Source organism: Leptospira tipperaryensis (assembly GCF_001729245.1).
Classification (GTDB): Bacteria; Spirochaetota; Leptospiria; order Leptospirales; family Leptospiraceae; genus Leptospira; species Leptospira tipperaryensis.
Map to the genome: position 1 here is coordinate 3,303,874 of NZ_CP015217.1, position 48,627 is coordinate 3,352,500.

The 48,627-nt window shown below is 43.4% G+C and carries 48 protein-coding genes, 2 tRNA genes and 2 pseudogenes (2 of these 52 cut by a window edge); 12 read left to right on the forward strand and 40 right to left on the reverse strand.

The features are described from left to right. The 5 genes and pseudogenes from A0128_RS15420 to A0128_RS15440 all read right to left on the reverse strand — a co-directional run. A pseudogene (locus A0128_RS15420) lies at nucleotides 1–917 on the reverse strand (hypothetical protein) (its annotated part extends 328 nt beyond the left edge of the window); the annotation flags it as partial. 109 nt (nucleotides 918–1,026) lie between these two features. Further along, nucleotides 1,027–1,815: an LIC_10740 family protein gene (locus A0128_RS15425; protein WP_069608327.1), complete on the reverse strand. Its 789-nt coding sequence runs from the start codon at nucleotides 1,813–1,815 to the stop codon at nucleotides 1,027–1,029. Next, on the reverse strand, nucleotides 1,796–2,887 hold the full coding sequence (locus A0128_RS15430) for an N-acetylmuramoyl-L-alanine amidase family protein (protein ID WP_069608328.1): 1,092 nt from the start codon (nucleotides 2,885–2,887) through the stop codon (nucleotides 1,796–1,798). Before A0128_RS15430 ends, A0128_RS15425 begins: the two co-directional genes overlap by 20 nt. Beyond that, nucleotides 2,854–4,494: a DEAD/DEAH box helicase gene (locus tag A0128_RS15435; protein ID WP_069608329.1), complete on the reverse strand. Its 1,641-nt coding sequence runs from the start codon at nucleotides 4,492–4,494 to the stop codon at nucleotides 2,854–2,856. Before A0128_RS15435 ends, A0128_RS15430 begins: the two co-directional genes overlap by 34 nt. Then, nucleotides 4,491–5,294, reverse strand: a complete 804-nt coding sequence (locus A0128_RS15440) for a class I SAM-dependent methyltransferase (RefSeq protein WP_069608330.1) — start codon at nucleotides 5,292–5,294, stop codon at nucleotides 4,491–4,493. Before A0128_RS15440 ends, A0128_RS15435 begins: the two co-directional genes overlap by 4 nt. 125 nt (nucleotides 5,295–5,419) lie before the next feature. On the opposite strand from A0128_RS15440, the gene A0128_RS15445 reads away from it, so the two are divergent. The 3 genes from A0128_RS15445 (at nucleotide 5,420) to A0128_RS15455 (ending at nucleotide 7,065) form a co-directional block, all read left to right on the forward strand. Further along, nucleotides 5,420–5,887, forward strand: coding sequence for a RidA family protein (locus tag A0128_RS15445; RefSeq protein ID WP_069608331.1), 468 nt, complete (start codon nucleotides 5,420–5,422; stop codon nucleotides 5,885–5,887). After that, a complete protein-coding gene (locus tag A0128_RS15450; RefSeq protein ID WP_069608332.1) occupies nucleotides 5,877–6,383 on the forward strand; it encodes a hypothetical protein in 507 nt (168 codons plus the stop codon). Before A0128_RS15445 ends, A0128_RS15450 begins: the two co-directional genes overlap by 11 nt. 301 nt (nucleotides 6,384–6,684) lie before the next feature. Continuing rightward, nucleotides 6,685–7,065, forward strand: a complete 381-nt coding sequence (locus tag A0128_RS15455) for a VOC family protein (protein ID WP_069608333.1) — start codon at nucleotides 6,685–6,687, stop codon at nucleotides 7,063–7,065. Between the two features lie 96 nt (nucleotides 7,066–7,161). Here the strand turns inward: A0128_RS15455 and A0128_RS15460 are convergent, their stop codons facing one another. From A0128_RS15460 to A0128_RS15505, 9 genes are all read right to left on the reverse strand, one after another. Beyond that, nucleotides 7,162–8,214 (reverse strand): BPSS1187 family protein, encoded by a 1,053-nt coding sequence (locus tag A0128_RS15460; protein ID WP_069608334.1) that lies wholly within the window; start codon nucleotides 8,212–8,214, stop codon nucleotides 7,162–7,164. 198 nt (nucleotides 8,215–8,412) lie between these two features. After that, nucleotides 8,413–9,312: a DKNYY domain-containing protein gene (locus A0128_RS15465; protein WP_069608335.1), complete on the reverse strand. Its 900-nt coding sequence runs from the start codon at nucleotides 9,310–9,312 to the stop codon at nucleotides 8,413–8,415. A 150-nt stretch (nucleotides 9,313–9,462) separates the two neighbouring features. Continuing rightward, nucleotides 9,463–9,786 (reverse strand): metal-sulfur cluster assembly factor, encoded by a 324-nt coding sequence (locus A0128_RS15470; RefSeq protein WP_069609339.1) that lies wholly within the window; start codon nucleotides 9,784–9,786, stop codon nucleotides 9,463–9,465. An 80-nt stretch (nucleotides 9,787–9,866) separates the two neighbouring features. After that, a complete protein-coding gene (sufU, locus tag A0128_RS15475) occupies nucleotides 9,867–10,301 on the reverse strand; it encodes a Fe-S cluster assembly sulfur transfer protein SufU (RefSeq protein ID WP_069608336.1) in 435 nt (144 codons plus the stop codon). Beyond that, nucleotides 10,285–11,526, reverse strand: coding sequence for a cysteine desulfurase (locus tag A0128_RS15480; protein WP_069608337.1), 1,242 nt, complete (start codon nucleotides 11,524–11,526; stop codon nucleotides 10,285–10,287). The genes sufU and A0128_RS15480 overlap by 17 nt, the downstream gene beginning before the upstream one ends. Nucleotides 11,527–11,531: 5 nt before the next feature. Continuing rightward, the gene (locus A0128_RS15485; protein WP_069608338.1) at nucleotides 11,532–11,843 is read right to left on the reverse strand and encodes a non-heme iron oxygenase ferredoxin subunit; all 312 of its coding nucleotides are present in this window, start codon (nucleotides 11,841–11,843) and stop codon (nucleotides 11,532–11,534) included. Beyond that, a complete protein-coding gene (gene sufD / locus A0128_RS15490; protein ID WP_069609340.1) occupies nucleotides 11,840–13,036 on the reverse strand; it encodes a Fe-S cluster assembly protein SufD in 1,197 nt (398 codons plus the stop codon). Before sufD ends, A0128_RS15485 begins: the two co-directional genes overlap by 4 nt. A 7-nt stretch (nucleotides 13,037–13,043) precedes the next feature. Beyond that, the gene (gene sufC, locus A0128_RS15495) at nucleotides 13,044–13,811 is read right to left on the reverse strand and encodes a Fe-S cluster assembly ATPase SufC (RefSeq protein ID WP_069608339.1); all 768 of its coding nucleotides are present in this window, start codon (nucleotides 13,809–13,811) and stop codon (nucleotides 13,044–13,046) included. A gap of 1,013 nt (nucleotides 13,812–14,824) precedes the next feature. After that, on the reverse strand, nucleotides 14,825–16,069 hold the full coding sequence (locus A0128_RS15505; protein WP_069608341.1) for an EAL domain-containing protein: 1,245 nt from the start codon (nucleotides 16,067–16,069) through the stop codon (nucleotides 14,825–14,827). A gap of 155 nt (nucleotides 16,070–16,224) precedes the next feature. On the opposite strand from A0128_RS15505, the gene A0128_RS15510 reads away from it, so the two are divergent. Next, nucleotides 16,225–17,187, forward strand: a complete 963-nt coding sequence (locus tag A0128_RS15510) for a hypothetical protein (RefSeq protein ID WP_069608342.1) — start codon at nucleotides 16,225–16,227, stop codon at nucleotides 17,185–17,187. Nucleotides 17,188–17,207: 20 nt separating this feature from the next. Here A0128_RS15510 and A0128_RS15515 read toward each other — a convergent pair whose 3' ends face one another. The 9 genes from A0128_RS15515 to A0128_RS15555 all read right to left on the reverse strand — a co-directional run bounded on the left by A0128_RS15515 (nucleotide 17,208) and on the right by A0128_RS15555 (nucleotide 25,484). Continuing rightward, nucleotides 17,208–18,557 (reverse strand): cyclic nucleotide-binding domain-containing protein, encoded by a 1,350-nt coding sequence (locus A0128_RS15515; RefSeq protein WP_069609341.1) that lies wholly within the window; start codon nucleotides 18,555–18,557, stop codon nucleotides 17,208–17,210. Nucleotides 18,558–18,702: 145 nt separating this feature from the next. Further along, on the reverse strand, nucleotides 18,703–20,058 hold the full coding sequence (locus A0128_RS15520; RefSeq protein ID WP_173662777.1) for an ion transporter: 1,356 nt from the start codon (nucleotides 20,056–20,058) through the stop codon (nucleotides 18,703–18,705). A 511-nt stretch (nucleotides 20,059–20,569) separates the two neighbouring features. Continuing rightward, nucleotides 20,570–21,229 carry a phosphoribosylformylglycinamidine synthase subunit PurQ gene (gene purQ / locus A0128_RS15525; protein ID WP_069608343.1) on the reverse strand — a complete coding sequence of 220 codons (660 nt, stop codon included), beginning with the start codon at nucleotides 21,227–21,229 and terminating at the stop codon, nucleotides 20,570–20,572. Next, nucleotides 21,226–21,474 (reverse strand): phosphoribosylformylglycinamidine synthase subunit PurS, encoded by a 249-nt coding sequence (gene purS, locus A0128_RS15530; protein ID WP_004425658.1) that lies wholly within the window; start codon nucleotides 21,472–21,474, stop codon nucleotides 21,226–21,228. Before purS ends, purQ begins: the two co-directional genes overlap by 4 nt. Continuing rightward, entirely contained in the window at nucleotides 21,450–22,316 is an 867-nt protein-coding gene (locus tag A0128_RS15535) for a phosphoribosylaminoimidazolesuccinocarboxamide synthase (protein WP_069608344.1), read from the reverse strand. Before A0128_RS15535 ends, purS begins: the two co-directional genes overlap by 25 nt. Beyond that, nucleotides 22,313–23,446, reverse strand: coding sequence for a PP2C family protein-serine/threonine phosphatase (locus tag A0128_RS15540; protein WP_069608345.1), 1,134 nt, complete (start codon nucleotides 23,444–23,446; stop codon nucleotides 22,313–22,315). The genes A0128_RS15535 and A0128_RS15540 overlap by 4 nt, the downstream gene beginning before the upstream one ends. Before the next feature lie 7 nt (nucleotides 23,447–23,453). Further along, on the reverse strand, nucleotides 23,454–24,146 hold the full coding sequence (ccsA, locus tag A0128_RS15545) for a cytochrome c biogenesis protein CcsA (RefSeq protein ID WP_069608346.1): 693 nt from the start codon (nucleotides 24,144–24,146) through the stop codon (nucleotides 23,454–23,456). A 47-nt stretch (nucleotides 24,147–24,193) separates the two neighbouring features. Beyond that, nucleotides 24,194–24,865, reverse strand: a complete 672-nt coding sequence (locus A0128_RS15550; protein ID WP_069608347.1) for a heme exporter protein CcmB — start codon at nucleotides 24,863–24,865, stop codon at nucleotides 24,194–24,196. Beyond that, nucleotides 24,837–25,484: an ABC transporter ATP-binding protein gene (locus A0128_RS15555; RefSeq protein ID WP_069608348.1), complete on the reverse strand. Its 648-nt coding sequence runs from the start codon at nucleotides 25,482–25,484 to the stop codon at nucleotides 24,837–24,839. Before A0128_RS15555 ends, A0128_RS15550 begins: the two co-directional genes overlap by 29 nt. A gap of 13 nt (nucleotides 25,485–25,497) precedes the next feature. Here A0128_RS15555 and A0128_RS15560 point away from each other — a divergent pair, with 13 nt between their 5' ends. Both A0128_RS15560 and A0128_RS15565 read left to right on the forward strand, forming a co-directional pair. Beyond that, complete coding sequence (locus tag A0128_RS15560) at nucleotides 25,498–26,577, forward strand: tetratricopeptide repeat protein (protein WP_156781861.1); 1,080 nt, start codon at nucleotides 25,498–25,500, stop codon at nucleotides 26,575–26,577. Between the two features lie 33 nt (nucleotides 26,578–26,610). Further along, a pseudogene (locus tag A0128_RS15565) lies at nucleotides 26,611–27,265 on the forward strand (hypothetical protein). Here A0128_RS15565 and A0128_RS15570 read toward each other — a convergent pair. The 3 genes from A0128_RS15570 to A0128_RS15585 form a co-directional block, all read right to left on the reverse strand. Then, nucleotides 27,266–28,030, reverse strand: a complete 765-nt coding sequence (locus A0128_RS15570) for an ABC transporter ATP-binding protein (protein ID WP_069608350.1) — start codon at nucleotides 28,028–28,030, stop codon at nucleotides 27,266–27,268. A 334-nt stretch (nucleotides 28,031–28,364) separates the two neighbouring features. Then, nucleotides 28,365–28,952, reverse strand: coding sequence for an Lcl C-terminal domain-containing protein (locus A0128_RS15580; RefSeq protein ID WP_069608352.1), 588 nt, complete (start codon nucleotides 28,950–28,952; stop codon nucleotides 28,365–28,367). 12 nt (nucleotides 28,953–28,964) lie between these two features. Continuing rightward, nucleotides 28,965–31,028, reverse strand: a complete 2,064-nt coding sequence (locus tag A0128_RS15585; protein WP_162274112.1) for a hypothetical protein — start codon at nucleotides 31,026–31,028, stop codon at nucleotides 28,965–28,967. A 390-nt stretch (nucleotides 31,029–31,418) separates the two neighbouring features. Between A0128_RS15585 and A0128_RS15590 the strand changes: the two genes are divergently transcribed. Next, nucleotides 31,419–32,315 carry a hydroxymethylglutaryl-CoA lyase gene (locus A0128_RS15590; RefSeq protein ID WP_069608354.1) on the forward strand — a complete coding sequence of 299 codons (897 nt, stop codon included), beginning with the start codon at nucleotides 31,419–31,421 and terminating at the stop codon, nucleotides 32,313–32,315. After that, nucleotides 32,312–33,247, forward strand: a complete 936-nt coding sequence (locus tag A0128_RS15595; RefSeq protein ID WP_069608355.1) for a TIGR02757 family protein — start codon at nucleotides 32,312–32,314, stop codon at nucleotides 33,245–33,247. Before A0128_RS15590 ends, A0128_RS15595 begins: the two co-directional genes overlap by 4 nt. A 173-nt stretch (nucleotides 33,248–33,420) precedes the next feature. On the opposite strand, the gene A0128_RS15600 is transcribed toward A0128_RS15595, so the two are convergent. The 5 genes from A0128_RS15600 to A0128_RS15620 form a co-directional block, all read right to left on the reverse strand. Then, nucleotides 33,421–33,783, reverse strand: coding sequence for a TIGR04452 family lipoprotein (locus A0128_RS15600; RefSeq protein ID WP_069608356.1), 363 nt, complete (start codon nucleotides 33,781–33,783; stop codon nucleotides 33,421–33,423). A gap of 215 nt (nucleotides 33,784–33,998) precedes the next feature. After that, nucleotides 33,999–34,073: transfer RNA gene (locus A0128_RS15605), tRNA-Glu, on the reverse strand. A 17-nt stretch (nucleotides 34,074–34,090) separates the two neighbouring features. Then, nucleotides 34,091–34,163: transfer RNA gene (locus tag A0128_RS15610), tRNA-Lys, on the reverse strand. A 75-nt stretch (nucleotides 34,164–34,238) separates the two neighbouring features. Beyond that, entirely contained in the window at nucleotides 34,239–35,516 is a 1,278-nt protein-coding gene (locus A0128_RS15615; RefSeq protein ID WP_069608357.1) for an adenylosuccinate synthase, read from the reverse strand. Nucleotides 35,517–35,553: 37 nt separating this feature from the next. Next, nucleotides 35,554–36,588, reverse strand: coding sequence for an ATP phosphoribosyltransferase regulatory subunit (locus A0128_RS15620; protein WP_069609344.1), 1,035 nt, complete (start codon nucleotides 36,586–36,588; stop codon nucleotides 35,554–35,556). A 373-nt stretch (nucleotides 36,589–36,961) separates the two neighbouring features. Here A0128_RS15620 and A0128_RS15625 point away from each other — a divergent pair, with 373 nt between their 5' ends. The 4 genes from A0128_RS15625 to A0128_RS15640 all read left to right on the forward strand — a co-directional run bounded on the left by A0128_RS15625 (nucleotide 36,962) and on the right by A0128_RS15640 (nucleotide 43,329). Continuing rightward, on the forward strand, nucleotides 36,962–38,971 hold the full coding sequence (locus A0128_RS15625) for a 1-acyl-sn-glycerol-3-phosphate acyltransferase (protein ID WP_069608358.1): 2,010 nt from the start codon (nucleotides 36,962–36,964) through the stop codon (nucleotides 38,969–38,971). 70 nt (nucleotides 38,972–39,041) lie between these two features. Next, on the forward strand, nucleotides 39,042–39,506 hold the full coding sequence (locus A0128_RS15630) for a hypothetical protein (protein WP_069608359.1): 465 nt from the start codon (nucleotides 39,042–39,044) through the stop codon (nucleotides 39,504–39,506). Nucleotides 39,507–39,830: 324 nt separating this feature from the next. Further along, nucleotides 39,831–41,471 (forward strand): FG-GAP repeat protein, encoded by a 1,641-nt coding sequence (locus A0128_RS15635; protein ID WP_069608360.1) that lies wholly within the window; start codon nucleotides 39,831–39,833, stop codon nucleotides 41,469–41,471. After that, nucleotides 41,455–43,329, forward strand: a complete 1,875-nt coding sequence (locus A0128_RS15640; protein WP_069608361.1) for a putative Ig domain-containing protein — start codon at nucleotides 41,455–41,457, stop codon at nucleotides 43,327–43,329. The genes A0128_RS15635 and A0128_RS15640 overlap by 17 nt, the downstream gene beginning before the upstream one ends. A 74-nt stretch (nucleotides 43,330–43,403) precedes the next feature. Here the strand turns inward: A0128_RS15640 and A0128_RS15645 are convergent, their stop codons facing one another. From A0128_RS15645 to A0128_RS15680, 9 genes are all read right to left on the reverse strand, one after another. Then, nucleotides 43,404–44,447 carry a LamG domain-containing protein gene (locus A0128_RS15645; protein WP_162274113.1) on the reverse strand — a complete coding sequence of 348 codons (1,044 nt, stop codon included), beginning with the start codon at nucleotides 44,445–44,447 and terminating at the stop codon, nucleotides 43,404–43,406. A gap of 546 nt (nucleotides 44,448–44,993) precedes the next feature. Further along, nucleotides 44,994–45,536: a 50S ribosomal protein L17 gene (rplQ, locus tag A0128_RS15650; protein ID WP_069608363.1), complete on the reverse strand. Its 543-nt coding sequence runs from the start codon at nucleotides 45,534–45,536 to the stop codon at nucleotides 44,994–44,996. Between the two features lies 1 nt (nucleotide 45,537). Next, on the reverse strand, nucleotides 45,538–46,515 hold the full coding sequence (locus A0128_RS15655) for a DNA-directed RNA polymerase subunit alpha (RefSeq protein WP_069608364.1): 978 nt from the start codon (nucleotides 46,513–46,515) through the stop codon (nucleotides 45,538–45,540). 22 nt (nucleotides 46,516–46,537) lie between these two features. After that, nucleotides 46,538–47,161, reverse strand: a complete 624-nt coding sequence (gene rpsD / locus A0128_RS15660) for a 30S ribosomal protein S4 (protein ID WP_069608365.1) — start codon at nucleotides 47,159–47,161, stop codon at nucleotides 46,538–46,540. 11 nt (nucleotides 47,162–47,172) lie between these two features. Then, nucleotides 47,173–47,580 carry a 30S ribosomal protein S11 gene (rpsK, locus tag A0128_RS15665; protein ID WP_069608366.1) on the reverse strand — a complete coding sequence of 136 codons (408 nt, stop codon included), beginning with the start codon at nucleotides 47,578–47,580 and terminating at the stop codon, nucleotides 47,173–47,175. A gap of 2 nt (nucleotides 47,581–47,582) precedes the next feature. Further along, entirely contained in the window at nucleotides 47,583–47,960 is a 378-nt protein-coding gene (rpsM, locus tag A0128_RS15670) for a 30S ribosomal protein S13 (protein WP_069608367.1), read from the reverse strand. 5 nt (nucleotides 47,961–47,965) lie between these two features. After that, nucleotides 47,966–48,079: a 50S ribosomal protein L36 gene (gene rpmJ, locus A0128_RS21895; protein ID WP_000868428.1), complete on the reverse strand. Its 114-nt coding sequence runs from the start codon at nucleotides 48,077–48,079 to the stop codon at nucleotides 47,966–47,968. Nucleotides 48,080–48,087: 8 nt separating this feature from the next. Next, entirely contained in the window at nucleotides 48,088–48,306 is a 219-nt protein-coding gene (gene infA / locus A0128_RS15675) for a translation initiation factor IF-1 (RefSeq protein ID WP_001040194.1), read from the reverse strand. A gap of 3 nt (nucleotides 48,307–48,309) precedes the next feature. Continuing rightward, on the reverse strand, nucleotides 48,310–48,627 hold the 3' portion of the coding sequence (locus A0128_RS15680; protein WP_083244149.1) for an adenylate kinase. Its footprint extends 246 nt past the window's final position; 318 of the gene's 564 nt are visible here — the last part of the coding sequence; the start codon falls outside the window, past its right edge — the gene reads right to left on this strand; its stop codon occupies nucleotides 48,310–48,312.

A 48,627-nucleotide genomic window follows, 5' to 3' on the forward strand; every position in this document is an offset into this window, starting at 1 on the left:
GTATTGGTCATCTCGCGGTTCCAAAGATAATAGTATAATTTTCTAATTTGAGAATCGATGAGGCGATCTCTCGCCGTTTTATACAATTCTCCGTATTTTTTTCCTACTTCCTCTTCGCCTTTCATCTGGCCGTCGAGTTCCCTCGGAGTCGTAGAATGAAGATAATAATCCGGAATTCCATTGACCGTATTGATATAGAACGACTGATCCTTTCTATCGCCCGGATACGGATTCGTTTCGGGGCTCGGATTTTTAAGAAAGGCGAGAAGCTGGTCTCTTCTCTCATTTACTTTTTTACGAAGTTCTTCCGCTCTAAATCGAAGTGAACTCGTCTTAGGAGATTCTTTTCCATAAAATTTCTCCGATCTTTCGAGTTCCGCGCTGACGGCTCTTTCGGAAGAATAATTCTTAAGAAGGTCTTCGTCGTATTTCATGAGAAGATCCAATTCTTTGGAACGTTTCATCGGGTCCGCAGAAACCTGTTTCGTCTCATTCTTGTTAGGTGAATTGGATGAGTTCGTTTCATTCGGCTTGTTTGAACCGGAAGCGTTTTCGGGAGTTTTTACGCCGGTGATACTTCTTTCGGACTCGGGAAGTCTGTTGTAATCCGATTCCAACTCTCGAAGTCTTGCGTAATTGGAGATTTTTACGAGATAGTCTTTTTCTTTTTCTCTTACGCCGTTCGGATCGTCGTATCCGTCTTTTAAAAGTGTAAGTTGACCCTTATAAATGATCATAAGAGTCGCTTCGGAAGAATCCCGATTCGGGTTACGATCCGCGAGGGCTTTTCCTTCCTTATCGACTAACTGAACAAAATGGAATGCGAGTCGATCTGTGCGGAATTCCGTAATATTCTGTATATCGGGTGAAATTTGTAAATCGGAGGAAGACCAGAGAGCCCCTCCCAAAATGAAAAGGACGAACAGAAAAACGAGTTTGTTTTTTCCGATAAGAAACAAGCGATCCATAAAATTGGATTTCATCTTGTTTCTATTATCGGCTTTTAAAGCGTTGGAATGAGAGAATTCAGTTCCTTTTGTGGCTTAAATTGAGAGAATATTCCATTCCGGGAATAGTCTCGGGAAGACCGTCGAGCCTATATTCTACGCTTTGAATGTCTGAAAAGTTTTCGAAAACGGTCTTTTCCAAAGCGATAAACGTGGAATCCAAAAGTGCCATCTTCTTACGAGCGATTTCCTTCTGTTTGTCCTCTTCTTTCATCTGCTGTTGTACGTAAGTATAATCGATTCTAAACTTCATTCCGGAAAGAATTTCCTGAAGAGTCGACTTTCTAAAATCAAGAATCAAGGTGTTTCCGTTTTTCCAAATGGCTTTGACCGCGTATTGAATTTCAGGTAAACGTTTTAGGTTTTTATAATGTTCTCCCTTGCCGGAAGCAAATGCCTTATCAAAATACGAGGATTCGCTGATTTCCCCGATGAGGGTCATCGTCTTGCGGCGGAACTCGTCCTCTTCCAAAAGAACTTTTCTTCGAACCGGAAAGACCTGTCTTTCTCCGTCCGAACCGTAGATGGTGATCTCCGTTCTCGGATCCATGTTTCCGACTTCATAGAGAGAAAAAGGAACGAGCGTAATAAATGGATTGTGACCGGCGAGAATAAAGGAAGTAAAAAACAAAATGACTCCGATCCAAGCGTAGGTGAGAAACAAAGTTCTTCGCGAAACTCCGTCTTCTGTCGCAGTACGAAACAGCCAGAGATAACCGAGATTGATTTTTACTCCCGCGGCCTTGATCGCTTCCCATGCCGCGTCTCTGATCGCGATTGCAGATTCTTTAATTTTTTGCCAATTCATATCCCCGGATTCCCTCTACGATGCTTTTCGCTAACTTGACTTGCAAACCCTTGCTCTGCAAAAGTTTGGATTCTTTCTCATGCGAGAGATAGCCCATTTCCACGAGAACCGCTGGCATAAGGCTTCCTCTCAGGACTGAAAAATCGGCCTTTTTCACTCCCCTGGACAGGATTTGAGGTTGGAGCTTTTTTTTCATCTCCGATTCCAAAGACCTTGCTAAGATTCTGCTCCTTCTCTGGATCAAAGAAGACATCATTCCCGCCTGAACTCGTTTTACCGCCGAGCTTCCTCGGGGTTTGAGAATCCTGTTTTCCAGAAGAGCGGTTTCTCTCGCCGATTCCGTGGAAGGCGTTTGAGAAAGATAATAGATCTCGAAACCGTTCACGTCCTCGTTGATGGAAGAATTACAGTGAAGACTGATAAACAAAGAACTTCCCGTTTTTTTGAGTTCTCTATTTGCGATTTCGGAACGGCGTTCCAATTCCACAAACGTATCGTCCGGTCTCGTGAGGACAACGTTGATCTCCGGATAAACCTTCTCGAAGAATTTTTTAAGAATTTTTGCCACTTGGAGAGAAACGTCTTTCTCGTGAGTTCCGGAATCGGAGGCGGTTCCGGGATCTTTTCCTCCGTGACCGGCGTCGATAAGAATGGTCTTGATCCCGAGTTTTTCGGCGCTCGGAAGGATTTCCAACTCCAACACGTTTTCCTTATATTCGTAACGGACGTCTTCGGACATCAACTGAACAAAGAGGGCTTCTATGATTTCGGGAGGAATGAGAAAATCTCTTTCCTTATACAAAACGGGCGCCGAGATTTTTTCTATCGTCTGGTTGAACGTATAAAAGGAAGAACCTACTCGGAATCGAATTTCTCCGGAAGGATGTCGAATGGAACCCACAAAGGTCGCGGGATTAAAATAGGATTTGAGGGAAGGAAATTCTTTTTGAACGTCTTCAAAGCGCACATAACGTTCGGAAGACTGCGTGGGAATGGCGACCTTCGCCTCCAATTCCCACAAACTGAATGAGAATAGAATCAGCCCCCAAAGATAGATTTGATTTTTTGCCAAATCGAACCTTTTTTCTTCTGAGAACCTTCTCTTTTTGTATCGTTGATATCGAACAGGTTCCGTTTGCTCTTGTCGTATTGTTTGTTGGACTGCTGCTGCGGATTTCGATTCTGTCCCTGGTTTTGATTCCGTTGTCCCTGTGGTTGAGGTTGACGTTGTTTGTCTTTGTTTCCTTGGAACTTATTCTGCTTATTGCCTGGTTTATTTTGTTTCGGCTCTGCGGATAAAACGGAATCGGCTTTTTGCAAAAATACTTCGGCTTCTTGAATCGCAGCGGCAGGTTTTTTCTTTTGTCCATCTCTTGGATGTGAGTTTCCTGCGTGTGTGGGACGTTTATCCCCTCTTTTGTCGCGACCGTGTTGATGAGCGCCGCCGCGTTCTCTTTCGTGAGGACGTCTTCCGTTTTGTTTGAAATGAGTTTCTTTTTCTTTATCGTAAGAATCTCCGCCGACAAAAGCCTGAAATTCCCCTTTTGGAAACTGAATGTATTCTTCGTTGACTTCGAGTACTTCAATCTTTTGTTTTAGATACTTTTCGATCTTTTCCAATTCCACGTAATCGGACTCGGAACAAAAGCCGATCGCCTTTCCCTTTCTTCCCGCTCTCGCAGTTCTTCCGATTCTATGAACGTAGTTTTCCGTGTCTTGCGGAAGGTCGTAGTTATAAACGATATCGATATTCTCTACGTCGATTCCTCGAGAGGCGACATCGGTCGCGACCATATAACGGTATTTACCGGATTTAAAATCTCGGAGGAGCCTGAGTCTTTTTTTCTGATCCAGCTCGGAGGAAATTCCGGTAACTGGAACTCCGAATCTTCTCAGAGTATGTACGATTTTTGGAATATTCGCTTTATAATTTGTGAATATGATTCCCTGTCCTTCGTCGGTCGAGTTGAGAATCAAATTGGTCATATAAGGAATTTTTTCTTCTCTTCCCAAGTGAACGACCTTTTGATCGATTCTTTCGGTGATGATCTTTTCCGGATTGATCTGAATCTCAACGGGTTCGTTTAAGAATCGATAGGCGAGACGCATCACTTCCACGGAAAGAGTCGCGGAAAAGAGCAAGGTCTGCTTGCGATTCTTACATTTATGAAGAAGCCAACGGATGTCTTGGATAAATCCCATGTCGAGCATTCTATCGGCTTCGTCGAGAACAAAGAATTCAACATTTGTAATATCGATGGAGCCGGACTTGATCATGTCGATCAATCTTCCCGGAGTCGCGACGATGATTCCCTTCAGACCTTCCAAGTCTTTGTTCTGAGACTTGTAATCGGTTCCTCCGATGATCGGAACCGCACGAACACCTTCCGCGTGTTTGAGAAGTTTTTTGGCTTCGTCGGAAATCTGCATCGTCAATTCTCTTGTAGGAGCTAAGACGAGAGCGGAAACTCCCTGAATTTCTTTGGTAAGAATTGTGTGAATGACAGGCACTAAAAAGGCCACGGTTTTTCCCGTTCCGGTTTGTGCGAGACCCGTAATGTCCTTTCCTTCCAGTCCATGAGGAATCGATTTCTCTTGGATTGGAGTCAGTTCGGTATAACCGATATCTTGAATGGCGGAAAGTAATTTGGAATGTATGGAAAGTTCTTCGAATTTCATGTGTGCTGCTTCTGAGCGATTAAGTGGAATGTATCCCCGTAACAGGTGAGGTCTGAGAGACGTGCAAAAAGTCTGTGACTCAGGATTCTTCCTCGCCAACCCCTATCTCGGGACGGGTGGTAGGACATTGGTTTCTTATACTCAGTTGTAAAACCGTATCCTTTCAACATTTTTTTCAAGGAGGCTGGGCTGTAATCCCAAAAATGGTCCTTTGGATGCGTGCGAAACCATTCTTCCGGATTGGTTTGAAATGTGGGACCGTTGAGCGAAGGAAGTCCTAAGAACAAAAAGCCTCCCGGTTTGACAAGACCGGTTAACTTCTCAAAGACGAAGTCCGCATCTGGAAAATGTTCCACCACAAAGAAAGCCGCCACAACGTCAAAAGAACTACTTTTAAGAACATTCTCCTCTAAAAAGGAAGCACAGAGGACGTCGAGCCCCAAAGTCTTTTGTGAATATTCGACTTCTGCGGGGGAGATTTCAAGACCGGAGACCCGATATCCTTTCTTCTTCGCCTCATCTAAAAAGAATCCGGCCGCGGAGCCCAATTCAAAAAGTGAAGAATTTTTCGGGTTTTGAAAGCGGCCGAGCATCCCAAGACGTTTTCTCGCGAGTTCTCGAAGGGAAGTTTCGTCTTCGTAGTAGGTCTTCTGATACTGGTTTTTGTATTCGTCCAGGAAGTAAGAATCTTTGTATTCCCGTGCTTGGGCGGGTTTATAAAAACAAACCCCGGTGCGTTTGCAGATCTGATACTGATCGGGAAAGCGTGGATGGGGAATGAGCTCGAGTTTGGGAAACATTCTCTAAGACCTAGAGAAACGGGAAGGGAGAAGAAAGAAAATTCCTTTTTTCGAAACTGCTTGAAAAATCGAGGAAGGGAATCTTCTTGGAAGGATCTTTCCAAAATTCTTAAGAATCAAGACGTATGAGCATCCAAAATAAAATCGAATCTCTGGGTTACAAACTTCCACCTCCTCCGCAAGCAATCGCGGCCTACATTCCTGCCAATCAGAGCGGGAACCTCGTTTTTACTTCCGGACAACTTCCCCTAAAAGACGGACAATTGATGCTCACTGGAAAATTAGGAGAAAGCCTTTCCATTGAAGACGTAAAGGAAGCTACGATCCAAGCCAGCCTGAACGCGATCGCTGCGGCTTCCGCGATCTGCGGAGGTCCGGACAAAATCGTGAAGATCGTAAAGATCGGAGTTTTTGTCGCGTGCAGTCCGAATTTTTTCGAACATCACTTGGTTGCGAACCACGGAAGTAACTTTCTTCTTTCCATTTTTGGAGAATCGGGACGTCATGCGCGCTTTGCCGTCGGCGTTCCTTCTCTTCCTTTGAACGCTCCCGTTGAAATCGAGGTCGTTTTTCAGGTCGCAGATGTTCAGTAATCTCTGGAAGGATATTCAGTGGAGCGTTAGAACAATTCCTCTTCTCGCGAGAGAATGGTTGACGTTCTATCTTTCTTTTACCGGAAGATTTACGGACTTTTGGAAAGAAAAATCGGGGACCGAAAAAGTTCTCTTTGTCGCGGTCACGCTTCAACTTTTTTTCAGCCTTTCGACTTGGATCGAATACACGATCAATCTCGGAGGGGAAGAAACGGAAGGCCTTCGTGTTTCGTCTAACTTTTACTTTATCATCCTTTCCGCGGGCGTTTTCTTTTTCGGTTCTTTCTGGAGATCCCACTGGCTGGGTTCTCTTTTATTGAGCGTTCAATTTCTTCTCGGTTTGGGAACTCTCGCCGGAATTTTTTTTCCGGAAACTTTCTTTGTGAGTTTTTTGAGAGAAGCTGATTATGTTTTCAGTTGGAAGTTCTACGGTTTTTTGGGAGCTTGGGGTTTTACTTCGCTTCTGGCTCTGAATCAATTTTTTCAGAAAGATTGAACGTTCAAATAAAAGTGGGAACACCCTCTTTTTAAATTCTTAGAGTGAAAAATCTTCTGACTTACATGCAAGGAAAAGATCGTCCATCTCCGCTTTGAAAGAGGAAAAGGTGGAACTCCTCGCTCTTACTTGTTCCTACAAAGGAATTGTTTCTGAAATTCTTCTTGAAAACGGACTTAAAGTCCGTTAAGAATAGAATTACGAGAAATCTATCTTAAAAAGAATTTCGAAAAGGTGAGAGTTCCCACAAAATTCATCTTCGAAAAATTCTTCCTGAGATAAGAGACTTCAAGAAACTCCTATGAAAATTCTCCTCACAAGTCTCATTGTCAAAAATCCGATCGAAGCCTTTCACTTTTATACAGAAGTCTTAGGCTTTCATAAAAAGCTTTTTATTCCCGAAGCGAACTTAGCCATCGTCGTATCCCCCGAAGAACCGGACGGAACGAGTTTGCTCCTCGAACCCAACGAAAATCCACTCTCGAAAACCTTTCAAGAAGGCGTTTACAAAGCGAACCTTCCCATGATCGTTTTTGGAGTAAAAGACATTCACAAAGAATACGAACGTCTTAAAAGTTTAGGCGTAGTCTTTCGTAAGGAACCGACAAAATCCGATATAGGAACGGAAACGGTTTTCGAAGATACTTGTGGAAATTTAATTCAGATTTTTCAGATGGACTAAAATTTCTCTCCGAATACAAATCAACTCAAGAACGTTAGTCGCCTTAGTTCTCAAGTTTTCAAGGAACTTCCCAAAAATACAATTCCCGAAAAAATATTACGGATAACTAATGTAGTCCCATGCGGGCTTCTGACTCTGCAACATCGTGCAGTTGTGTTTTGTATTGTCATCCCCGCTCGCGCAGAGATTGGTCGTCAGACGATGTGTATTTCCAAAGGGCGCAGTTCCCGAATCCGCATCGGTGAGAGCCCCGGTCATTCCGAAAGAATTCAGCCAAGCATCTGTAACCTGATTTGTATTACCGGAAAAGTTTGCCACGGAATCCCCGACGTGAACCAATCCATAATAAGAATTCGCCGAGGTCAGACCGCTTACGCTCAACCAAGGAGCGTTGCTCGCAGAAGCGACGTGATAGTCGGAAACACCGCTATAAATGGAAACCCTTCCAAGGGACTTTATCTTTCCTTGATACGCCGCGTGCCCGCTTCCTTGAGAATGTCCTCCGAGATAGATCTTGTTCCAATTTACGGCTCCTTCACTTAAGTATTGATCCCAACCGTCGGCGGGTCGTTTTGCGGCGAGGTATTGAAGCAATTTCAAAAGTCTTCCGTCGATGGAATTGATAAAATCCACGGAAACGGCGGTCGTCTTATCGACTCCCGTAAGAATCTCTTCTCTCGTATTTCCAAAACAAGAAGCAGAATTATTCGGAACGGTGTTGCAGATAACGTTGATCGGGTCCGCGTTCGGATACATAAGGCCGATACTATGATAACCTCGAACCGCTCCTTCTTCGATGATCTTGGAAACTGCGATCGGGTTGGAGCCCGAACCGGGCAAAAAGACCGCCAACAGATTTTTAGGCGTTCCCGAAGGAAGATAGATCAAATGCGGATCGTTGTATCTTAGAATACAACTCGCTCCATAACTCGGTAAAACAAAAATTCTTGTAAGCCCTAAGTAAGTGTCTACGCGAGGAGGAAGAGAAGTTTGCCCGCATTGAATAAAATCGAGAACCGCCAAACCCAGGATCGTGTTCTGAAGATTTTCATCTTTTTTGTCCTTATCATCGATTTGTTTGATACAACCGAAAAACAAAAGAAGAATCAAAGAGAGTGGAAACCAAAATTCTAAAATAGTTTTTTTCATCTCGCCTTTATAAATTCAAATTTAGAATACAAAAAGAAGACATCTATCTGCAAAACAATCGGCTCCGCTTCGAATTTCACATTCTTACTTTATTTTTGAGAAATCTCGCCCATCAAAGTTGATTCTTTTTTTTCGAAAGACTTATTAAGAAATAATTTTTAGACAAGAATAAATCAAAAACGGTTCGTCGGAGATTTTTTAGAACGGACTCGTTTCTCCACCTTTGTATTCCCGATTTCGATCCCGAGCGCAAGCCCCAAAATAAGGACATTCGGAATTTTCCGAAATCAATTGAATGGATTTAGGATCCGCTCCGGAGATAACTTTCCCCTGCCAATAGACGAAACGAGCGTCCTTTGAATAATCGGAATCCATAGAAAGTTTCGCATCCAATGGATTAGGATATTCTAATACGATAAAACTTTCGGGAGAACAGGAAAAAACCGAAACGTCTAAAGAGGTAAAGTAATAACATTGCTTCCGATCCTTTGCGTAGTGATCCGAAAGCGTAAAGGTTTTTGGATCCGCGCCGGAAACCGGTTTTCCTTCGTAGTAGATCGCAGACTTCGTCTTCAAGACATGGTAAAGGAAAGAATCCAGAAACACCGGCGACTCGGCGGTTTCGTCTATGATAGATCCCATATAATAGATCCGATTTTCGTCGAACCCGTAATCGGTAAGATTTCCTTCGCGACTCAGAACCCGAAAATTCTCAGGTCTTGCTTTTTCCAAAATTAAGAATACGATCTCCTTCTCGGTCCAGACTTTCAAATCGAGCGGAATCACGATCAACCAAGCCTTGGGAGAATTTGTTTTGATATTTAAGTTCGTAGTTACAAAATAAACGTTCTTTCGATCGGATAAGTAACCGTTCCCCAAAATTTGAAAACTCTTAGGATCCACTTCCGGAAGTTTCGTTTCTTTGTAATAAACGTTCAGATCGTCTTTTGCAAATTCCTTGTTTAGAATTTTAAAGTTTTTCCTTCCACTCGTCTCTATCTTTTGGTCTTCGTAATAAGGAAGAATCCAATATTTATAATGATACCCCTTGGAACAGGATATTAGAAATAGATAAATTAGAATCCAATGATACTTCATAATATGATTCTATTTATTTTATAAATGCAAAAATGGATTCGTGAGTTGTTTTAAAAAAGCGGCAAACACGTCGATTCGGATAAGGGTTGGATTGAATTGTAAAAGATAATAACAAAAGATGCTACTTTGGTCATTTTCGAAAAGAATGATTCAGTCAAAAATTCCTAAGTCCATCTTTGCGTCTTCGGAAGCCATTTCTCGAGGATCCCATTTTGGAATCCAGACGACTTCCACTTCGGCTTCGGTGATTCCATCCACCCGGAGCGTATGATTGATGACATCCTGTTTCATCTGCGGTCCGGCGGGACAAGCCATCGAAGTATAAGTCATATCGATCTTCGCTTTTGTTCCTTCGACTTTAATTCTATAGATGAGTCCAAGCTCGGCGATCGAAATTCCGATCTCCGGATCTTCTACCTTTTTGACTTCTTCGTAGATTTGTTCTTCTAATGCGTTTGTTGGCTCTTCTAACATTTTCTTTTCCCTCCTCTTCCTTTTTTTCGCCGTTTTGTTCTTTGAGAAAATCTTTGTGGGAACTCCCAAAAATCCAAATCTTATTTTGGAATTTTCGAAAGCGCCCTTTCCAGAGTATTCCAGGGAAGAACCGCACATTTGATTCTCGCGGGAATTTTTTTCACGGATTCCATCGATTCCAGATCTTCTAATTCTTCCTCAAACTTCGGATCCTCATTCTCCAAGACCATATTCTTAAATCGTTTAAGAATACTTTCGGCTTCGGAAACCGTCTTTCCCCGAATCGCTTCCGCCATCATCGATCCGGAGGCCTGAGAAATGGAACATCCTTTTCCGTTCACCCGGACTTCGGAAATTTTTTCCCCTTCCAGATTGATCGTCAATTCGAGTTCGTCTCCACAAAGAGGATTAACCCCGTGTTCATACAAGTCGGCCGGTTCGAGTTTTCCTCGAAATCTCGGATTTTGATAATGTTCTAAGATGACTTCTTTGTAAAGACTATCGCTTAAGGACACGGGAGAAAATCTCCTTTACCTTAATTAGACCTTCGATCAGTCGATCGATATCGTCTTTTGTGTTGTAAAGATAGAGGCTCGCTCTGCAGGTTCCCGGAATGTTCTTAAACGCCATAAAGGGCTGAGCACAATGATGTCCGACTCGGATCGCAATTCCCTCTTCGTCTAAAATTGTTCCAACGTCGTGAGGATGAACTCCCGGAAAGTTGAAGGAAATCACCCCGCCTCTTTTAGAAAGATCAGTCGGTCCGTAGAGTTCCAGTCCTCCGAAATCATCCAATCGATCCAACGCATAAGACAAGAGTTCGAGTTCGTGATTTCTGATTTCCTGCATTCCGATCGTTTCGAGATATTCGATCGCGGATCCAAAACCGATCACTCCCGCGATGTTCGGAGTTCCCGCTTCCAATCGAGAAGGAAGTTCCGCGTAAGTGGATCTTTCTTTGAATACTTGAGAAATCATATCGCCTCCTCCCATCCAAGGAGGCATCTCTTCTAAAATTTCTTCTTTTGCATAAAGAACTCCGACTCCCGTGGGTCCGAGCATTTTGTGCGCGGAGAATACGTAGAAGTCAAAGTCCATTTCCTTCATATTCACTGGAAGATGACATACGCCTTGCGCTCCGTCTACGAGAACTTTCGCTCCCACTTCCTTAGCGCGTTTTTGAATCGGCGCAAGATCGTGAATCGTTCCGGTCACGTTCGACATCTGGGAAACGGCGACTAACTTTGTTTTGCTCGTGATGATTTCGTCCAAGGTTGACAGATCCAAGGTGCTGTCTTCGTTTAGAGGAATGAATTTTAGAATCGCTTTTTTTTCCTGAGCCAACATCTGCCAAGGAACGATATTCGAATGGTGTTCAAGTTCGTTGAGAACGATCTCGTCCCCTTCTTTGATCTGAGTTCTTCCCCAAGTCTGAGCTACTAAGTTGATGGATTCCGTCGCGTTTCTTGTGAAGATACAAACCTTCGCACACTGCGCTCCGATAAAACGAGAAAGATGAATTCTACTGAGTTCGTATTTTTCCGTGGCTTTCTGAGAAAGATAATAGATCCCACGGTGGATGTTTGCGTTTTCTTCTCTGTAATATTTTTCGATCCGATCGATGACCGTGAAAGGTTTTTGAGAACTCGCGGCGCTGTCTAAAAAGACGAGAGGTTTGCCGTTCATCTTCGTTCCCAAGATCGGAAAATCAGTTCTTAATCTTTCAGCAGAGAAGCTCATATATGTCAATCCTCCAGATCCACTTCGATTGAGTCACCTACGATTCTCACCGGATAAACGGGGAGATTCTCCACCGCCGGCATACAAAGGGCCTTTCCGGTTTTGATGGAGAATTGAGCCTCGTGTCTAGGACAGGTGATTACGTCTCCACAGAGTTCGCCTTCGGAAATGGCTTCTCCGTCGTGAGTGCAGACGTCTTCAAACGCATAAAGGTTTCCTTCCAAACTCGTGATCCCGATTCTATTATATCGTGTTTCCACTACTTTGACTTTCCCGTTTTCAATTTCGGAAAGTTTTGCGAGTTTTCGAAAGCTCATATCTCACCTTCCACCTTCTTCACGATGAGTTCAAACAATTCTTCTCGTATAGTTTCTGATTCAATTTCACCAATGACTTGTCCAAGAAAACCGTCTACGATCATTCTTCTTGCCTCGTCCTCGTCGATTCCTCGAGAAGCGAGATAAAACAATTGGTCTTCGTCGATCTCTCCGACCGTCGCTCCGTGTTCGCACTTCACGTTCTCGGCATAAACTTCCAATTTAGGAATCGATTCGGCTCTTGCCGTACGATCCAAAAGAAGGTTGTTGTTGATCTGGATCGCATTCACGTTCTTGCAAGTGTTGGGAATCTGGAGATTTCCGGTAAAAATATGATGAGCCTTGTCTCGATACGCTCCTCGATAGAGGATCGAACTTTCAGTATGACTTTCTTTGTGGATGATTCTTACTTCGGAATCTTGAAATTCTCTCGCGGACATCGGAGCCAATCCAAGAACTCGGGCGTGCGCGCCTTTGCCGGACAATTCTACGTTGAGAATATTTTTTCCCTTGTAACCGCCCGGAGTTACCTTCGCGATCTTTACGTTGGAATCTTCCTTTTGATCTGAGAATAAATTTTGAAAATGGAAAACGCTCGAACCAAAAGATTCGATTCCCGTATAAGAAAGTTTTGTACCGGCCCCGCTCTGAAGAATCGTAAGTCCTTGGAAAAGTTTGAAGTTTTCTTCTTCCGGACATTCGTATCGTTCCGCAAAGAACGCCTTGCTGTGATTTCCAAACTTCGCAACGATGAGAGGAAGAATTCTCGACTCTTTCTCCAAGCGGAATTTGATTTCGATTTCTTCTTTAAGAATCTGGTCCGATCCGACTTCAAGATAGATCCCGTGTGTAAAAGAGGAAAGACTGAAAAGAGTGAACCATTCTACATTCTCTTTTTGGAATGTGTTTTCCAACACGTTTAAAAAGGTTTCGAGTTCTTTTCCGGTAAGAGATTCCGATCTGAAAACTTTCACTTCTTTCGGTGCGCGGATGGAAACCGCTTCCTCGCCAGGAGAATCTAAAAATTCTTCCGGATGAAAATTGGAAAGAGGAACCTTACGCCAGGATTCGTTTTCCGATCTTGGGATCGAAAGTGTGGAGAATTTGGAAAAAACTTTTTTTCGAAAATCTTGAAGAGCCTGCGGCTCCTTGCTCTTCGAGAGAAGAGTTGTAAACTGTGTTTCTAAGGACACTTGGTTTTTAATCTCCAGATTCTGCAAGTATCCAGTCATATCCTTTTTCTTCCAACTCCAACGCGAGTTCTCTCGTTCCGGTTTTCAAAATTCTTCCTTTTGCAAATACGTGAACAAAATCCGGCGTGATATAGTTTAGCATTCTCTGATAGTGTGTGATGAGAAGAATCGAACGATCCGCTGTTTTGTTTCTGTTGATTCCTTCGCTTACGATTCGAAGAGCGTCGATATCGAGTCCGGAATCGGTTTCGTCGAGAACAGAAAGTTTCGGTTTGAGGAGACTCATCTGAAGAATTTCGTTTCTCTTTTTTTCTCCTCCGGAAAATCCGTCGTTCACATAACGCGAGATAAACGATTCGGGAATGTCGAGATCGGCCATTCCTTGTTTGAGTTCTTTTCTAAATTCCTTTACGGGAAGATCTTTTCCTCGAACGGACTTCACGATCGTTTTTAAAAAGTTTCCGATGGTGACTCCGGGGATGCTCGTCGGATATTGAAAGCAGAGAAAGATTCCGAGGCGCGCGCGTTCATCGGTCGGAAGTCCGAGAATGGATTTTCCTTCGAAGAGGATGTCACCCGAGAGGACCTGGTATTTCGGATGGCCCATGATAACATTGGAGAGCGTGCTCTTTCCGGATCCGTTAGGACCCATGATGGCGTGAACTTCTCCGGGTCGAATCGTGAGATTGACACCTTTTACGATTTCTTTGATTTCTCCGGAATCTCCGGTATGAATTCCTGCCCTGAGGTCCTGGATCTTTAAAATCTCGGTCACAAAAGCACCTTTATCAGTGAATAGTGGGATCGGGAAATTTGTCTTCGGCGCGTCGTTTGCGGAAGAACGGATAAATTTCTCCCGAAAATGAATGGCTCTCGATGAGAAAGTCGCTCCCGATTCTTTCCTCTGATCCCTATTCTACCAGTGTTTTTTTCTGTAGGGAGAGATCAATAGGAAAGAAGAAATAGGTCTTGAGGAGTGTGGGGAGTTCCCGCGTTTTCGTTTTCTTCTCGGGAAATTGAATAAGTCGAAGGAAGAATTCGGATCCTGCCGAAGTGCTTCGATTCTTTTTAGAGGGAGTTCCTACTTTTTGATGAAGATGCGTTTTCGATGTGAAGAAGCGAAAGGAGAAAAGGATTTCCTCTTAGGAATGGAACATAAGCCTATCACCTGGAACACCCGCAGAAAAGAGTCCTATCTTTTGTATCTCTATGGATCGGGGAGTTCCTACACGAAAGGGTCACAGTGCATCCGCTTTGCCTTTAAAAAGAAGACTTTCGGAACTCAAAAACGATCCATCTCCTTTTTTGGGAGTTCCTACATCTTCTATAAGTTGAGTTTCAGAAAGAAGAAGTAAGGTTTTTTTCTTTATCTTTCTGGAACTTAGGAGTTCCTACTTTTGATAAGGGGGAGAAGGCCGATTGTGGCTAAGGGAGACTCCGCCGTTTTAAAGGGATCGACGAGGTTCAAGCGGGGAGTTCCCACATGGAAAGGTATTTCAAAGTAAATCTTCTCAATCCGGAAAGTCCACATCCCGACTTAAACGCCAATTTGCAGTTTTTAGGAGTTCCTACATTCGCTGGCCGAGCGTGGGAGGACTGAAAAAATCTCGATTCTTCTTTTCTCAATCATCTTTCGACGCGGGAGTTCCCACACTTCTCTAAAAGTTCAAAAAGAAGGAGTTCCTACTTTATCAGGATTTTGCGAAAATTCCAATCTCTCCGATGATTCCCCGAGATCGGAAAAAGATCAAACGACGATGCGAATTTCGAAAGAATTCGAAGAAGGTTTTAGACCTTTTCCCAATCCATTTTGATGATCAGGATATAATTGTCTCTCAGGGTATAAGTAAAGATTACGACTTGCTTATGAAGATCCATATCGTAGACGGGTTCGGTCACCGTCCATTTCGCGTGACTCTGAACTACCTTCGCCTTATGACGAATGAAGAACGGTCTCCAAGCATAGTTGTTTCCGATTTCAGTCAGATCCGAATCCCAATCTTCTCCGGGATGAGAACGAAAATAAGTAGGAGTGATCTGATAACCGAAGATATCGCAGGCAAAGACAGAAAGAATTTCGGAAGGAAGATTCGGAAGCATCAAATGCAAGACGAGCGGAAGATCTTCTTTCCCGTTGTGTCTTAGGGCCTCCAACTTTTCTCCCAGGGCGTCGATCACCGCTTGCCCTTTCTGAAATTCTTCTAAGAGTTCCATAAATCTTAAGCCTGAGAATTTTTCGAGAGTGTCTCTCAGACTTCGATTGAATTGTTTCTTATCTTGAAATTCTACTTGTGGTCGGGAAAAATAAAAGCCTTGGAGTAAGTTGGCTCCCATCGAAAGAGCGAGATGCAATTCTTCTTCTGTTTCGATTCCTTCAAAAAGAAGATCGGAACCGAGCTTCTGGGACATATCTGCGATCGCACTGAGAACGTTCTTAAAAGATCTTCGGTTTAAACTCTCCCTCATGATCTTAATATCCACTTTCATAATATCCGGATGAATATAACCGATTCTTTCTAAGTTGGAGAATCCGACACCGAGATCGTCTACCGCGATCTTAAATCCGTAGTCTTTAAAAACGTTTACGATCGAAAGAAGTTTTTCTATACTTCCGTCAAACTTATCTTCGGTGATTTCAAGAACTACTTCCGCAGGAGAAATTTCGTATTTTTCTATCAGGTTGAGAACATGGAGTCTCTTGAGATCCAAGACGTCTCCCGTATGAATCATAGAGAGAAAATTCGGCATCATGTTCAGGAAAAGTTTGGTTCTCAGTCCCGTGTCTTTCAAATGCCGAATCGCTTTTTCTCGGATCAACCGATCGATCTGAATCAATCGAATCGTATCCAACTCCGGATTGTGAAATTGATATCCTAACGAACGGTATTCGTTTTTTTCGGGAGAATAGAATCTTCCCAAAACTTCATATCCTACGATATTACAATTTGTTACTTCCAGGATCGGTTGATAATGGGGTTGGTAGTAATTCTCTCCGTAAGAGAGAATGTTGCTTGTATCCTGGCTATATAACATGATCGTTTAGATTCTCTTTTACTGGAATCCGCAAACTCGCGTCCTGCAAGCAAAATTCCGTACAAAAAGGGTCAAATTAAGAGGAAGAGAAGACCGCATTCTTCTTTTTTTTTATGAACGTTCGAAAAAACTGACAAATCTAAAGGTATTCTTGCATGAAAGAGGCGATCGGCCATCTTCTCAACCCTTCTACACTAGAACCCAATCTCGGTCTCTATCTAGGAACTCTTGGAATTGATAATTCCAGAGAGTATAAGTCTTCTTTTTTATCTTCCTGGAAAAAAATAGACTCGGTTTTAGTCGATTTGATTACAGATGATTTTCTTTTAGCGCTTCGAATTTTTCGCGGGCCCGGCGCTTGTCGCGCTTTTCTAAATCTCTGGTTTACCGAATCCGGTAAATTTAAGGATTTAGAATGGGATGGAAGTCCTGGAAAAGAATTCTTATCTCGAGGAACGTTTCGAAACGGTTACTGGAGTTTTACGCAAGGAAATCAGAGATTCAATTTCCGCCTGGATGATACGATCCAACAGGGATACACACATTCTTCCATTCTCGCAACCGATCTCAATCTTCAATTGGACGCCCTTGTCAGCACGGTGGAAAAATCCCACAAACCGGTTTCTTCTCTCGAAACTTCGGGAAAGGACTGGCTCTTTCGTCTGATCTCTCCGGATCTTTCCGTGAGAGGTCAACTAGCGCTAGACGAAGATACGTGGAATTTGGATTCTTCCGAAAGACTTTCTTACAGCATTACTTCCGGTTTTAGCAACCAGGCTTTTATTCCGGAATCTCGGATTTACGGAAACGCGAGTGCGAAGAATTCTTTTCGTCTGAACCTCAACGAGAACACGGGAATTCTTCTCTGGAGAAATGGAGTTCCCACATTTTTAGAATCGGCGACGTTTCAAAAAGAATCCTTGTCCTATGTTCTCCGCGATCCTTCCGATCAGATCGAACTCACGATTACTCCGATTCGAACCACTCCTCAGATCATTCCCGGTTTTTTTGGAAAGAAAATTCCTCTCGAAAGAGTGGAGGGAAAGATCTCCGGAAAGATTCGTTTCGGGAATAAAAAAGAAACGATCAAGAAAGGTTTTGCGATTTTAGAAGTTTAAAATTCTTCCGAAAATCATTCTCAATTCTTGAGAACCTTTCTTCCTTTGGATTTCTTTTTCGTATTCTTTTTTGGTTTTACCGGATTGAGTTTGTGATTTTTCTTTTTCAGGTTTACGGTCATCGCATCCCGAAACGCGGGGAATAAATTCAGAGCGTGTAAGAAATCTTCCTTGCTCAACGTATAAATCTCACAGATAGAAACGGATTTTACCGTAGCGGATCTTGGTTCCTCGGTTACGAGCGCGAGTTCTCCGAAAAATTGTCCTTCCGTTAGAGTTGCGATCACGTCGAAATCGTTTAACGCGAGAATTTCGACGGTTCCTTCGCTCAAGATATAGAGGTTATGACCTATATCACCTTTATGGAATATGATATCTCCCGGAAGAAAGATATGGTGCCTCAGAGAAAAGACGAGGTTTGTAACGAGCGCGGGTTCGGCGCCTTGTAAGAATGGAACTTTTTCAAGGAGTCCTCTGTGAAGATGAATCTTCACATCCCTCTGAAGAGAAACGGGAAGATCGCTCAGGAGTTCTCTCTCATTTTCCCCCCAACCTCTTTCCATGATGTACATGTAATAGTCTCGAATCTTTCTTCGAATTCCAAAGGGAAGATTTCTCGCTCTTAGGAAGGAATCTACTTGGGACATTCTTTTGATCTGAGCCGCTCTTACTAAATCTAAATTACCGAGAATGCTCGCGATGTTTCCGATAACGGTCGCATAAACTCCGGCGCCGAGCATCATCACAAGAGTCGCATAAATTCTCTGGTTCGTATTCACAGGGACGATATCTCCATAACCGACGGTGGCGAGAGTCGTCACGGTCCAATAAAACGCTTTCACGTATTCGTCCCAACCCGTTCGAAAAGAATCCAATTCGTCCATATACAACCAACCTACCGCGCACCAGTGCGCGACGATCGTGATCCAAAATCCTAAGAGGACCAATCGAAGAACTCCCGGAGCCGGCTTAAAGGCAAGATTGAGTCGATGGAGAATTCCCGGAATTCGAACCACCTTTATGATTCTTGTGATCCCAAGAAGTAAAAAAAGATAAGGATGCAGAGAAAGATCGATCCTGAGAATTTTTTGGGCCACGATCTCAAATGGAAACGCCGCCACAAAATCGAAAAAGAACCAGGTCTTGAAGTATCTGACAATCGCTTCTCGTCTTACATAGATCCATTCTCCTTTGATGTATTCGGGAGAGAATATATTAAAGAGAATGTCTCCGAAATACAAAAGATCGACTACGATGTAGAGGCTATTTACCGCAAATCCTTGTTCGTAAGAGAGAACGATTCTAAGAGGAGATTCTACGGAAGCATAAAGAATACATATAAAAATCAAAAGATCCCAGAAGATTCTGATTCTGTTGTCTACTCGGAACACGCTCATTTCATTTTTCTCCGTTTGGTGAAACCAAAGATCACGGAGTAAGAATTCTTAAATCCGAATCCGAATTCTTTGGAGAGCGACATAGTAGCGCAGAAAGGTTTCTTTAGAAAGAATTTATTTAAGAATGTGGATCGTAGCCTTTCTGAAACGACCGACTGAGATCCATCTTGACGTTGAGTTTCCGAAGACTTTCTTGCATGGCTTCTCGAAATCTCGGATAGAGACTCAGTGCTTCTAAAAAATCCTCTTTGCTGAGAGTATAAATTTCGCAGATGGAAGTACAACGGATCGTCGCGGAACGCGGTTCAGCGGTGACTAATGCCAACTCTCCAAAAAACTGTCCGTCGCCGAGCGTTACGATCACTTTGGATTCATCGGGAGACAAGACGTCGACGTGACCTTCGCTGAGAACATAAAGATTATGACCGATATCTCCTCGATGAAAGATGATATCTCCGGGAAGGAAAACGTGATGTTTCAGAGAAAAGATAAGATTGGTCACGAGAGAGGAATCGGCCCCTTTTAAAAAAGGAACCTTTTCTAAAAATTCCCTGTGAAGATGAATTCTTACGTCTCTCTGAAGAGAAACGGGAAGGTCGCTTAACAATTCTTTTTCATTCTCCCCCCATCCCCTTTCTATAATATACATATAGTAGTCTCGAATCTTTCTTCGGAGCCAAAAAGGAAGCCTCCTCGCTCTCAAAAAAGAATCCACTTGAGCCATTCTCTGTAGTTTTGTAGCTCGGACAAGATCCAGGTTCGCGAGAATACTCGCGACGTTACCGATGACGGTAGCGTAGACGAGAGCTCCGGTGAGCATTACAAAAATCGTATATATTCTTTGATGAGTTGTGATCGGAACGATATCTCCATATCCTACGGTCGTCAGAGTTGTGATCGTCCAGTAGAGGGCTTGTACATATTGATCTAAACCGGTGTCTACGGAATCCAAGTTGTCCATATACAACCATCCGATCGCGCACCAGTGTGCGACGACGCTGATCCAAAACATGAGAAGGACCAATCGAAGAATTCCGGGCGCCGGCTTGAAGGCAAGATTCAATCTATAGAGAATTCCCGGTATACGAACGACTTTTATGATACGAGTGATTCCAAAAAGGAGATATAAAAACGGATGTAAGGAAAGATCAAGATTGAAAATTTTTTCGGCCGCAATCTCAAAAGGAAATGCTGCGAGAAAATCAAAGATAAACCAAGTCTTGAAATACTTTACGATTTCCTTTTTTTGAATATGAATCCACTTTCCCTGAACGTATTCAGGCGGAAATATATTCACGAGAATGTCTCCAAAGAAGAGGAGATCCACTACGATATAAAGTGCGGTTACGATGAACCCCTGTTTGTAAGACAAGACAACTCTAAGAGGGGCTTCTAGGGAAGCATACAGGATGCAGATAAAGATCAAGATGTCCCAGAAGATTCGCAGTTTGTTGTCTACGTGAAACATACTCATCTTTTGTTTTCTTAGCTCCTTTTGATTGCGCCTTGGTTCTCGGGACGGTTCTCGAATGCCGAGAGTTTCCCTATCCTAAAGAATCGACTTGAGAATGAAATAATTTATAATTCATCTCCTGAATAATTAAAGTTAACATTTATCAATGTTTTTTAAGCGGCCTTTTTCGGAAGAAAAGTGCCTCGTCCACTTGGAATGGTGAAATGGAAATGTTTGGATCGGGAGATTTGATTTTTTGTGAGAAGTCTGAAAGTGTGAGTTCCTACTTTTAGGTTACGGCGGATTTTTAGTAAAAGTATAAAACTGGGAGTTCCTACTTTTGAAAGGAGGTAAGAAGGCTCGGGAAGCGACGGATTTAGATTAGGAAAGAAATATTAGAAAAGGGAAGGAGGAATCAATTTGTAAAACGTATAAAAGTAGGATCTCCCTCATTTAGTCGTAAGGCAGCACTATCGTTTTCGGGTGTTAGACTTCGTTGGGAGCTCCGATCAAAGGGGAACTCCCAAAACCATCAAGCTCCGAGAATCAAATCCAAAACTACCTTTCCATCCTCTTCTCCCGTCACAGAATTCATCGCTCTTTCCGGATGAGGCATCATTCCCGCAATTTTGAAATTCTTCGAAGTAATTCCCGCGATCGCATCCAGAGAACCGTTCGGATTCTCCCCAAAATAGCGAAAGAGAATTCTTCCCTCGTCTTCGAGTTGTTTCAAAACGTCGGAAGTCGCAAAGTAACAACCGTCCGCGTGTGCGATCGGAATTCTCAATTCTTTCTGAGGATCCAAAGAAGAAGTCACCGGATTTCCGGAGGAACCTTTTTTTAAGGTCACAGTTTTACAGATATATTTCAGAGTTTTGTTTCTCGTCAGAGCGCCGGGTAAAAATTCAGCCTCGGTAAGAATCTGGAATCCGTTGCAGATTCCGAAAAGTTTTCCGCCCTTATCGACGTGTTCTTTCACGGATTTCATCACCGGAGAAAAACCGGCCATAGCGCCGGAACGAAGATAATCCCCGTAGGAAAAACCTCCCGGAAGAATCACGAGTTCGTATTTTTTTTCAAGCTGATCTCGGTGCCAGATACGGTCCACTTCGGCCTTATATTGATCTCTTAGAACTCTATAAATATCGGCGTCGCAGTTGGAACCGGGAAACGTGATTACGGCAACTTTCATATTTTTTGAATATTAGCAGAATATGTTTCGATTACGTGATTTACAAGAATCTTGTCGCAGAGTCTTTCTACGTCTTTTCTTGCGGCTTCTTCGTTCGGAGCGTCGATCTTGAGTTCGATGTATTTTCCGACTCTTACGTCTTGCACAGATTTTTCTCCGACCTCGGAGAGCACTTTTTTAACCGTACTCCCTTGCGGGTCCAGAACGGATTCTTTGAGGACTACCTGGATTTTTGCGATGTACATGAAAGTATGAGATCCTCTATCTTCTGGTATTTTTCTCTCAGCTCGGAAATGAGTTTTTCCGGGAGATCGGGAGCCGGAGGCATCTTGTTCCAATTTGTAGTTTCGAGATAATTCCGGAGGATCTGCTTGTCCAAACTCGGTGGAGAAATTCCTACAGAATAGGTTTCCGCAGACCAATACCGGGAAGAATCCGGAGTGAGGAGCTCGTCGATCAGGATAACCTGTCCGTCCAAGATCCCAAACTCAAACTTGGTATCACAGAGAATGATTCCCGCCCTATCTACCACTTCAGAGGCGCGCAAGAAAATGGAAATCGATTTTTCTCTGAGAATTCCGAACAGTTCTTTTCCGATTCGATTTTCCATCTCTTTCTCGGAGATGTTCTCGTCGTGTCCTTCGTCGTTTTTTACCGCAGGTGTAAAAACGGGTTCGGATAATTTCTGAGATTCTTTCAAACCCTTTGGAAGTGTTACACCCGCGAGAGTTCCCGCGTCCTTGTATTCTTTCCAACCGGAACCGGAGATATAACCGCGAACCACACACTCGTAGTCGATTCGTTTGCATTTTTTTACGAGAACGGATCTTCCTTCCAAGTCCGGATGATTTTGAAAAGGAGCCGGGAAATTCTTAACATCCGTTTCGAGGATATGATTGGGAACGTCTTTGAAGTATTCAAACCAAGAAGTGGAAATTCGATTGAGAACCTTTCCTTTGTCCGGAACGGGTTGTGGAAAAACTACGTCGAATGCGGAAATTCGATCGGAAGAACTCAAGATGAGTTTATCGCCGAGATCGTAGATGTCTCGGACTTTTCCTCTGTAAGAAGGATTCGGCAAATTCATAATTTCAACACCATCATAGCGATATCGTCATCATTTGTAAGTCTCTCGGAATGCGCAAGAATGGAATCCATCATCGATCCGAGAATATCTCCGCCCTTAGAAACTTCTTCTTTAAAGATTTTTTTGAGACGTTCTTCTCCGAGAATATTCATACTCTTGTCGGCGATCTCGGTCGCGCCGTCCGTATAGAGAAGAAGAAAGGCGCCTTTCTCAAATTGAATCGTTTTGAATTCTTCGCTTACGTTGAGTTCGATCGGGATGATAAGAGGTCCCATTCCAGGGAGAGTCGAAACGATTCCGTTTTGATAGAGGATCGGAGCCGGATGGCCTCCATTCGAATATTCGAATATAAGATCTTCGTGAAGGATTCCGTAAAAGAAAGTGATCGAAAATTCTTCCGGAAGAATTTTTTCCAAATTGTGACGAAGCGTTTTGACCTTCTCTCTTAGATTCTGATCCGGAGAAAGACTCGAGACTTGCATCTTCAACATCGCCGCAAGGAGCGCCGCGGAAGGGCCGTGACCGGAGCAGTCCGCGATAAAAAGATGAAGAGAGTTGTTTTCTATCCACGCGTCGGTGTAATCTCCTCCGATCTGCATGAGAGGTTGAAAGATCGTACTCAATCCGACTCCGTTCCAAACAAGATCTTTTTCGGGAAGAAGTTCCTGTTGAACCTTACGAGCCATGATCAATTCTCTTTCATAGTTTCTTTTTTGTTCAAAGAGTTCGTCTTGGAGAATTTTGATTCTGATAAAGGCGCGGATCTTTGCGATCAACTCTCGAGGTTGAAAGGGTTTGTGGATGAAGTCGTCTCCTCCGTGAGAGATCGCTTCGTCAAAACCTAATTCTCTGCTGATCGCGGTGATAAAAAGAATAGGAAGAAGTTTGAATCTTTCGATCTCTCTCAATTCTCTGCAAAAAGAGAATCCGTCTTGCCCGGGCATACTTACGTCTAAGAGAAGAATATCGATTCGATTTGTTATGAGAATATTTCTGGCCTCGGCCGCGGACTCCGCCGTAAACATTTGAAAGCCCAAAGGTTTGAGCGTGTGTACGATCAGCTTCAGATTGATTTCGGAATCATCGACTGCAAGAACCGTATGTTGACTGTAATCCGGAGCTATTGACAACGTATCCTTACTCTTCCTTTTCTGGGAGACTTTCGCGAAGGTCGCCGATCTTTGCAAGACGATAGGCGAAACGGAATAAGACTAAAAAGAGAATGTGATACGCAAGAACTCCCAACCAAAAACTCTGACGAATGTCGGAATCCATTCCTCCCTTTCCGAGAACGGATTCCGGATGATTTCCGGGATTGTCCATCCAACGAATCGCTCCCCATGTAATCACGGCGTTGACCGCGCAGAGAATACTCAAGAAGGAGGAAAAAATTTTCTTCTTAGAAGAATCCGTGATGAGAATTCGAAAAACGAAATAGGCGATCAAACTGATAAAAAGAACGGTGAAGGATTGAAGTCTTGCGTCGGTTTTGTCCCAAGAAACTCCCCAAGCGCTGTAAGCCCAGATTCTTCCGGAAAAGATAACGCCGATTGCAAAGAGAAGAGAGATCTGATTCGCTGCGAGTGAAAGGAGATCCCACTTTGATTCCTTCTTCCAAAGATAAAGGACCGCAAAGAAGAGAGAAAAGATCGGACCGTAGAGCGCGACCCAAGCGACTGGAACGTGAAAGTAGAAAATTCTATGAGCGATTCCTTGTTGGAGAATCACATTCGGATAATTGAGAGAAATTAAAACTGCCGCCGGAAAACCGACAAGAAAGATTGCGGATAAAATCCAGTCGAAAACGGGATGTGCAATTCGGATCTTCATACGAAAGAGAGTATTCGAGAGAATGCCGGCAGAATCAAGAAGATTCTTCAGGGTTCGTCGCCCGAAAGTTCTAAAAGTAGAATTCCGATTCCCGCGTAAAAAGCGCAGAACGAAAGTAAGATGGCGAGTCCGGGGATGGGATCAAAAACCGGAAGTCTTTCGAGTTTTCTCTCGGCTTCCATTCCGAAGAGAAGAATCGGAATCGTAAAAGGAATCATGAGGAGCGGAAGTAGGATCTCCTTCAATCGGGAGGAATCACTGATATGACTCAAGGAAACTCCGAGGAAAGAAATACAGAGAACTCCTGGAAGAAGAAAAATCAAATTCACCGTCAGATCTCTGGCTCCGAGAGGAAAGGCCTGAAAAAAAACAGATAATAAAATCATTAAGTAGAGGGCCGCAATCGCAAGACCGAAAAAGACCGCGAGAGATTTTGCGAGAAATCGCATCCAGATCGGAAGAAAGAGAGAACTGATTCTTCCCCCTCCGCTCTCCCTCTCCTCCCAAGCGGACTGCCCGATAAAAACGTAGGAAGTGAGAAACAAAACCGACCACTTGATTCCGATCAAGGTTTGTCGGTCCAGTTTTCCGGTCTGTTCCAGAGCATAATTAAAAATGAATACGATGGACGTGATCAAAACTACGACGGAAAGAATTCCGTTGAGAGCCTTTCCTAAAAGTAGGAACTCCTTATAAAGAAGAGAAAGCAGAAGTTTCAATTTTTCCCTCCTTGAGATTCCAAGAAATAGTCTTTTGAGAAAAAGGAATTCCCGGATCGTGAGTCACCATGAGAACTGCGGAATTTTTGGAGTATTCTTCCAAGAGACGAACTGCGATTTCCAAACCGGTTCTGTCGAGTGCGGTAAAAGGTTCGTCCAAAAGAATCAAATCTCCACCGGTGAGGAGCGCTCGGATGAGCGCGGCCTTTTGTTTCATTCCTCTGGAGAATGTAAAGATCGGATCCTCTCTTCTCGTCCAGAGTTTGAAAGACCTAAGTAGGAACTCCACCTTTTCATTCGCAAACTCAATGCCCGCTATCGAGAGAAAATAACGAAGATTCTCCTCCAAACTCAAAGAGGTATAAAGTCCGAGTTCATGACCCAAGTAGGAGATCTGCGGTTTTTTAGAACCCAATTCCGAAAAGGAAAACGATTCTTTATGATGCGAATGATTGAGAATGCTTCGAAGGAGAGTCGTTTTTCCGGCGCCGTTATCGCCTCGGAGAAGAATCAGTTCTCCCCGGAAAAGAGAAAAGGAGATCTGTTTGAGAATCTGTTTTTTTCCGATAGAATAAGATAGATCTTTGCAGACGAGAAGCGCTTGTTCTTGAGATGGCAAACCGATTCCTCTTATGATGTCAGACTCTCCTCAGAAACAGAATTTACAATGCGTTTTTTCCGTTCCAAACGGGGGAGTTCCTACTTTCCTCGGAAAGTTCCAGATTCTTTTTCTTTCCTTTTTCCTCTTTCTCTTCTTCAACTCACCCGTTCAAGGACAACTGAATATCGGAGGCCAATACTACTCCGGACTTCTCTGGGGAGAAAATGAAATTCTCTCTCCGGAATATTACAATGACGGATCCTTTCTAAGATCGGAACAGGATTTTATTCTCAGCGCAGGAAGAAATTGGAAGGGGGATCCCCCTACATCAAAAGGAAGTTTCACATTCGAGGGAAAAGAAATTCTCAATTGCGGACTTTTTAATAATGAGGCGGTTCTTCTTTTAGAAAAAGGAAAACCGGAAGAAAGAATCAAGGCCATTTCCATGTTGGAAGAAGGAATCCGTTTCGATCCAAAATTTTTCCCTTTCCGATACAATTTGGGAAGAGCCTATCACTTGGAAAAAAAATATCAGAAGGCGATCATTCAATTCGAATACGCAAGTTCTGAAATTCCGGAATACTATAGAACCTACATTCATTTAGGAACGTTGTATGAAACCACGAGGGAAGCGATCAACGCGACGATTCTCTGGAGAAAGGCAGTTTCCCTAAATCCTTTTCACACCGAGGCGCTTCTTCTTTTGGCCGACCACTACATTCGAACCGATCTTAAAAACAGAGCCCTTCTCTATATTAAGGAAGCCTCCCGAATCGACGAACAAAGTCCCGACGCGAGAATGGGCAAAGCAAGAATCGAACTCTTATCCTCCAAAGATCTCTATGCTTATAGAATCTTTAAGAATACGGAGCTCGTGGACGACTTAGGGCAAAAGAAACAATACAATAAAAAATTTCATTTCTTCTTCGCGGAAACCGCGAGTAAGGTCGGCGATTATGTCACGGCCGCGGACCAATACGAACAACTTCTCAAATATCCGAATGATCCATTCTTCTCAGAATTCTCCTTCAAGGTAATCGAAAGAAGAAGAGATCTTGCAAAACGTTTTGCCGAGATAAAGTCCTTGGAAGAGGAAAACAAAAACGAGTGAAAAAGGGTTTGCTTTTTTCAATTTTCTTCCGTTATCTTGAACCTTGGAGGAATCTATGAAAAAAATCACCTGGCTCACAATCCTGCTTTTCCTCCTTAGTATTCCTGCGTTCGCGCAGCCTAAAGAAAAAGGGCAGGACGACCTGAGTCGTTCCGATGTATTTTCTGAACATGGGAGTTCCTACACAAAATCCCTTCAGAAAATCGTCAGAGATCTGGAAACCACGATCAATGAGAGACTCACGGATTTAGAGAAGAAACATTCTCTTCTCGTAATTCTGAGACCGGAACTCGAAAAGGTGCAAACAATCGTCACGGAAGACATCCCTTTCACATTTGACGAAGGGTATGAGAGCAACTTGCTCAAATACGTTCGTTTCAAATTTGAGGGCGGCAAAATCAAGGAAGTTGAACTCGCCTCTGAGAAAAAAAGAATTCAGTATGAATTTGCTTTTGAAAACAAGAGACTGATTTTCTCTCCTCCGGACGTATTAGCATCTCAGGTCAAACTCGAAAGATTCGACAAAATAGAGAATACGAAAGTGGGAGATATCTCTCTGGAAAATCAGATCAAGGCTTTGAGACTCTTAGAGTCAAGCCTCAGATCTTCGATTTACCGGATCGATATCATGATCGCTTTGTATAAAGACAAGAAAGATAGAAAAAATCTCTATCAGATCGATATCTGATCAAACGCGGAGGGAGCTCAGATCGGTCGCACGAATGAGTTCCCCCGTAAAAGAATTCTTATAATTCGTAAAAACCTCTTCCGTCTTTCCAAAATCCAAAAGTTTCCCTTTTTCTAAAATTCCTATTTGATCGCAGAATTTCCTCGCGGTTCTCAAGTTATGCGTTATGAGGAGGATTGTTAGTTTTTTCTCTCTCGCAAGTTTTTTCAGGAAAAGTAGGATCTCATTCAGGAGAATCGGATCAAGCGCACCCAGAGCCTCATCTAAAAAAAGAATCTTAGGTTCCGTAAGAAGAGCGCGGAGTATCGAGGCCCTCTGAAGTTCTCCTCCGGAAAAAGATAAGACATTACGATTGAGATCTTTCCCTGAAAGTTGGAACGAATGTAGGAAGTCATAAAATGACGCTTCCCCTCGTGTAGCAATTTCTCCGCCGAGAATGCGGAGCGGTTCTTTGAGCGCCTTTTCAAGAGTCCAAGAAGGATTGAAGCTACTTACGGGATCTTGGAAAACAGGTTGGAGCTGATGAATCGGAATTTCGCGACGCTCCTTTCCGAAAAAGAAAATAGATCCGCTTTGATCAAGATTCTTAAATGTAGGAACTCCCAAAATAGAACGAAAGAGAGATGTCTTTCCCGAACCCGAACGTCCCAGAATTCCAAGAATCGTTCCAGGAGCCACTTCGAAAGAAATAGAATCCAATATGATTCTTTCTTCAAATTGTAAACTGAGTCTCCTAATTTCAAGAGCTTGATTCGAATCCGGCATTTTTCCAAAATATGCGATTCATAAATTGAGGACAAGAATTCTAAAAAGTAGGTTTTGAATTTAGACTAACCTATTTTCGAAGACTAGTTGGAAGATCGTCCCCTATAATGAGCTTTCCATTTGGAAGAGAATGAGAAGTTGCGGAATCCCTTTTTTGGTTTAAACTTCCAGTTTTATGAAACGAATTTGTATTCGGATCAAAACCAAGTATCACTGGGAGTTTCGGCATTCTTTTTCTAAAAGTGAGAAGAATGAAAACTTCGAAAGGATGAACCTGGTCAACCAATCCAAAAATCATTTCTGTTAATATTCTATCGCAAGTCTCGAACCGATCTTACGGCCCGGAAACACAGCGAAGATATGCGTTATTCGCCTTTGGAAACTCGATCGTGCCTCCCATTCTGTAATCCGCGATATAAGCCATCGCCCGATATTTTGTCGATCTTGGAATCGAATAAGCCCTTCTGGTGGAAGCAGGTGTCGCCACGTAGGAGGAAGGATCCGAATTAAAATCATTAGCCACGGTAGAATCCGGACTGGATCCCGTCGAGATTCCGCTCGTCGAACTCCAATAATATCCTCCGATCGTATTTTGAAAAAATGAAACATCGATGATCGGGTAAGTCGTCTTTCGATAGTCCAAAAGACTCACTATCTCTTTCACGTTAGGCACCCTCCAGATTCTTCCCGCCAGATTCAAATTTTGACAAGAAAAGAGCGCGGAGTTCCAATCCATGATCGTAGCGACTCCGGAACAATCCAAGGAAGCTTGTCCAAAGGAACATTTCTGCCAATAAAGCCCGTTTAACGTGTCCTTTACTGTACCGTCTCCGTTATCAACATACGGACCACCGATCGCAGACAACGTAGAAGGGCGAAAATGAATCAGAATTAAAAAAACTAAAATGATAATTTTTTTCATAAAAATTCTCCTTTAGTCCGCGAGACACAGACTTGTATAATAATATCTCTGGGCCACGTAATTCGAAATATAATTCAGTTTATCCGGACCTGGCTGTGTAACACCTCCGAAAACGGAAATCGCCCATGCCCCCTGGGAATAATAGCTTGGTGGATTCATCGGATCCCCGGGCCCGCTGGATAAAGAATCGATCGTTCCAGTCACAGTATTTGCATTGATGCTTAAAGTATAAGTTCCAGTCCAATATCTTTGATAGTCATTTCTCAGAAGTCCCGGAAAATTAGCCTCGGGAATCGCATCATTCCCCGCCCCGCCTCCGTAGTTAAGAATACCATAATATTCTGATAGATAAGGAATTCTCCAGGTCTTTTTCCCCGCGTAGCCGTTCCCTGAGTTCGCAGCATTCAATGAATTACATTCAAAGGACGATATTTGATCTTTATACGGGTAACCGCCCACGGTTCCGCACGTCGTTCCATCCCATTTTGTATCTTGCGGACAAACCTGAACACAGATCGTACCATCCCAAGAAAATCCTTCGATACAGGTTTTCCAAACTCTACCGGTAATTGTATCAACGGATACGATATCGCTCGGATAAGACGCATTCATAGCAAAGGGTAAAGTCAATCCTGAGCTTGCGTTTACGATCTCACCATCTTGCCCGGATCCGAAACAAGTAGCCGGGTCTCCGTTTGAATCGGAACAATCCGTCTGCCCTGTATCGGCGACTTTTAAAGGGGAAGAATCCACTCCCGTTGCAAAAAAGAAAGAGTTGGAAGCGGGCACGTTTCCCGCAAAATCCTTAAATCCAACAACAGAAAGGCGAAACAAAAAAAGTTCCGGAAGCTTACTCTGTAAATCCAATCGGTAAGTCCTTGAATCCAACCACTGTCCGGCGGTTCCTTTGATGCTTGCACCCGTAGACCCTACTAACGTAGGGTCGGAAAATATTGCCATACTCGGAACTAAGGTCGTGGAAGTATCCATGTCCTTATCGAAAGTGAATGTGAAATACCTTTGATTGACTGGAAGATTAAAGTTATTCCCTGTTGGAGAGGCGGAGATAATAGGAACTACAGTATCCTTTACCAAAGTAAAGGTCGTATTTCCTACGTTCCCGGTCAAAGAAGAAGTGACGCAGATCCGAATCGTATAACTTCCATCCGTCGGAAGCGAAGCCGCAGTCACACCGCTTGTCTTTAGCGTATTGGCTGTGACCGTCCCGGAAGAAAGTTGAGTGCCATCGGAACAAGTATTGCTGTTTCTTCTTATGCTAAAGGATCCGGCGATATCACTTTTCCATTTGATTGTGCTTGAAGTTGAACTTTTTAAATATTGTGCGCTCTGAGAGGTGATCGTAATCGTAGGATTTCCCGTAAATACGGTATAAACCGACGGAGAGCTCACGGTTCCGACGTTACCCGCTCCGTCTACTGCGATCGCTTTTACTGTCGAGATCGCGTTATCCGAAACGGGAAATGCATTCGTAAATAAAAAGGAATTCGCGTCCGGAGTTCCGTCTGAAAAAATTCCAGGATCCAAACCGCCGATTCTATAGGCGATTTGGCTACAACTGGATCCGCCTAAATCGGAACAAGTCAAAGAGATGTTTGGAATCGATAATCCATAAATTCCCGTATTCGGGGTAAATGAGATCGAGGTGGGAGGAATGTCGTCTCGAATTGCATCCAATTCTACTTTATCCCAATTAGATCCGTTTTCGGGAGATTCTAAACAAAGTATAATTCGATTCGCTCCTGCCAAGAGGGGATTGGTTCCGTCATCCGCATGGATCCGGTTTACTAGGGAGGTTGACTTAGAAACTGCCCCGCTTCCAATCACCGTTCCATCCTGGCAATTTGTCGCGTTCAATCGCAATCGATAATATGAATCTAGGTTCGTGGACCAACTCACGTCCTTAAAGTTAATCGCACCCGTGTTCGAACTAACGTAGAATCTGGCATCCGAATTTAGGACGATCTTGCCTGTTTCCGGTATTTGCGTCGGATTCGATTTTGGAAAATCGATGCCAGAGAATTGAAACAGCAACGGAGCTTTGTGTCCTTTATTCAAACACCCGAGGGTAAAAAAATATATAAGTAAGCAAAAATAATTAGCATAAGATCTCTTTTTCAAATGTTGTCTTGCTACAGTATAATTTTCCATAGAACCCTCCAACAACATCTCTCTATGTGCGGTCTAATCGATAACTGAAAAGGAATCTAACGTACAAACGATCAAAGCGCATCCCTAACTATAAATAAGGACAGCCCTGATTATAAGCCGTTTGGAAAGGCTAAAAAGCGGAGAAGACATCTATCTTTTTTCCGTTCTTTGAACGTTAAGAATCGAAAGACACGGATTTAGGTCTCACAACCGGTCAAAGAATTTAGAAGAATTGGAATGAAAAACAATCCTATTAGTACTTGCCCAATTCGATCAGAAAGAGAAGTTTAGAAGTGTATGAAAGTCAAGATCACAGAAGTCGGACCAAGAGACGGACTACAAAACGAAAAAGTCCCGGTATCCACGAAGGATAAATTCGAATATATTCAACTCCTCGTCCGAGCCGGTTTGACAAACATCGAAGCAACTTCTTTTGTTAAAAAAGAATCCATTCCTCAGTTGGCAGACGCAGCCGAGCTTTCCGCGCTCTTAAATCTGAACGGACCCGTTCAATTCTCCGCACTCACACCCAACATAAAAGGATACGAAGCCGCTAAAAACGCGGGTTATAAAGAAGTGGCCGTATTCACCGCCGCGTCGGAATCATTTACAAAAAAGAATATCAATCGAACGATCGAAGAATCCGTCGAAGGCTTTAAAGAAATCTTTAAACTGGCTCAACAAGACGGAATCCGGGTTCGCGGTTACGTCTCGACCGTGATCGATTGTCCTTACGAGGGTAAGATCGATCCTAGAAAAGTTTTGGAAGTTTCCAAAATTCTTTTGGATCAAGGAGCATACGAAATTTCTCTCGGAGAAACGATTGGCACGGGAGTTCCCGCAGAAGTCGAAAGATTGTTGGAACTTCTTCTCAAAGAAATTCCGGCCAATAAATTAGCGGGACATTTCCACGATACATACGGAATGGCGATCGCGAATGTAGAGAAAGCATTTTCTATGGGAATCCGTTCTTTCGACTCTTCCTCCGGAGGACTTGGAGGTTGCCCCTACGCAAAGGGCGCGGCTGGGAATTTAGCGACCGATGATCTCGTTTATTTTTTGGAAAAGTCGGGAGTTCCCACAGGAATCGATCCGAGTCTTCTCTGGGAAGCTTCCGCTTTTATGGAAAAAGCAGTCTCTCGAGACCTTCAATCCCGTACCTATATAGCAACTAAGAAAAAAAGAGAAGTTTGAATCTCAATCCCGCAGACCAAAAGCTTAGAAAGACACTTGAAAAAATCTTCGAGAAGTACGAATCTCCTGAATTCCTTTCCAGTGATCCGATAGAGTTCCCACATTCTTATACAAATCCTAGAGACCGGGAAATAGCCGGCTTTATCGCGGCCCTCTTTTCTTATGGAAATGTCAAAGCCATCAAGAACCATCTTAGACATCTCTTCTCAATTTGTGGGAACTCCCCTCATTCCTTTCTCCTAACGCAGGACCTCTCTTTCATTCGAAAAGAACTCAAACCCTACCGATTTCAAAAATCCGCCGACATACTCCTCTTTCTCCGAACCCTCCAAGAATGTCTTCAAAACGAACCGACCCAAAGTCTGGAACCCCTCTTCTTTCTTCCTCGGGAAGGAGAATTCAACCTCACCCCACAAAAACAAAAACTTCTTGAACTCGGAGGAATTCTTCGCCAAAGAATTCTCTCTTTCCAAATTCGATTTAGGGCAATCTCGCAAAAAATAAATTCCAAAGGTGTGAGTTCCTACGGATACAAATTCCTAGTCGGGCAAGGGTTCAACACCTCGTCCCTCAAAAGATATTCGATGTATCTGCGTTGGATGGTCCGAAAGAATTTCCCTGATCTGGGAATTTACGATTCCATCTCTCAGGAGGAACTACTCTATCCGCTTGATGTGCATATTCAAAGAATCGCAAGCGTTCTTGAGATCAGTTCCCGTAAAACACCGGATTGGAAAAAGGCGGAAGAAATCACGGCCTTCTTTCGAAAAATTTTTCCGGAAGATCCGGCGCGAGGAGATTTTGCGTTGAGTCGTTTGGGAATTTTAAGACAGTGCAAATCAAAATATGTGTTTGAACTCTGTGAGAGTTGTCAGATTCGAAACGTTTGCAAAGTCTTCGAAAGAAAGGATAAAAAGATATCTCAAGCCTAAGATTCTCTAAATCCGACTTCGCTTCCTTTGTCTTTTAGTATAATTCAATAAAGAACCTTCTCTCGAGTTCTTAAATCTCTCCATTGAATCGTACTTATTCTTAGAGAAAGAATTAAACTAGAATCGATTGAATTCTTCCTCTTAAATAAGAATTAAGATGCAAAGATCGGATCTTAAGGAAGCTTTTTCAACTTACAGGAAGAAGCCGCGATCAGACCCGAGTCGATATTGCTAGTCAACACGATCGAAGAAAGAATCGAATCCGCACACGCGTCTACTTTTTTCTTTTCATACAATGCAGAGGTATCCTTAGCGTCGATTCCCGCGACCGAATCGATGAAAGAAATGGACGTAAGACTTCCTAAACGATTGCTCGTAGTTCCGACGATCGTTACCATTCCTATAAAAACCGCATCCTGAAGCTGGAACGCAGCCTCTGTACTCTTTACGGTCTTAGAACCGACCAAATCATAAAATCCCGAACAAGAAAAAGTCATCGTTACGATCAGCAGAAACACAATCAGAATATTTTTCATCTATTTTTCAAACCTCATTACCAAATTTCAAAAGGATGTTTTTTCCTCCCATTTTGTCAATCAAACGGTAGGTTCTTTATCAGGATCGGACCACGTTAGAACTTAGAATATGAAATCGGCTTCGAGAGACATTCACAAAATTGAATATAGTTTTAAAACGAAAGAGGAAGGAAAATCAGTTTATCAAAAGTGAATATTGGGGAAGAAAGAAAGAGTGGTACCGCCAAGGGGAATTGAACCCCTGTTCCAAGAATGAAAATCTTGTGTCCTAACCACTAGACGATGGCGGCCTATAAGAACGTTCTCTTGAGTCGTCGGGGATTCGAACCCCGGACCCATTCCTTAAAAGGGAATTGCTCTACCAGCTGAGCTAACGACTCGAAGCGTTACGAAATACACGATATTTTTCGAGTGTCTTGGGTCAATCAAAAACGCTGAAAAAATACTCCGATTCTTTAAAAAGAATCCCCATGAATCGTGTCCTTACGATCCGGACCCGTTGATACGAGATTGATTTTCACCCCGATCAGTTTTTCCAAAGTGGAAATATAATCCTTACATTTCTCGGGAAGTTTTTGAAACTCACTGATTCCGGAAATGTCGGTCTTCCAACCCGGAAACTCTTCATAGACAACTTCTACTTTTTCCAAACACTGAGAAGGAAAACAATCCAGAGTTTTTCCATTGAGCTTATAACCGACCGCGACTGGAATCGAATCATAATCGGAAAGAATATCGATCTTTGTCAAAGCGATCGAAGTAATCCCATTGATCCGAACCGAATGTTTTAACATCTCCGCATCAAACCAACCACAACGTCTCGGACGTCCCGTCGTAGCGCCGAATTCTCCGCCCTTCTGACGAAGCGCTTCTCCGGGTTCTCCCAACAACTCGGTTGGAAAAGGACCTTCTCCCACTCTCGTAGTATAAGCTTTTGTAATTCCGATCACGTGTTTGAGATGTTGGAAAGAAATTCCGGTTCCGATCAGAGCCCCTCCGGTCGTAGGATTGGAACTCGTAACGTAAGGATAAGTCCCGAAATCCACGTCCAGACCGGTTCCTTGTGCGCCTTCCAGAAGAATTCTTTTTCCTCTTTTCAGTTCGTTGTCGAGGTAATATGCAGTATTTATAATGTTCTTCTTTACTTTGGAAAGAAAGAATTTCAGACCTTCGTTGATTTCGCTGTAGGAAACGGGAGGCATTCCGTAGAGTTTGTCCAACTCGCGATTTTTTTCTTCCACGAGATGTTTGAGACGGGATTGATAAGAATCGTCTAAAAGATCCCCTACCCTCAAACCCGTTCTCATCATCTTATCGGCGTAACAGACTCCGATCCCTTTTTTTGTGGTCCCGATCTTGTGTTCCTGGCTGAGAGTGGTTTCTCTCGCGGAATCGATCTGAGAATGATACGGAAACAAAAGATGACAAGCGTCGCTTAACAAAAGTTTGTCATAAACAGGAAAACCTTCCTTCTGAAGACGATCACATTCTTCTATAAAGAAAAGAGGATCCAAAACGACTCCGTTTCCGATCACACAGATCGTCTGGTCGTAGATCACTCCGGAAGGAACCAAATGAAACACATACTTCTTCCCGTGAACGACCACGGTATGACCGGCGTTCGCACCGCCCTGATAACGAACGATGATGTCCGTGTCCTTGGAGAGAAAGTCGATAACTTTCGCTTTTCCTTCATCACCCCATTGGGTTCCTACTACTAACGATGCGGGCATAGTTTTTCCTCAAATTGCTGGTTGGTAAAATTTCGTTTCATGATCTGAGATCGGAAAGAGGGGATTTTAAGGATGCCTCTAACGTATTCACCACGAGTGCGTAACCGCTTGCGTTCTTCTGAACTCCGGAAAACATTTCGTAGAGATGATCGTAGGCTCCTCCGGTAAGAACCGGATCCGGAGAACCTTGCAGATAACCTTGAAAGACAAATCCTGTATAATAATTCAAATCTCTCAAAAGGGAAAAGTCGATACAAAGATCGATCTTTCTCTTTTTAGAATCCCAAGCTTTTAAAAGCCAAGACGTCTCTTCCAGAACGACCCCGAGACTTTTTTTAAGATTTTCGGAAAGAGAATCCAGATTTAAAGAATTCTTCAAAGAATCCAGACTGAAGTTGAGAACGAGTGCGTTTAACAAACGGATGAGATTGGAATGATTCTTCTTTACTCCGAAAATTCTTTCGATCTCGTTTACGTTTTTCTGATATAACAAAGTGGAAAGAATTTCTATCTCGCTCTGGGTAAGAGAATATTCCTGAACGATGGAATGAAAGAGGTTAACGTTACCGAGCACGAGCGTCAGTTCATTCTCGAGAGGAAGAAGAGAAATGATCTCGTCCAATTCTTCCAAAATCCGAAGTGTGTTTTCTTTGCCCGAGGCTCCGATCGATTCCGCGCCGATCTGCAAAACTTCTTTTCGCGATACGCTCCCTTTGGCGGTTTCTCTAAAAATTCTTCCCACGTAGAAGATGTTCTGGTTTTCCTTCTGGTGCGAGAAACCGGCCATCCCCTTTACGGCTTGCACCGTTAAATCGATGCTCGGTGAGATTTCGTTTCCGGAAAGATCTCGGATTCGAAAGAGAGAAGAAGAATCGGGAGCTGAGACCGTCTGAAGAAAGGTCGAGCTGTAATCAAATGCGGGTAAGAATACTTCGGAATAGCCTTTTTTTTTAAGAACACCGGAGACGGTCTCGAGTAAGATGCGTCTGTCTTTGCTGTCTTCTGGACCAAGGAAGTGAAACCCGTCCGGGATCCATTTTTTCTGGCTGGGTTCTGGGAGTTTTTGATTCATGTTTTGGAAGACTTCAAGTTCCAATATACAGTTCAAAACCGAGACGTCAGATTTCAAACCTTTTTAAAAAAATAGAATGACAATTCCCATTCCAAACAGATGATTATCATCCGATTCAGCGGATTCTCTCCATCTTCCGATTTCTATCGACGATTTGGGCAAGTCCTTCTAAAAGGCGTTCCAGGGTTTACACCTGGAATTAGCAAGAATCCGATTCCGACTCGGAAATTTCTTTTCGGTCGGAGTAAACCGAAAACGACTTTAAGACCCCGATTCTCTTTCAAAGATCATATCGGAATGCGAACAACCCGGCTTCCATCTGGAACACACCGGATGAAAACGAATTTATATCGAAGTATCAGGAGTAAGATTGATGGCTGAGAAAGAATCCAGCGTTGGGAAATGGCAGAAAGAATTTTTCGAAAACATTCACTTGTTCAAACGTTCCGGAATGACGGAAGACGAAGCCAAGAAGATTCTTCAGAAGTTTTTATATTTGTCCTCCGTGACTCCAATGCCTCCGGTAATGGACGTATTCAAAGAACCGCATCTTCTCGAAACGGTCGGGGTTTATACTTCTCCGGAACAGAGATCCAGAGAGTTTATGATGGAGTTTCTTTCTCCGATCATGAAACAGTTTACGGTGGAAGGTGTGGACAATCTCAAATTGGTCCAACCCCTTCTCGGAAAATATCCGATCACTCTCATCTCAAATCACCTTTCGCACTTAGACGCGCCCGCAATCTTTCATCAGCTTTATAACTGTTCTCCCGAAGGAAAATCGATCGCGGAACAACTCGTTTTTATCGCGGGAAGACTCGCCTACGAACCGGACTTCACTCGTCTCGGACTTTATATGTTTGGAACTCTTTTGGTTTGTTCCAAAAGAGACATGGCGGATAACCCAAGTCTTTCGGACGTGATGACTAAGATCAACATGAGAGCGTTTCGCCATTCTCAAAAACTTCAGTCCGAAGGAAAGATCGTCGCGATCTTCCCGGAAGGAACTCGTTCGAGAGACGGAAGGCTGATGCCTTTTGTCGAAACCGTCTATCACTACGTTGCAAACAAGGTCATCATTCCGATCTCCTTGGAAAAGACTGACAAGATTCTTCCAACCACAAGCTTGTTGTTCAATCAGGTAAACGGAAAACTCGTCATCGGTAAACCGGTGTTAGTCGGAGAACTTTCCAGAAAACACATGGAAACTTTTCCGAAGAACGTGGAACAACTTCAGTTCCCGGAACACGGAGACAAAAAACAATTCCTCATCGACAACTTAGCCCTTTTGGTCGGATCCAACTTAAACAAACACCAACACGGAACGTATCGAAATCTCTACAAAGGCGACGTTACGGGAAAGAATATTCTTATCAAGGTTCCGAAAGAACCGGAAGAGAAAATCGTTGTGATCGGAGCGAGCAGCATGTCGATCGCGGTCGCGACCCTACTCGCGAACAAAGACGTCTTGGTCTATCTCTATCATCCGGATCAAACATATACGGAACAATGCAACACGGAAAGAAGAGAACTAAAATACTATCCTCTCTACAAACTTCCGCCGAATTTAATCTTCACTTCCGATCCCGAAGTTATGAAGACCGCCACTCTTTTTATTCAAGGAACAAACCCTTGGGAATTGATCAACGTTTATCCCGAGATCCAACCCTTTCTCAACAAGAACAAGGCTCCGTTTTTCAACGTAGTCAAAGGTTTTACGAGCACGGGTTTGATCTTGGACGAGGTCCAGACCGCATTCGGTTTGGAAGACGATCGATTGGGCGTGATCGCAGGAGCTTGTTATCCGGATCAGATCATGGAAAGAAAGATTTCCGGATTTGAGATCGCTGCGTCTAACGCGTCTTTGATTCCAAGAGTTCAAAAACTTTTTACAACGGGTTATATCTTTCCAAGACCCGCGAAAATTCCAACAGATATCAAAGGGGTTCAGTTAGGTGGAGCTCTCAAAACCATCTACGCGCTTGCGATGGGAATCGTAGAAGGATACTTTACGCAGACTCTTGGTGGAAACGTAGACAATTCCCTCTTTCATCTTTCCAATCGTTTCTTTACGGAGATGACTGAAATCGGAACGAAGATGGGCGGACAACCGGAAACGTTTCAGGGGCTCTCCGGATTGACTGACTTTATGCTCTCTTGTTTTGGAACCGACGCGAAGGACAGAAAGACCGGATACGATATCGCCTACGGATCTCCCTCCGAAAGAATGTCTAACGGCTTCTATGGACTCAAAGTAATGCCGAATCTGATGAAGATCACACCGGAAACTCCCGTTCTCGCGGCTGCATACGAAATCGTGATCAACAAAAAGAACATGAGCGAGATCATCGAAATGATGGAAGGCAGACTCGCTAGAGTTTAAGAATCAAACCCTAAGCTCCGTGTGAGACGAAGCTTAGGGTTTTTTTCCTCTGTCAGAAGGATAAAATCGATTGCGAAGAAGAATTTTCACGTTCGTTTCGATCTTGATTCTTTTTTCTTTTCATTGCACGCAGATCTCAAACTCTTTTTCAAAGAACGATCCTCAAACTCCCGAGCCGGAATTAAATACATTAAAATACCCGAATATAGACATTCTTACAAAATCCCTAAAGCTGATCACAAAAAATCGGGGAAAAGGAAGCCAGGTCTTTTATATTTCCGGAATATTCGATTCTTATTTTTATCTTTATTGGAAAAATCGAAAAGCCGTCTACATACTTCGATCTATTGAAAACGATTTAGAAACAAATTATGTCGATTCGATTCGTTTTCCGACGGGGAGTTCTCGCATTCAGATCGATACGAACGTTGTGGAGACCTTGGACGAAGTCGGAGGAAGCACCTTCTTAATTCACAGAGACTCTCTCAATTCCATTCTTGAAAAATGTCTTAACGGAATTTTAATTCGGATCTAAACTAGAATTCCACGAAACTATCCCAGCTCCTCTTAGCCCGCCTTTCCAATCTTCATTCATTCAAAAATTCACATATTCAGAAAAGAATATACATTTTGAATAAAATAGTAATCAAGCACAGAATCAACGGATTCCATTCTTAACTCCTCTCATTTCAACCGAATCCTTTTATAGTTAGAATCGCAAAAGCGACTAACACAAAATCAACGATTGCGCGATTAATAACTAAGATTTCTGATTTATAACAAGCGGTGACTTGCCCTTCTTTTTGAGATAGATTATCTCAGAAAAAGAGTCCAAGGCAAGTTTCCGTTTTGCAAATCTATGAGAAACCAAAAGAATCCAAAATTACGCGTTAAAGGAAAAATCTTTCTTTCTCAACTATTTCATTTTGTTTGTTTTTGGATTCTCCTGATTCTTTCCTCCTATTGCCAATACGAACCAAAGAATAATTACGACCTTCTTCTACTTACCGGCCAGGGGCCGGGGCCTGCGGATTCTACCACAGGCGGAATCGATTTTTCCAGTGCTCCTTCCTCCGTTTCCGTCGCGGGTTGGCAAAACGAAGCCTATATAAAGGCGAATAACGTAGGATTTGGCGGAGCCCTCTTTGGAAATAGTATCGCCATTTACGGAGATACTATGGTGGTCGGAGCTCATCGAGAGAGCAGTAGCCAGATCGGTATTACAAATAGTTCAACTCCGAGCGCCGCGAGTATGAACACCGCCGCTATGGATTCGGGAGCTGCCTATGTTTATCGAAAAATTTCAGGTAACTGGGTTTTAGAATCCTATCTAAAAGCTTCCAACACAAGTAATAACAGTCGATTCGGTTGGAGCGTTGCGATTTCAGGAAATACAATCGTAGTCGGAGCCACCGGCGGTTCGGGATCAGCTTATGTATTCGTATTCGATAGTATCACTTCCACTTGGGCTCAAGAAGCTCTTTTAAAAGCGCCTAACTTTGAATCCGGAGACCAATTCGGTTCCGGAGTTGCGATCGACGGAGATGTTATCGTAGTCGGAGCTCAATGGGAAGATAGCAATCAAAACTCTATCACAAACGGAACTACTGCAAGTTCGAACAATTCTAAAACAGATTCCGGAGCCGCTTACGTATTTCGAAGAAGCGGTGTTAGTTGGTCGCCGGAAGCATATCTCAAATCTCCGAATCCGGATAATAACGATTATTTCGGCTCCACCGTCGCGATATCGGGCAGCACGATCGTCGTGGGCGCACCTCAGGAAAGCAGTTTATCTGGAACGGTCAACGGGGCTACTGCAAGCGCAGATAATACAAAGTCCAACTCGGGGGCAGCTTATGTATTCCGAAAGTCGGGAGCTCTATGGATTCAAGAAGCCTTTCTCAAGGCATCCAACTTGGATTCTAACGATCAATTTGGAAAAAAATTATCAATCTCCGGCGACACGATAGCGATCGGCGCTCCTTTTGAAGATAGCAACCAAAACGATGTATCAAACGATTCTACCGCGAGTTCCGATAATTCTGTCGGCAGCGCCGGCGCAGTTTATGTGTTCGAAAGAAGCGGTGTCACTTGGGTTCAGAGCGCATTCTTAAAAACTAAAAACGTTCAAAGCGGAGATCAATTCGGTTCGAGCGTCGCCATCGACGGCGATCTTATCGTCGCGGGAGCGATAAACGAATCTTCCAATCAATCAACGATCACGAACGGAAGTTTAGGTCATTGGAATGAAAAAATGCCTCAATCCGGAGCCGCGTATGTATTCCGCAAATCTACGGGTTGGAATGCAGAATCGTATCTAAAAGCTCCGAATCCGGGAAGCTCGGATCTGTTCGGTTGGAGCGTGGCGCTTAACGCGAATAAGATCGTAGTCGGAGCCGCGCAGGAATGTAGCAGTCAAAGCACGATCACAAACGGAAGCGCGGCGAGCGCTGACGATTCCGCGTTTAGAGCCGGAGCCGCGTATGTATTCCAGAGATAATTTTCAGAAGATGACAATCGCTAAGATCGGTATTTTATACGATCAGGGCAAATTCGTTTTTAAGAATTTCACGAGCAGAAAGATTATTTCCGTTTTTCTAATATTCCTTTCTAATACTTCCTTCATCAATTGCCTCAACGGCGGAGAAGAACAACAACTTTTACTCAACTTTTTCGTCACGACGGATCCACCGATTTCCAATCTCAAATATTCCATATCAACCTATCAGTATGCGAAGTATGTATCGATCCCGACCTTACGACCTTCCATTCAAGGGACTCCGACAAATTATTCGGTATCTCCGGCTCTGCCGCAAGGTCTCGCAATCGATCCGAAAACGGGTTTTATATCGGGAACTCCAGTCGAAGTCATTAGTTCCACAGAATTTACAATCACCGCGAGTAATTTCGGAAATTCTGCAACTACCACTTTGATCTTATCGCCTACGTCTTCTCAATGGGGAAACGCCGCCTACGTAAAAGCGTCCAACGTGGACATCGCAGATTATTTCGGGAATACGGTAGCGATCGATGGCGATACAATGGTAGTCGGGGCTTATCTGGAAAGCAGCAATCAAACATCGATCACAAACGGTGCAAGCGGGAGTTCCGATAATAGCGCCGACGGCTCAGGAGCGGTTTACGTCTACAAACGAACAAACGGAGTCTGGGTACAAGAAGCTTATTTAAAGGGGTCTAACGCAGAAACTGGAGATTGGTTCGGATACAGCCTTGCAATATCAGGAGACACGATCGTGGTAGGCGCTTATCTCGAGAGTAGCAATCAAATTACGATCACAAATGGGGGCACAGCGAGTCCGGACAACTCGGCGGGGGCCGCCGGTGCAGTTTATGTTTACCGCAGAACCGGAACCACTTGGACTGAAGAAGCTTATCTAAAGGCGCCTAACGCGGAAGCCGGAGATTTATTCGGATACAGTGTGGCCATTAACGGCGACACGATCGTAGTCGGCGCGATCATGGAAGCGAGCAATCAAGTCACGATTACGAATGGAAATTCCGCCAGCGCGGACAATTCTGCCGGAAGCGCCGGAGCCGTATACGTCTATAAACGAACCGGAACTACTTGGACACAAGAAGCTTATTTAAAGGCGTCTAACGCGGAGGCGGGAGATTTATTCGGAAGTAGCGTGACAGTTTACGGAGAAACGATTGCGGTTGGCGCAACCGGAGAAGCGAGCAATCAAATTACGATCACCAATGGGGCCGGGTCTAGTGCAAATAATACCGCGTGGTCTGCGGGAGCGGTTTACGTCTACAAACGCACCGGAACCAACTGGGCACAAGAAGCCTATTTAAAACCGGATACAGCTCCCGCCGGATATCAACTCGGTTATAGCCTAACAATGGACGGAGACACGATCGCCGCAGGAGCCACCGGCGCTTCGGAAGGCGCCGTGTACGTCTACACAAGAACCGGAACGACTTGGACACAAGAACAAGCGATTACTCCCTCTAACCCCGTATCAGTAAGTCTATTCGGTTATTCAATTTCTCTTTCGGGAAATAGTATCGCCGTAGGAACGTATTGGGAATACGGAAACGAAGATAAAATTATAAACGGAACGACTGCGAGTACGGATAATTCCTTGCCGGAATCCGGAGCGACTTACATATACAAGCGGACCGGAACTACTTGGACACAAGAATCGTATATCAAAGCCGCAAATGTACAATCCGGAGATTGGTTTGGAAACAGCGTGGCGATTTCAGGCGACACAGTGATCGCGGGGGCGCCGCAGGAAGACTGCGGGCAAAACACAATCACGCAAGGAATATTAGGAAATTGGAATGAAGAAAAACCCAACTCGGGCGCGGTTTACATATTCAATCGATAAGAAGATAAGCACATCGAAAACGTAGATATGCTCATCCCAAGACTTCCTCAAAGAAGAATACCTTGAAAAAGAATTTAATTACAAACGTGAGGAACGGCGATATTATACTTAAAGCTTAGATAACATTCCGTCTTGATACGATCCGTTGTGCTCAGTCCTTGATTGTAAATCAGAGTTTCCCCGATTCTTCCTTCAAAGCCAGCGCCTCCGAAATAAACTCCAAGATAGGTCGTGGTATTTCCGGTCGCGGGAAAAACGTCGGAAGTTGTTTTTTCCAGCGCACCGTTACGATACATCGTCGTAGAGCTTCCTGAGAATTGCATAGTTAGAATATGAGTAACATCCGTCGCATACGCATTGCTCTGAAAGGTCACCCCGGCTCCAAATACGCTGAACTGATTGCTCTGGAATTTTAGAACTAAAGAATTCGGACCGGAAAGATGTAGGATCCCTTCGCTGGAAACGGAACCGGGAACTTGATCTAAAACGTAGATGATTGTGTAGGAACTCCCCGCAATGGAAAGTGCGGGTCCGGTGAAAAATCTCGTTTCTGGGTTACTCGTTTTAACAAAAGGTCTGTTATTTTTATAATTCGGAAGCCAGTAGGGTTCTTGATTGACATAAGTATTGTTGAATGGAGTTCCCCCAACCCGATCCACCCATGTTGTGATCTTATTGGATGTATCTTTTGTAATACCGGAATCTGCGCTCAGCCAAATAAGAAGACTCGCTACATCTGAAGGAAGATAATACGTAGTAGCTTGCGTAATTTTAGAATAAGACTTCGTCCCGTCTGTCTGGATTACTTCCAAAAGATAGTAGTGTGTTTCCCCGCCTCCTAGGCCGGAATGTGTAAAACTACTTCCGGTGATTCCTGAAGCGCTTCCGGTAATCTCCGGAGATCCGACCGTGACAGAAGAAGTTGTGGAGGAATAGATTTTATAAGTAGGACCGGTTGCCGTTGAAGACCAGCTGAGATTGACGGAATGAATATCCGCACTCGCTTGAAAGGTAGAAGAAGCGCTTCCCGACGCTGCCGAAATCGCATTCGGAACTGCAATTTGGAGAAAAAGCCCTGCCGGATTACTCGAATCGAAGCTGAACTTCTTGGCTTCCATACAAGAAATTTGGAAGGATAAAAGAAGAATTATCGAAGATAAAACGGAAAGTTTAAATCGAGTTGGCTGAATGCTCGGAGCGTCCTTTTTGAATTCGAAAAACAAATTTATTTCCCCTAAAAACTCGAAAGTTTGGCTTTCTATCATGAGTAAAAGCTCATCTACAAAAACCAACAACCGATTTTTAAACATGTTGAACGTTTTTTATAGTCTAGGACGTTTTTTCTTCGTGAAAAAGAACTGAATTAAAATCAGGGGTTCGTAGGAAAAATTTCCAATACAAGTTTTCTTGATTCTGTTTGGAGAACGATTTAAAGTTCAATTCCAAGAAGTTTTTTTATGACTTTGGGTTTGGTAGTAAGGCAATAGGAAATTAGAACCTTGTGCAATCGGGCACTCATCGTGAATTTTCTAAAAAACTAGGATCTGCAACAATTGAGCCCTTTCAAAGTAAAATCAAACCTTCGAAGTGGGCATAAAAAAACCCGAGAAACCCGGGTTTTTAATCCTAAAAAGAGATCGGCAATCCAATCCGTTGGAATCGAATTACTTTTTCTTTTTGGTTTCTTTTTCTTTTTTAGGAGCCGCTTCTTTCTTAGTAGGAGCAGGAGTTGCGCCCGATTTTCTCGCAGCTCTTTTCTCTTCTCTTACTGTAGCCTGAGTTTCGCGTTTTTCTTCTCTTTCTTTCAAGAGAGAAGCTCTGTCTTTTCTGGAAGTAAGTTCTAAAATCCCTACTTCGGAATTGTCAGAAGCTCTGTTTACAAGTTTCAGAACACGAGTATATCCGCCGTTCGTAGTTTCAAAACGTTTCGCGATATCTTCGAAAAGTTTTACAACGACTTCACGGTCTTTGATTCTTTTCATAACTTCGCGCTTGTTGTGAAGTTGAATCTCTGGTTTTAGATCTACTGCAAGATTCTTCTTAGCTCTTGTAATCAATTTCTCAGCATGAGAACGAATCACTTTCAATTTTGCTTGAGTAGATTCGATTCTTTCATACTTAAAAAGACTTGTGATCATGTTATTGATCAGTGCGTCTCTGTGACCTTTATTACGGTTTAAATGTTTTACTTTATTTCTTTTGTTCATTTTAGAAATCCCTCATTCCGAAAGAGAGACCGAGAGTGGAAAGTTTTGTTTTCAACTCTTGCAGACACTGGTCGCTGTAGTGTTTGGATTTCGACATTTCTTCTTCCGATCTCTTTACGAGGTCTCCGATAAAATCGATTTCCAGACTTCTCAGCACATTGAGAGAACGAACAGACAGTTCCAATTCTTCCACATGTTTAGACAAGGAAGCTTTGAGTTTTTCATCAGCTTCATCCAGTTCGTCGTCTTCTTCTTCCAGTTCTTCTTCGAAATTGATAAATACTGTAAGGTGCTCTTTTAAGATTTTCGCCGCTTGAGCAACAGCGTCGTCGGGAGAAACGGATCCGTCAGTCCAGACTTCCAGAGTCAATTTTTCGTAATCGGATCTCTGAGCAACACGAGTTTCAGAAACTTCGAAAACTACTTTCTGCACGGGAGAAAAAATAGAATCCACAGGAATCGTTCCGAGGACTTCGATGTCTTTTTTCTTTTCTTCCGCAGGAACGTATCCTCTTCCTCTTTGAATTTCCAAATCCATGATGAGATTTGCATCTTCATTGAGAGTCGCGATGTGAAGATCCGGATTCATAATTTCTATGGAAGAATCTACAGCGAGATCCCCTGCTCTGAAATATCCGGCACCTTTTAGTTCCAGGTGAATGATTTTACTCTGATCCTTTTCTTCCGGCTCGTATTTAATACGAACTTGTTTCAGGTTGAGAATAATTCTGGTTACGTCTTCCGCAACGCCTTCGATAAAGGAGAATTCGTGATTCACCCCTTCGATACGAATCGCGGAAATCGCAGCTCCCTCGATCGAGGACATAAGGGTCCTTCTGAGAGAGTTACCGATAGTTGTGGCAAAACCCCTTTCAAAAGGCTCTGCAACGAACTTCCCGTAATTCGGGGTGTTCGCTTCCGTGTTGAATTCTATCTTCTTAGGACGTTTAAATCCTTTAAGTAAGCTTTTGAGAGACAATTTGAGACCCTTCTATCAGATTTTATTTAGAGTAAAGCTCTACGATTACCTGTTCTTTAACCGGTAGATCGATATGGTGGCGCTCAGGCAATGCCGTTACGTCCCCGCCAAAGTTTGTGTAATCTGCCGATAACCAAGATGGAACTCCCTGCAATGACTGAGATAAACGAATGTTATCCGCAATGAAGGTAGAAGTTTTAAACTTGTCGCGAATTTCCACTTTATCACCTACGTTGAGTCTGTAGGAAGGAATATCCACTCTATCTCCGTTCACAAGAATATGTCTGTGAGCGATGAAGTTTCTCGCTTGGCGACGAGTTACCGCGAAACCAAGGCGATACAAAACGTTATCCAATCTTCTTTCCAGAAGTTGTAAAAGAATTTCACCGGTCACACCGTGAGCGTGAGAAGCTTCTTCATAATATCTACGGAATTGTTTTTCTAAAAGACCGTAAGCTCTTTTGAGTTTTTGTTTTTCGCGAAGCTGAGCGCCGTATTCCGACACTTTTCCTTTCCGCTTAGTAGGCATACCAGGAGGCCCTTTGCGGTGGAATTTATCTTTATTAAAAGTATAGCTCGACTTCAGGAAGAGATCAACTCCCTCCCTTCTCATGATTTTTACAACAGGACCTCTATATCTTGCCATCTTAAACTACCTTAGACCCTTCTTCTCTTACGTGGACGGCATCCATTGTGAGGCAATGGAGTAACATCCTTAATCATCTTAATGTTCAATCCTCTGGCAACCAAAGAACGAATCGCAGACTCGCGGCCAATGCCGGGTCCGGAAACCATTACATCTACTTCTTGAAGTCCAGCGGCATCCATAGCTTTTTCGGCCGCATTTCCCGCTGCGATCTGAGCCGCATACGGAGTGGATTTTTTGGATCCACGAAATCCCATTGCACCGGAAGTGGACCAAGAGATTGTATTCCCGGCCATATCGGTGATCGTTACGATCGTGTTATTGAAGGAAGCGGTGATATAAACTTTACCGCGAGGAACAACTTTCTTTTCCTTCTTTTTAACTTTCTTCTCTTTCTTGGTTTTCTTATCGTCAGCCATGATTACTTAGTTACCTTTTTCTTATTCGCTACAGTCTTCTTGCCGCCCTTTCTGGTTCTGGCATTGGTTCTGGTTCTTTGACCATTTACCGGAAGACCTCTTCTATGTCTGAGTCCTCTGTAGCATCCAATGTCCATCAAACGTTTGATGTTCAATTGGATTTCGGAGCGCAGGTCCCCTTCCACTTTTGCACTTTCTTCAATCGCCTTACGAATCGCCGCTTCTTGAGCCTCGTTAAGGTCCTTTACGCGAATCTTTTCGTCTACTCCGGCTTTTTTCAGAATTCCTCTCGATAAGGAATTTCCGATCCCGAAGATATAGGTTAATCCTATAACAACTCTTTTTTCTCTTGGAAGGTCAATACCTGCAATACGCGCCATATTTCTTATGCTTGCCTTTGTTTGTGTTTCGGATTGGTGCAGATCACGCGGATTACACCTTTTCTTCTGATAACCTTGCAGCTAGAGCAGATTTTCTTAACTGATGTTCTTACTTTCATAACAATTCCTACTTTTTGCGGTAAGTAATTCTTCCCTTAGAAAGGTCGTAAGGGGAGAGTTCTACCGTAACTTTATCACCCGGTAAAATCCGGATATAGTGCATTCTCATCTTTCCGGAAATATGTGCCAAAACTTTATGACCATTTTCCAATTCTACACGGAACATCGCGTTGGGCAGGGGCTCAAGTACGGTGCCATCGACTGTGATCGCTTCTTCCTTTGCCACTGATTAAGCTAGCTCCTTTTGAATCAAAGAAGTCACCTCTTCCAGGGACCCGACTCCGTTCACTTGAGATAGTTTCTTTTGTGCCGCGTAGTAGTCCAGAAGAGGAAGAGTCTTCTTGTTATAATTGTCCAGACGATTCTTGATCGTCGCTTCATTGTCGTCAGCGCGGCCTTCGATTTCCGCACGACTTAAAAGCCTCTTCAAAAGTTCCGAATCCGGAACCTGAAGATTGATCGCTTTATCGATCGACTTTCCTTCACTTTTTAAAAGAGAATCGAGAGCGTCCGCTTGTTCCACGGTTCTCGGAAAACCATCCAATAA

Coding starts and splice junctions, on each gene's coding strand:
- A0128_RS15425 (WP_069608327.1), bottom strand. CDS start 1,815: ATGAATTGGCAAAAAATTAAAGAATCTGCAATCGCGATCAGAGACGCG.
- A0128_RS15435 (WP_069608329.1), bottom strand. CDS start 4,494: ATGAAATTCGAAGAACTTTCCATACATTCCAAATTACTTTCCGCCATT.
- A0128_RS15440 (WP_069608330.1), bottom strand. CDS start 5,294: ATGTTTCCCAAACTCGAGCTCATTCCCCATCCACGCTTTCCCGATCAG.
- A0128_RS15445 (WP_069608331.1), top strand. CDS start 5,420: ATGAGCATCCAAAATAAAATCGAATCTCTGGGTTACAAACTTCCACCT.
- A0128_RS15450 (WP_069608332.1), top strand. CDS start 5,877: ATGTTCAGTAATCTCTGGAAGGATATTCAGTGGAGCGTTAGAACAATT.
- A0128_RS15455 (WP_069608333.1), top strand. CDS start 6,685: ATGAAAATTCTCCTCACAAGTCTCATTGTCAAAAATCCGATCGAAGCC.
- A0128_RS15460 (WP_069608334.1), bottom strand. CDS start 8,214: ATGAAAAAAACTATTTTAGAATTTTGGTTTCCACTCTCTTTGATTCTT.
- A0128_RS15465 (WP_069608335.1), bottom strand. CDS start 9,312: ATGAAGTATCATTGGATTCTAATTTATCTATTTCTAATATCCTGTTCC.
- A0128_RS15470 (WP_069609339.1), bottom strand. CDS start 9,786: ATGTTAGAAGAGCCAACAAACGCATTAGAAGAACAAATCTACGAAGAA.
- A0128_RS15480 (WP_069608337.1), bottom strand. CDS start 11,526: ATGAGCTTCTCTGCTGAAAGATTAAGAACTGATTTTCCGATCTTGGGA.
- A0128_RS15485 (WP_069608338.1), bottom strand. CDS start 11,843: ATGAGCTTTCGAAAACTCGCAAAACTTTCCGAAATTGAAAACGGGAAA.
- A0128_RS15505 (WP_069608341.1), bottom strand. CDS start 16,069: ATGTTATATAGCCAGGATACAAGCAACATTCTCTCTTACGGAGAGAAT.
- A0128_RS15510 (WP_069608342.1), top strand. CDS start 16,225: ATGAAAGAGGCGATCGGCCATCTTCTCAACCCTTCTACACTAGAACCC.
- A0128_RS15520 (WP_173662777.1), bottom strand. CDS start 20,058: ATGAGTATGTTTCACGTAGACAACAAACTGCGAATCTTCTGGGACATC.
- purQ (WP_069608343.1), bottom strand. CDS start 21,229: ATGAAAGTTGCCGTAATCACGTTTCCCGGTTCCAACTGCGACGCCGAT.
- purS (WP_004425658.1), bottom strand. CDS start 21,474: ATGTACATCGCAAAAATCCAGGTAGTCCTCAAAGAATCCGTTCTGGAC.
- A0128_RS15535 (WP_069608344.1), bottom strand. CDS start 22,316: ATGAATTTGCCGAATCCTTCTTACAGAGGAAAAGTCCGAGACATCTAC.
- ccsA (WP_069608346.1), bottom strand. CDS start 24,146: ATGAAGATCCGAATTGCACATCCCGTTTTCGACTGGATTTTATCCGCA.
- A0128_RS15560 (WP_156781861.1), top strand. CDS start 25,498: ATGATGTCAGACTCTCCTCAGAAACAGAATTTACAATGCGTTTTTTCC.
- A0128_RS15570 (WP_069608350.1), bottom strand. CDS start 28,030: ATGCCGGATTCGAATCAAGCTCTTGAAATTAGGAGACTCAGTTTACAA.
- A0128_RS15580 (WP_069608352.1), bottom strand. CDS start 28,952: ATGAAAAAAATTATCATTTTAGTTTTTTTAATTCTGATTCATTTTCGC.
- A0128_RS15590 (WP_069608354.1), top strand. CDS start 31,419: ATGAAAGTCAAGATCACAGAAGTCGGACCAAGAGACGGACTACAAAAC.
- A0128_RS15600 (WP_069608356.1), bottom strand. CDS start 33,783: ATGAAAAATATTCTGATTGTGTTTCTGCTGATCGTAACGATGACTTTT.
- A0128_RS15615 (WP_069608357.1), bottom strand. CDS start 35,516: ATGCCCGCATCGTTAGTAGTAGGAACCCAATGGGGTGATGAAGGAAAA.
- A0128_RS15620 (WP_069609344.1), bottom strand. CDS start 36,588: ATGAATCAAAAACTCCCAGAACCCAGCCAGAAAAAATGGATCCCGGAC.
- A0128_RS15625 (WP_069608358.1), top strand. CDS start 36,962: ATGGCTGAGAAAGAATCCAGCGTTGGGAAATGGCAGAAAGAATTTTTC.
- A0128_RS15635 (WP_069608360.1), top strand. CDS start 39,831: ATGAGAAACCAAAAGAATCCAAAATTACGCGTTAAAGGAAAAATCTTT.
- A0128_RS15640 (WP_069608361.1), top strand. CDS start 41,455: ATGTATTCCAGAGATAATTTTCAGAAGATGACAATCGCTAAGATCGGT.
- A0128_RS15645 (WP_162274113.1), bottom strand. CDS start 44,447: ATGGAAGCCAAGAAGTTCAGCTTCGATTCGAGTAATCCGGCAGGGCTT.
- rplQ (WP_069608363.1), bottom strand. CDS start 45,536: ATGAACAAAAGAAATAAAGTAAAACATTTAAACCGTAATAAAGGTCAC.
- rpsD (WP_069608365.1), bottom strand. CDS start 47,161: ATGGCAAGATATAGAGGTCCTGTTGTAAAAATCATGAGAAGGGAGGGA.
- rpsK (WP_069608366.1), bottom strand. CDS start 47,580: ATGGCTGACGATAAGAAAACCAAGAAAGAGAAGAAAGTTAAAAAGAAG.
- rpsM (WP_069608367.1), bottom strand. CDS start 47,960: ATGGCGCGTATTGCAGGTATTGACCTTCCAAGAGAAAAAAGAGTTGTT.
- rpmJ (WP_000868428.1), bottom strand. CDS start 48,079: ATGAAAGTAAGAACATCAGTTAAGAAAATCTGCTCTAGCTGCAAGGTT.